The sequence below is a fragment of the Nostoc sp. ChiQUE02 genome (genome assembly GCF_034531305.2).
Lineage (GTDB): Bacteria > Cyanobacteriota > Cyanobacteriia > Cyanobacteriales > Nostocaceae > Nostoc.
The window spans coordinates 1-40,505 of record NZ_JAVRBN020000049.1; the positions used below are offsets into that span (position 1 = coordinate 1).

Sequence of the window (40,505 nt, forward strand, 5' to 3'; positions counted from 1 at the left end):
GTCACTCATGTTTTTGTGTCAAAAAACTTATCATGATGTTCTTTTACCACAGAATATTACTATTTTGGAGATGTCTACTGATAATAAACAAGTTGTCTCCCAACTCACTCAACAAAAACCAAAACGTATTTTGGTTGTAGCGCCTAGTGAACTCACTATCCACCACCGTCACAGACAATCCTTTCCGGTACTACCCACCTAAGGCATTACATTCTCAAAGTCATCGCTAAATTGTCCATCGTCAGCGCTATGTTGTTTGGCATCAGTGCATTAGGCTACTGGGGACTAGAAATCGTCGAAGCTAACACAATCCCGACAATAGAAGACAGATATAATTGGCAAACCCAAAAACATATTTGTTTCGGTTGGATGCTGTTTACTTTTTCTAGCTTTCTTGGTAGTGCTTCTTTTGGTGATGAGTTTGACGCTATCAGATTTAGAAGATAGATATAGAAATATTTTAAACAAGTTTATATCTGATTTTTTTACTAATTAATAAAGCCAAAATTCCCATAATTGCCAGTCCAACTGTATTAGGAGGTTCGGGAATAGATTTATTTGTATTAGGAGAAAAAATCGCAAATGTCCGAGGGGAATTAATATCTGTTCCCGCGAATATTTCTGGATTGATCATCCTGTATATATTAACACTACAATATACATTCAATTGACAAAGTGTATTATACAGTTCATCGCGTTGTCGATCTTCATAATAGTTGTTATAGTTTCCCCACAAGCCTCCAAAAAGGTTAGTAGGGAGGTAGGTAATATTTCCTTGCTCGTCTATAGTTGCTACCCGAGGAGAAGCAGACTGTTGAGGAATGATATAGTTAGTAGTGCCTTGCGTCTTGTCAGAAGCAATAACAGATGGATAAGTTGTTTCTAAAATACTATCAATGGCATTAATTGAAGCTTTAGCGCCTTTAGCATCTAGCCAAAAAGTGGGCAAAAGCGTCAAATTAGAAGGATTGCCGAATAAATTGCGGAAAGTATTTTGTACGAATTCAACGTTATATGAATTGTCCTCAATTTGTAACCCCTTAATAGCCGTAATATTTCCTTGACTATTAAAATTAATTAAAGCAGCCTTAACGGGATGAGATATGAGGCTAAATGCTGATGTTGCCAGCATTAACACACAAATTGACTTGAGACGAAGCATAGCTGTAATTGAGTATCCAAAATTTTGTCTAAATCTTAACGATTCGTTATTGACAAGTCAACCGAAGTTTAGAATTCATCCAATTCACCAACGGCAAAGAAATACTGGTAGAGACGGTGTGGCGCTGGAAGTTTGGGAGAGTTCTAGAATATGCGCACAATTAATTTGATTATATTTGCAAAGAGGAACAACCCTCATTCTAGTATTTAGTGAGGTATTCTTTGTACGGTTTGAGCAAACTTTTGCCATACATCTCCTGTTTGGGCTTTGCGCTGGAACCATAAATTAATTGTGTTGCGGCTGATATTGAACAGTTCACTAAGGGATTTTCAAAGAATAAATTATTCCAAGAAAAACAGGAGACAGGATTTTTCAATAATGATAATTGTTTTTAGGGTGAGGGGGAGTTGGCATTGAATCACCTTACCGAGTTTTGTACCGCATCTTCCCCAATAAAAGTTCCTGTCCGACTTCTATCTAATCGACCATCTTCCATGTATACAATACGATTGGCAATATCTAAAATACGATTATCATGAGTCACTAGCAAGATGGAACACCCTTGTTCTTTAGCTAGTTTTTGCATTAAATCTACGACATCGCGACCAGTCTTACTATCTAAAGCAGCAGTAGGTTCATCAGCCAAAACTAAACTGGGAGAGTTTACCAAAGCACGAGCAATTGCAACCCGCTGTTTTTGTCCGCCAGAGAGGTTTTCTGGATAGCTATTAATTTTTTGTCCTAATCCAACAGCTTCAAGTATAGATTTTGCTTGGCGTTGAGCCTTCTGCTTAGCCATCCCAGGCTGGATTTGAAGCGACATTTGGACATTCTGTTGAGCTGTTAAAAAACTCAGCAAGTTATGTGCTTGAAAAATATAGCCAATATTACGTCGCACTTGCACTAATTGGTCTTGAGTAGCTCCGCATAGCTCTTGCCCAAAAACTTTTAGACTACCGATTTGGGCTGAACGTAAAGCACCAATTAAAGTTAGTAAAGAAGTCTTACCAGATCCTGATGGCCCGGTCATAATTACAATTTCGCCTGGTTGAATTTTTAGATTAATATCAAACAGAATTTGTTTACGCAAGACTCCTCGACCGTAGTAATGGCTGAGGTTTTCAATATTGACAAGAGGTTCTGACCGCATAATGAAACTATAGGAAAGGATATTAAAATATGTCAGCCGGGTCTGCTTCTCGAAGCTTGCGTATAGCGATACTACCAGAGACAAAGCACATGACAAATGTCAAAACTAGCACTAGTAAGTTTTTATCAAGCTGCATAAACATCGGCAAGAGTGTGGCAGTGCGGGTGAGTTCATATAAACCCCAAGCAATTAGTACTCCAGGCAAAAATCCTAGCGTGGCTAAAATCATTGCTGCTTGAAATACAACACCAGAGAAGAAGGAATCTTTGTATCCGATCGCTTTGAGTGTGGCATACTCAGGGAGATGATCGTTAACGTCAGTATAAAGTACTTGATAGACGATAATCGTCCCGACAAAAAAGCCCATAACTGTACCAAGTATAAAAGTAAAACCAATAGGCGTGCTGCCGCTCCAGTAGCTTACTTCAAAGTCTTTGTATTCTTGTTTAGATAGTACCTTTACATCTTTGGGTAAGTTTGCCCTCAAGTTTTTCAACACTTTTACTGCATCTACACCTGGTTTTAATTTAATCAAACCAATATCAATTAATCCTGCGGTTCTACGCTCTTCAAAGATTCTTAAAAAATTCAGATCGCTGGTGATCAAAGTGCCATCAGAACCAAAAGTAACTCCTAATTCAAATAAACCACCAACATTAATTCGCCGTTCCTCTACCTCTGTAATTACGCTTTTTTCTTGCTTAAACAAAGTGCTAATCGGGCCAAATTCAGTACGTGAACCCCAATCGAATAAAACTACATCAGGCTTTTTAATCTTATCTAGATTTTCAGCTACCCCTGGCATGTTGAATACTTGATTGTCAGGATTAATTCCATAGATCCGAATATTACGGGTAATACTAGGATTTTGCGGATTTTTCCAGATTCCAGAATCTACGTAGATAGGGCTGACAGATTCTACTCCTTGAAAGCCCAATACTTGGTATAGCCGCCGTTGGGAAAATGGTTTCATGGCAATTAAGGCCACTGAGCGTGGACTAATCAGCACAATATCGCCTTGTAGACTGCTGTGCATACCAACTGCACTATCAAATAGAGCAGTTAGAAATCCCATCTGCATGAACATTAGTACCACGGCAAAGCTGATACCTGAAATGGCCACGAATAGCCTCGTCTTCTCCCGTATCAATTGCAACCATGCCAGGGGAATTTTATTACCATCAAGAAAGGATAAATTAAAACCTATCATTGCATCACATAAGTTAATTTGAGTGTAATGTTTAGAACTTAAAATTGAGAACTTCTACTCTTCTAAATTGATAAAATACACCACTTCCAACTCCTATTCCAAAATTAAGGATTGATTGCTACTTCTACTTTGAGATTGATCAAACTCATAATTCGCTGACTGTCTTTCGGTAACAAACTGATTTTGACTTCAGCAACTCTGGCATCAACTGCTGCTGCTGGATCGTCATTGAGGACATCCCGCTTACCAATTTGGGGAATGATGCGGTATACAGTTCCCTGTAGTTTTCCAACAAAGGCTTTGTTAAGACTGGTGATAGTAGCTTTTTGCCCTATCTTCACTTTGGCAAGATCATTTTCGTAAACTTCAGCGATTACGTCCATTTGCCTAGTTTGTCCAATATCTGCGATCGCCTTAACACCAACCATCTCTCCTGCACGAGTATGAATTTTTAAAACTTGACCGTTCTGGGGTGCGGTGACAAAGGCAGTTTCTAAGTCTGCTTTGGCTTTCTGCTCAGATGCTACAGCACTAGCAATTTCTGCTTCAGCTTCCTGAATATCAGTCGGACGAACTTCTGCAATACTAGTTAGGGTAGATTTAGCTTGATTGAGTTGTCCCTGAATTGTTTCGACAATTTGGCGTTTTGAGTCTAGGAGTGAAGCAGAAATGGCTCCAGTTTCCTGTAGATATTTGTACCGTTGATGTTCTGTTTGGGCAATTCGTAATTCTGCCTCCAAGCGAGCGATTGTTGCTTTTTGTGCTCCTAAATCTCCCTCTTTCGCTCCGGCTTTGACTTTGGCTAGCCGTGCTTGGGCTACTTCAACTTGTCTTTGAGCCTGTTTCAAAGCAGCTTGCAATCGTTCTCGGCGATCGAGAACTGCGATCACCTGACCAGATTTCACCCAATCTGTGTCTTCCACCAATAGTTTCTCAACTCGTGCGCCTTCTAAGAAAGTGGGCGCTGAGACTTGAATTACTTCTCCGTGAGGTTCCAAGCGTCCTAAAGCAGTTATCGTCTCTACAACTTTTTGTGCTTGAGGTAAAGGGGTATGTATGCCAGTCTGATTCTCAACCCCGGTTTGGGAACTCACCTGTTTCCAAACCACAAATCCACCTATTCCCACTGCTGCTGTCGCTCCCAAGATGCCAGCCCATTGAACTATAGGTTTAATCAATGGTCTATGCTTTTTCTCAGTAATTAAAGAAACTTCTTGTTCAAACATAAAAATACCCCACTCTTGATTAGGTGGATATACACGTTTTTTCAAAAAAATTTAGCTTTTCCGCGCTATTGAAACCGTAGTAGTTAAGCTTGAAAGCAATAGATTAAAGCGTTCTTGACCTAAGTTCTCCACTATATGAGCTTGCGCTTGTTGCCATAATGGTAATGCTTGCGCCAAAACAGAGCGTCCTTTATCCGTCAAGGTTACTACTCGCACCCGTCGATCCTCACCAGGATTAATTTGAATCAGTCCTTCTCTTTCGGGAGGCTTGAGGTTTCGCGTCAGCGTAGTTCGATCCATGACTAAACCTTCAGCTAAATCACTGATTGCTACTGAGCCGAGAATTGAGATGGCAACTAGAATTGTCAACTGAGTAACCAGCAGACCACTTGGCTCTAGCTTTTCATCAAAAAGTTGTGTAACCGCTCTAGATGCTTTACGAAGGTTAAAGCAGGCGCAGGTATCCTCAATAGTAATCAACTGAGTCAAATCTAACTCAGTAGCTTGCTTTTCCATAAATGAATTTTTTTAATAATATATTAAGTGTATATACAATTAATTCTTGCTTGTCAAGTTAATATTTACGATTAGCTCGACTTTATCATTTGCTTCGCAACGCGATCGCTTCAGATGAAACCTTTGGGCGACAGTAGTTTTACTTTTTTAACTTCATCCATCATCGGTGACATGGAAAAAGTATTTGCCAAAAAGCCAGGGTTTTCGCCGGAGAAAGAAAACCGAGTTCTTAATTTTGGATAAAGTCGAGCTTAGAGGATATCTGAAAAGTAAGAAAGCTCGCGAACAGTATCTTGTCAGTATAAAAAATACTCAAATATGACAGCGTAGTTGAGACAACAATGATATCCAAGGAAACTGAGTATGTACTCAGTAAAGAAAATTAATTAAGGTGCGTAAAAGACACATACTGATTGATACTTTTGGCTTGCTGATAGTTGTGGTCATTACTACAGCAGTTAAATAGTATACGGTGGTTTAAAGACAAAAATGAGTAATGTTTTTTAAGCATTAACCTGTCAATAATAGGATTATACTAAAAAATCTATATAAATTAATATATGATTTATATTTGTTTATAAAAAACTTTAAAACCTATAAAAAACCAAAATTTACTTAATGTTAACCTTTCCTAAATTTACCAAGACTAAAACTGTCGTATTATCCAATTGCAAAAGTTAAATAAGGTAAGACTCAAATAAATAGATAGATAGAGTTTCATTCAAAACCGTCGTTTTCAAAGATGATTTAGTCATTAGTCGCTGTCGCAAATTTACTATTAATGCTAAACAGATTATAGTAAATTTACTTGATTTTTGTTTAGTAAAACAAGATGTAAAGCTTTTTGCATAGAGTTTATAGACACATTAATCGTTCTAAATTTTTCTTATATAGGCGCATTTATAAAGTATTTAAAATACATAAATAAAGTATATCGAATTGTCAAATAAACGTAATTCTCTTATACACGAAAAAGCCTATTGTTTAGATATATTAGCGGTGCTAAATGTTTAACAACATACAACAATCTTTATCAATAATCAATACTTATATATCAATTATGATTATGTCAATGTATAATTTCAATTTTTTACTCGTTTTTTTGCAAGCTAATATTTTCCTAAACTCGACCGAAGTTGAATTTATTCCGGTTGTATTGATGTTCGTGTAATGCTTTGATAAATCGGATTAAAATAGCCGAAATAATTGTTCATTTGAAAGGAATCTATCTATTTTAAAAATAAAATCATCTATCTCTGCTATTATTTTTGGTCTACTGATTTTGCGGAACACTAATGGAGGGAACTGATTAATCATATAGACGTGGCAGATTAAGCCCATAACACTTAACTTTTGCCTGCATCATAACTGCACAAGTGCGATTAGTGATGACATACAGCAGAATTCAGAATGGGCTACGTCCTGCTGCGCTAACAGGAGTAAAACACGCTTTATACCTGGGTAACAGACGAATTGTTGTGTACCTCACCAACTTGAAATCTGCTGTATAACCCTATGTCAAGCAAAGCCAGCATTATTAATTACAATATTTTCGGAGAAGAGTGTGAAAAAAATTCTGGTGATTGAAGATACAGCCTCAACCCGAAACCTTTTTTTAGAAGGCATAAAAGCTAAAGGTTTTTACACTATAGGTGCTGAAAACGGTCTTATTGGTGTCCAGCGGGCAAACGAAGAGTTACCCGATTTGATTGTCAGCGAGATTATGATACCAAAACTCAATGGTTATGGCGTTCTAACCACGTTGCGCCAAAATCCTCTTACAGCAACTATCCCCTTTATTTTTGTCACTGTCAGAATCACTCGGACTGATATTCGCAAAGGTATGGAATTGGGAGCAGATGACTATCTTACTAAGCCCTGTACAGTAGAGGAATTATTGAGGGCGATCGCCGTCTGCTTAGAAAAACGAGCCTCCCTCCAACAGCACTACGCTGTACAGCCCCAGATAGTCGCAGAACCAGCAGTACCTGACATAATAAAACCCACTGCCTTTGAGTGCATGTTTCCATCCGACCACCAGTTAAATAAGGTCTTCAGCTTCATTGAGGCTAATTATCACCGCCCGATTACCCTGAAGGACGTTGCTGTTGCAGTTGGTTACTGCCCAACTTACTTGACTAACTTGGTACAAAAGCAAACGGGACAAACTGTGCAAAATTGGATTATTCAACGCCGAATGCTAGCAGCACGTTCCTTGCTCTTAGAAACCGATCAGAAAATTGAGGCGATCGCTACATTGGTGGGCTATCAGTGTATGGTTCATTTCTTCCGCCAGTTTCGCCAACATCACGGTACAACTCCCCAAGCCTGGAGAAGGACGAGTGCAACTAGCTCGCTTCAGAAACATGAGCAAAGTAATTGTTATAGGACTCCGATTTGATTTTTGCAAACATACTGAGGCTGAAAAGCCCGTTTTATCAGGGTTTAATTTTAAATATTGTTCATAAATTACACAGGAGTCTTATAGTTCTATCAAAGTATAAGTTATTGTTACCTCGTTTTAAGTCTTATAAACTGGTAGTAAGTTACAGTTCTACTGATGGTAAAAATGCGTTTTACCTATTCTTAAGTGTGTGGGCATAAATAAATGTAAAGGTGCGATGAGTTGCGTTTCTACCAACCATATTTTTAGCATTAGCTATTACCTCCTAGCTATTAACATTTCTATTTATCTATGCCCTCTTAATGAGCATTACGTTTTTTAGCAATATTTTCGCTCTCAAGCTCTATGAAAATGTCAATCCAAAGACGTACTAAATCAGGTTAAAAAATTACTAATCCAACTTCTACTCATTCTCAAATTATGCGAAACTTTTAAAAACGGTAAAATCTATACAGGGCAGGTTTTCCCAGACCATTTTGCCTAAAATTACACGTAAGTATATCGGCGTAAAAATTCGTTTTTGGGATAAGGAAGGAGGCAGGAGTGAAGAGAGTTTTAGTCTAGTTTATCTTTCTTCACATAGTTTGTTTTTATTGTGCAAATTTACTTATCTCGGTTCGATACCGTTAACACAATAACTCTAGATTCAGTCATAGCCATAAAATTTCACAAAAACTTTAGTTTTTGTCAGAGCCTTGCAAAAAGATCATTTTAACACCTGATATTTTTGTGAATATGTAATTTCATCTGCTAATAGTGTTTTGGCACCAAAACATTAAAAACAGCTCAAAATTTTTCAAAGGAGAATTCAGCAAATGTGTGGAATTGTGGCATTATTCTCAAGACAAGAACCAATTTCCGAGACTTCTTTGAAGCGGGGAATAGATAGCCTGTATCATAGAGGTCCTGATGCACAGAAAATTTGGATTTCCGATGATGGCAGAGTCGGCTTAGGACATAGAAGACTTAGTATTATTGACCTCACTAGTGGAGACCAACCAATTAGCAATCAAGATGACACACTGCATATTATTGCTAATGGAGAGTTTTATGATTTTGAGCGGATACAGCAGGATTTGAAGCAAAAAGGATATAACCTACGAACCCACTCCGACAGCGAAATTGCTATTCATTTATATAACGAGTTTGGGACTCAATGTCTGCATCATTTACGGGGTGAGTTTGCTTTTGTAATCTGGGATGAGCGCAATCAAACACTTTTTGCCGCTCGCGATCGCTTTGGCATCAAGCCTCTTTACTACACCATGTATGGTGATACACTCTACTTGGCTTCAGAAGTCAAAGCTTTGCTTGCTGCGGGTGTTCCGGCTAACTGGGATCATGAATTTTGGTTTCGAGCCGATCTCGGACTCTTTAGCCCAGACCGGACTTTCTTCAAGAACATATATCAAGTACCACCTGGACATTTTTTACTTGCATCCCGTACTAATTTCCAATTACATCGTTATTGGGATTTTGATTACCCCATTACTGCGGATGTACAACCCCAACAAAGCGTAGAAGATTACATTGAACAAGTTCGCCATAGCTTAAACGAGTCTGTAAGACTGCGGTTAAGAGCAGATGTACCTGTAGGTTGTCACTTGAGTGGAGGAATTGATTCATCTGCGATATTGGGAATTGCTGCTACTCACACAACAAAGCCAATTACAGCATTTACCCTCGCCTTCGATCACGAAGACTACAACGAAGAAGCTTTTGCTCGTGAAGCAGTAGCAAAAGCTGGAGGAAATCATCAAGTTATTCCCATTACTCAATCTGATTTAGCTGAACATTTTGCAGATGCTATTTGGCACTGTGAAATGGTGTGTATCAATGCTGGTGCTGCTGCTAAGTATCTTTTGAGCAGAGCAGTACAGAATGCAGGTTACAAAGTTGTCCTCACAGGTGAAGGCGCTGATGAAATCTTTGGAGGCTATGTTCATTTCTTGATGGACATGTTGCGCTACAACACCAAGGGTCAAGATGAACAAACTATCAAGCATATCTTAGAAGAATTAAAGCGTAACAACCAAGTCTCTGCCGCAGCAGGTTTCTTACCTGAAGAAATATCCAAACCTTTAGTTAATGTCGAACGTCTTTTAGGCTTTGTACCCACCTGGATTGAAGCTAATGCCAAAGGATATGCTAAATCCCTTTCTCTATACTCGCCTGCATTTATGGCTCACTTTGGCCAGCAAGATGCATATCGCATGTTCTTCAATGAAATTGATGTACAAGGACAACTTGCAAAGCGAGAGCCTGTTCATCAGTCTCTTTATTTGTGGTCTAAAACTGTTCTACCTTACCTGTTTAGAATTTTAGGAGATGGTGTAGAAATGGCCCATTCTACCGAAGGAAGACTGCCATTTTTAGATCACTTAGTTGTGGAAGCAGTCCGCAATATACCTGTTTCATTTAAGATTCGCGGCATGAATGTCAAGTATATATTGCGAGAAGCGGCCAAACCTTACCTTCCAGATATGGTCTATAACCGTAAAAAGCATCCATTTTTTGCACCGCCTTCTACATTGAAACAGAATGAACCTCTGCATCAACTGATTCAAGATACCTTACGAGGTTCTGCATTTGCTTCTGTTCCCTTTTATAACCAACCAGCAGTAATTCAATTCCTTGACCAAATACCTGAAATGAATGAAAGCCAACTTGCTTCTATAGATACCACATTGATGAAAATGCTCAGTACTTGTATTCTCCAAGAGCGGTTCAGCCTCACATAAAGTATTGTTTGAGAATGTGATAAACCAAAAATATCAGGTTTTTTGCATAATCGATTTTAGAGAGACTGAAGACTAATATAGGAGGATGTTTTAAGGTTAGGGTTGTTGTCTAAAAGCTCACCAGGCTAATCGCTTCATCATCAAGCTACCAGTACCTTTTAAACAAATGAATAAAGTACTAGTAATCTGACCTGGGAACTGTAGGAATTGATTGCACATTTATAGAGTAGAGAAAGAGTCATGGAAACCGTAATAGAAACCGTCAATTTTACAGCAACTCGTGTAATTGTTACTTCTGAAAAGTCATTTGAAGAAATAACCAATAAGATCGAAACCATTAATGGTAAAAGTGACAGCACAGTTTTTCAGCAAATGATTGGTGCCAAGCAATCGTTTGAACAAATCAAAAGTGGAATTGAATCGATGATTGGTCAAAGTGGTTTTATGATATTTTCACAAATTGAACATGGCAAACTCATGTCTCTTGCCGGCAAAAACAAAAAGGCCAAGCTCTACATAATTGGTAATCCATTAATAGCTAACCAAATGTTTGAACAAAATCCTGCCGTTGGTCTTTATGTTCCATTAAGACTATTTGTCTACGATGACTACAATGGCAAGACCCATGTTGCTTACGACAAACCATCATCGCTGCTTGGTCAATTCCCCAACGAAAAGATTTCAACAATTATGCAAATGCTCGATCAAAAGTTTGAAGAAATGGTCAGGATAGCTACTTAGTAATTATTGTGTAACCATCGTAAACTGCGATAAGTGCATGAAAAAATCACTACGGAGTGGGGGAGTAGGGAAGACAAGATTTCTACTTTCTGCTTCCAAGTCAATAGCATTAACTTGACAATCAAACTTGAGCATCAGAATCAAATTTTTCTTGATTTATTCAATTTTGTGTTTGAAGCAAAGTTATTACAGATATGTACATAGAAGGATCTCAACCTAGAATTGCGGTTATTGGTATGGGGTGTTGGTATCCTGGTGCAAGGGATTTACGACAGCTTTGGGAAAACATACTTTCGCGGCGACGACAATTTAGAGAATCGCCAGATCATCGGTTACCACTTGCAGATTATTACGATCCAGACCCGACGGTTCCAGACAAAACCTACGGTAAACGTATGGCTGTAATTGAGGGCTTTGAGTTTGATTGGGCAAGTAAGCGCATTCCTAAAACTGTAGTAGAGACAGCAGATATCGCTCATTGGGTAGCATTAGAAGTAGCGATCGCAGCTTTAGAGGATTCAGGTTATACACGAGCAAATGTTCCGGGCGAACGTACAGGTGTAATCCTCGGTAATTCCTTAACAGGAGAACAAACACGCTCTAACAACATGCGACTACGCTGGCCATTTATCCAACGGGTAATACATACAGCAGCAAAGGCAAAGGGTTTGCCATCGCAAGTCATAGATGAGCTGGTAATAGCAATGCAAGAATACTACAAGTCAGTATTCTCACCATTTACCGAAGACACATTGTCCGGCAACCTTTCTAATACTATTGCTGGGAGAATTTGTAACTTTTTTAACTTTCATGGCGGTGGTTATACAGTCGATGGAGCTTGTTCTTCGTCCTTAATTGCCGTTGCCACTGCTGCTAACGCTTTAAGCAATGGCGACCTCGATTTGGCTCTGGCTGGTGGTGTAGATATTAGTCTAGACACCTTTGAACTAGTAGGATTTGCCAAAACAGGTGCCCTGACTAGCAAAGATATGACCGTTTACGATAAAAAAGCCAGTGGCTTTATCCCTGGAGAAGGGGCTGGCTTCGTCGTTTTGAAGCGCTTAGAAGATGCTCGTGCTGACAATGATTATATCTATGCAGTGTTGAATGGATGGGGAATATCATCTGATGGCAAAGGAGGTCTAACAGCTCCGAGTCGGGAAGGACAAGCTAAAGCACTACGCCGAGCCTATAACCGAGCCGATTACAGCTTAAGTAACGTTGATTTTATAGAAGGTCATGGTACAGGAACACCAGTAGGCGATCGCGTCGAACTAGAAGGTATTGCCCTAGCTATGGGTACAAACAGTGAAACACCTTCCCGCTCTTGTGGTATTACCTCTTTCAAATCCCTAGTTGGGCATACCAAAGCCGCAGCAGGCATTGGAGGATTCATCAAAGCTGTTATGGCTGTTAACCGCCGAGTAATACCGCCATTAGCTGGCTGCAATGAGCCAAACGAAGTATTTGACAAAGCTGCCCACTGTCTTTACCCGGTGCTTCAAGGAGAAGTTCGCCAAACAACAGACACACTCCGGGCTGGAGTCTCCGCAATGGGATTTGGCGGCATCAATTGCCACGTCACTTTAGAATCTGGCGATGCTCCTGCTACTCAACTTGAACCGTTAATTGATGAGCAGGCTTTGTTAGTTTCTGCTCAAGAAACAGAGATTTTTGTCTTGAGTGCAGCATCAATCCCAGCTTTGTTACAAGGCATAGATGCATTACTTCCGAAAGTACAAGGATTGAGTTTAAGCGAACTAATTGATCTAGCTGCACATCTTGCTCAACAACTAAACCAACAACTACCAGTACGAGCAGCACTCATCGCCCGTTTACCTGAAGAGTTGGTTGAACGTCTGAGTTTCTTACAAGAATTATTGAACGCTAAACCATTGGCTCAGGGAGAAATAATCCTCAACCCGCAGCAAGGAATTTGGATTGGCAATCAAGTCCAGCAAAGCCGCATCGGTTTTCTCTTTCCTGGTCAAGGTTCTCAAAAGTTGAATATGGCCCGTACCTTCGTACAACGCTTTAGCTGGGCCAAAGAACTAGCAAATCAAGCTGACAAATGGCTGCAAGAAATTGGCGCCCCAAGTATTAGTGAGTCGATCTATAAATCTGTAGACCGTGCTATCAATCAAGAGCAGTCTGAAGAATGGTCTAAGAAAATTGCCCAAACTGAAATCGCTCAACCAGCCATTTGCCTCGCTTCGCTACTTTGGATACACTATCTCCAACATCTAGGATTGAAGCCGATCGCCGTAGGTGGTCATAGCCTGGGGGAACTAACTGCTTTTCACGCAGCAGGTGCGTTTGACGAGCAAACTTTGATCTGTTTAGCTGCTGTTCGTGGACGTGCCATGTCTGTTTCTGGCCAAGGCATGGGGGGAAGTATGGTAAGTATTGCTTGCTCCCGTGACAAAGCCGAGGAATTGTTAAAACAAGTCAATGGCTATGCCGTTATTGCAAATATCAATAGTCCTACCCAGATAGTCATATCTGGTGAGCACTTGAGCATTGAACAAGTAATTGAATTGGCCGCTGCTCAAGAAATCAAGACATACAAGCTTCCAGTTTCTAATGCTTTTCATTCTCAACTTGTCTCGGAAGCTGCCGAATACTTACACAACTATGAACTAGTTCCAGATACACTCCCGAAGACCACTATAAGCCTTGTTTCATCTGTAGATGGTAAACAGCCGCCAACAGGATTGCAATTGCGCGACCACTTTGCCCATCAGGTACTAGCGCAAGTGGACTTTGTATCGCTGGTGAAAACTCTAGAGCAGACATGCGACCTGCTAATAGAAGTTGGCCCAGGAAAAGTCCTCTCTGGATTGGTAAACGACATCAACGGGTTGCAAGGGCTGCAATGTCTGCCTGTGGAAGCTAAACCTGGATTTGACCAGTCGTTGAACATGATGTTAGCTAACGTATTTGCTCGTGGTCATGACATCAACTGGGAAGCACTTTACGAAGGTCGGCTTATACGTTCTTTTGTACCAGCCTCAGAACGCATCTTCATCGACAATCCTGTAGAACGACCATTTCATGTATCTGCAACGCACTCATCTCCATCCTTGAAAATTACTTCTGAAAGTTTGCTGAATTATTCAGTGTTTGGCAAACACAACCATATTTCACCAGAGGTGCTGCAAGATTATTTAGCTCGACGCGGTAAGTTTATAGCTGAAGTCATCCGAGCCGATCTGCAAATGCCTTTAGTCGCAACTTCTCAAAATGCTGCCAGAACAACTCACACAGTTAATGGTAATGGCTTTCATACTGCTATTTCTACCTTACTTAAGCCTGGGGAAACCAATGGCGTTGTGGCAAATGGTAATCAGGGTGTTGAGTTTTTATTGGCAGACTTGATTGTTCAACAAACAGGATATGTCAAAGAAAGTATCACAGCAGAATTGCGATTACTTGACGATCTCAATCTGGATTCCATCAAAGCCGGTGAAATTGTCGCAGAAGCCGCCAAGCTATATGGTGTCGCCGGGAAAATTGACCCACCTGCTTTAGCTAATGCCACCATTCAAGAGATTGCCGAAACGATTCGCAGTTTCATGTCAAGCGATCGCACTACGAATGGTAATGAAGCAGCTTCTTTAGTATCGACAACTTTGATGGGTACAACCGATGCGATCGCCTCTTCACTGACCGACCTGATTATCCAACAAACAGGGTATGTCAGAGAAAGTATCACAGCAGAATTGCGATTACTCGACGATCTCAACCTCGACTCCATCAAAGCCGGTGAAGTTGTCGCAGAAGCCGCCAAGCTATTTGGTGCTGCTGGGAAAATTGACCCGCCTTCTCTAGCTAATGCTACGATTCAAGAGATTGCTGAAACAATTCATAATTTCATCCCAAATAATAACGGGAATGGAATTAAAGTCTCAGAACCGATCTCAACAGTTTCTTTAAAGCAAGATTTCAAAAATCAAAACAACGGCAAAACACCAGCAGGCGGGCCAGAATTAACACGTAAGCAACTAGTACGTGATTACATCATCCAAAATGTTCCAGAGGAACTTCCTTCAGTTGCTTTAGGCAGACAGATGGCAGAAAACTGGCAGACTGCGAATGTGCTGATTCTTTACGAATTCAGTAATGCAGACAAAATAGCAGTCTTGTCTGATCAGCTTCGCACTCAAGGCGCTCAAGTTCAAAGTGTAACCTTTGCAGAAGTCAGCACTCAGACACTAACTAAGAACGTCGATGTAACTCACTTCATTGCAGTATTGCCTTGTACGCCCAACACCCAATTGTCATCAGAAGCCCGTTTGATTGGCATGATTGAACGGTTACGCAGTGTCGCCACTCCACCTCTAGCATCCGGTGACCATACAACAGTTGCTTATGTCCAATTTAGTGGGGGACATTTCGGAGCGCAACTACCATTAGCAGATATTGAACAATGCTGTACAGTTGGCTTTGCAGCGAGTTTACATCTAGAGCGAATCGATCTCAAAGTTCGGGTAGTTGATTTCTCCCCCACAGTAGATCCCAGCAGTCTGGCAGAATGTGTCTTCAGAGAACTCTCTACTCCCCATGTTTATACAACTGTAAGTTACGATACCGATCTCAAGCGCTACGTTCCTCGGCCTCAGGTGCAACAACCTGTGGATTATCTAGACCGTCAAATTACCTGGTCATCTGAGGATGTCATCCTCGTCACCGGTGGAGCAAAAGGCATTACTGCCGAGTGTGCCCTGGCTCTAGCTAAAGACACAGGTATCCGTGTGGCACTTGTAGGACGTTCACCTCATCCCGATGACAACATTCAACAAAGTAGTAGTTCTGATATTACCCGTACTCTTGGGCGCTTTGATGCTGAAGGACTAACTTGCCACTACTATGCATGTGACGTTGCTGACTACGAGGCAGTAGTAAATCTCTTGCAAAAAGTCAGACAAGAGCTAGGCGAGATATCAGGAGTAATTCATGGAGCTGCCCTCAATAAGCCAAGACTGATTGAGCAAGTTTCTACAGAAGCAGCATTTGATGAAATCAGTCCTAAACTTCTCGGTTTGATTAATCTATACAAAGCACTGGAAGCTACTCCACTGAAGCTTTTCGCCGGTTTTTCCTCGGTCATCGGCTTTACAGGGATGCAACGCAATGCTTGGTATGGCTTCTCTAATGAAACTTTGGATCTGATTTTACGCCGTTTTAAAGCTCAACACCCTCAAACCGCCGTGATTTCAATGGCATATAGTGTGTGGGAAGAGGTAGGAATGGGAGCGCGGATGGGCAGCGTTCGGAGCCTGAACAAAATGGGTATTAGTGCCATTCCCAAAGATGCAGGCGTTAGTCGATTCTTGCATCTAATCAAAAATGAACCCCCAGATTTGCGAGTTGCGATCGCAGCACCTATGCAAACCTTAGCTGCTTTTGAATCGAGTGGTTTTGATACCTGGTATCCAGGATTGTTCTCACCTCCTGCTTCGTCGAAGTTTTTAGAGAAGATTCTGATTTATCAACCGGGTGTAGAGGTTGTTCTGAGAGCGCACCTCAGTCTTGAGCAGGATTCATACTTACAGGATCACCTCTATAAAGGTTCATATCTGTTCCCGACTGTATTCGGTTTGGAGGCTATGGCCCAAGCAGTTGCCTATGTCACTGCCAAAGATTCCTTACCAACTGTGCAGATAAAAGATATTCGTTTGGAACGTCCGATTGTTGTAGCTCCTGACAAAGGAGTGGAAATAGAAATTCATGCAGAGGTACTTGAACGAGAACTAAAAAATGATCCACAGCAAGTTTATGTAACTATCAAAACCGAACAGACAGGATTTGCCATCAGCCATTTTTCAGCCACATTTTTACTAGGTGTTGAAAGTAATCCATCTGTAGAACAGATTGAAGTTCCAGAAGTTCCTCTAGATATTGAGCCGAAAGCTGATCTTTATAGTTGGTTACTTTTCCAAGGCCCCAAGTTTCAGCGTTTACAACAGGTTTATAGCCTGAATTCCCACAGTTGTGTATTCAAAACCCACAGAAACTTGTATTCTGCCCAGGAGCAAGAACAATCTTTAGATAGAGCGCAAGGGCCTTTCTTGCTCGGAGATCCTTATTGTAGAGACTCATTGCTGCAAGCTGGACAACTAGTAATTCCGCAGGATCTTTGTTTGCCCATCCGCATCGACAGTCTTGAAATTGATCAATCAGATCGAGATGGAACTGGTTCATATATTGGTGTTACCACACCCCAAGGGCGAAAAGGTCAACAGTATCACAGTAATGTTTTTCTTTTAGCTCCCGATGGGCGTGTTATGGAAAGACTCAGTAGCTATCAATTGCGGATACTAGAACACCGTGAAGAGAATCCCACTGCTGAAGATTTGGCCGATCCCAGCCAGAGGGATGAACAGATTCTTTACAGAGAATTGAGTAATCGATCGCCTTTATTCAAAGTCGTTGCACCAGAGATATCATTGGCTTATCTTCCTGGTATCCATGCACTATTACCCACGGAACGTCATCAACTGGAACTACCTCTATTTCATAGAGCGATCGCTCAACTGCTGAACAATAATGCTAATCTCATATCCAAAGTACGGATTCAGTGGACAGAATCTGGTAAACCAGTAGTTGTAGGACTTGCAGAAGAAAAAATAGAAGTATCGCTTTCCCATGACGAACGTGTTTGTTTGTGTGTTGCCGGTCGAGGAGTGCAGGGCTGTGACATTGAACCGGTAACTCATCGCAGTGTAGAAGATTGGGTTGCCTTACTAAGTTCTTCTCGATACCCATTAATCCAACAGCTAGAAAGCAAAGACTCGGTAGATCAGGCTGGTACGCGGATTTGGACAGCCATAGAAGCCTTGCGTAAGGCGACTAAGGCGAAAGACATTAACCTAGCGATCGAACGCATAGAAGGGGATAGCATTTTATTCAGTGATGTGGCTGCTAACAGTCAACTTAAAGTTCTCACTTTTCCCATTCAACTGACACGCAGCCCTGAAAGAATAATTGCCCTAGTTGTTGTCCCATTCCGCTCTTTAAATTGGATTGCTGGCTCAATTTAACTGACTTTAATCAATCAAAAATCTGCTCACCTCGCAAAACTTTTAGTCAACGAAATAGGAAATGTCAGTGAACAACACAACTCAGTCTCAAGCTTACGATGTCGTTATTATGGGTGCTGGGATCGCTGGAGTATGTCAAGCTCGTCACTTGCTGCTGAATATTCCCAACATCAAAATCGCCTTAATTGACCCACGTCCTGAAGAACGGACTGAAAAAGATTTAAAAATTGGTGAGTCAACTGTCGAAGTTTCTACTCTCTTTTTCGGCAAAGAGTTAGGTCTTTATGATTACTTAATTGAGAATCATCCGCCGAAATTTGGACTAAACTATCATTGGCCTAAAGACCCAAAAAATACACAGACCATCGATGACTACTATCATGTCTGGTCTATTAAACAACCCCCGCTAGCTTCCGTTCTCATGAACCGCGCCAAGTTCGAGCGGGATGTCTTGAAAATGAATAAGGAGATGGGAGTTGACTTTTACAATGGTCGTGTAGTCAACGTTGATTTAGGCTCTGGTGATATCCCAAACAATGTTAAGGTGAAAATAGGTAATGATTACCTAGAACTTACAACCAAGCATCTTATTGATGCAGCAGGACGTAAATTTATCATTGGTCAGAAAACAGACAATCTACTCTTTGGCCCTGAGAAACTCGCTGGTCTTAACAATGGTTCTGCATGGGTACGGGTAAAAAATGTCGATCGCACCATTTTTCACAGTGGTTACGATCCTACAGGTGCTACATGTAGCCATTACTATGCCACTAATCACATGATGGGTCACGGCCATTGGATCTGGGTCATTCCTACAGATACTCAGACTATGGAATTGTCAGTAGGGGTATCTCATCATCATGAAGTTATCCCAGCGCAGAGCGTTAACACCAAAGAAAAGTTTTATGCTTTTTTAGAATCAAATCACAACATTCTTTACCAACTAGTCAAGAGTGGAGAAGATATTGACTTTCATTACTTACCAAGGGTGGCACACAAGAGTAAAACTCTGTTTTCTCCAGACAATTGGTATGTAATTGGTGATGCAGCTGCCATCTTCGATCCTTTCTATTCCTTAGGAATGGTAATGATGACATTTCAAATGGAAAGTGTCACAGAAATTATCCGAGCAAAATTAGCAGGTGAACCGGATGCAGAGAAGAAGCGGGCTGTGTATAATGCCTACAATCTTGGGTATGTAGAGTCTTGCAATCATCTTCTCCACGACCACGCCAAACAACTTGGTCATGCTAGCATCATGAGCTGGCGCGTCTATCTAGAAAACATGTGGTGGTTCGGGATGATTGTGCCTTTGTATGTTGGCAAATGGCATTTAGATTTGAAGTTTATCCGCAGATTTAGCCAACAAAGTCGTCAAGTTATCAGAACACTAATGTCTCATGTGTATGAACAGTTCAATGAACTCATAGAAAAAGATGCTAATATTGGCATGATGTATGTTCACCGAGGGCAGCAATTACCCTTAGGTTACTACATGACCCAAGAATTTGATAGCTATTTGCAAAACACAAAATACGAACCTCAAAGATGCAATGTTTTTGCATACATGAAAAACATTTACTTCTTTGTTGCTCTTTGGTATCTCAAATTCCTGTGGAAAGGTTTTGGACTAAAAGGTGTGTTGTCACCAGGGAATCTAAAACATGTTTTTGCTTTACTCAATGCATCTGCTCAATCTAGTTGGGATGATCTAATTTACCGACGCAAGACCAAAGGTATGGCAGCTAATAGTGAAGTTGCTAAGGTGACAGAAGAGTTCAAGAGTTATAGACATCAACCTGAATTGGAACCTTGGATCAAGAGTAAGAGTGCTGAATCTCAAAAATTGCAAGAGCAAGAGCTAGTAACATCTGACTTATAGCAATCCTATCTAGTAGTCCTTAATTTTCTCAGCACTAAAGTGCTTACTACAAACTGTTCATTACTAGCTTAGAGATTGTACTAGATTGTATTTAAAAGTAGACGTTTTGCGGCTACTTTTAAGAATTATCTAAAAGAGTCGCCTGCTTCTGCTCAAAAAGAAGCTCACAGAGGACACAAAGGAAAGAAGTAACTCAAAAGTCCTGAACTTTCCGACGAAATTTTTCAAATTCATCAAATTTTCTAGTTAGCAAAAAGGAAAATGCAATGAACAACACTCAGTGCCAAACCTATGATTATGATGTAGTCATTATGGGTGCTGGATTGGCGGGAGTATGTCAAGCTCGCCACCTACTACTTAATGTTCCTAATATCAAAATTGCTTTGGTCGATCCTCGTCCTGAAGAACGGACAGAAAAGGATTTGAAAGTGGGTGAGTCAGCGGTTGAAATCTCTACCCTGATGATCTGCAAGGAGTTGGGTCTTTATGACTACATGGTTGAGCATCATCCGCCAAAATTTGGTTTAAACTTTCATTGGCCTAAGCATCCAGAAAGTACAGAAAACATTAATGACTATCATCATCTCTGGGCTATTCGGCAACCACCATTGGCTTCTGTTCTGATTCACCGCCCCAAATTTGAGCGGGATGTGCTGAGGATGAATCAGCAAATGGGCGCTGTCTTTTATCAAGGTCGTGTTGTTGATGTTGACCTAACGTCTGGGGATGGCCTGAACGTGGTGAAAGTCAAACTCGATCGTGAGTATCTCGAACTTAAAGCTAAACATGTTATTGATGCGGCAGGACGCAAGTTTATCATCGGTCGAAAGACAGATAATGTGTTGTTTGGCCCTGAAAACGTCCGTGGTGTTAACAATGGTTCAGCGTGGATGCGCGTTAAAAATGTCGATCGCACTATCTTTCACAGTGGTTACGATCCTTTAGGTTCGACTTGTAGCCATTACTATGCTACTAATCACTGGATGGGACACGGACATTGGGTTTGGATGATTCCCACAGATACCCAAAATATGGAGTTGTCAATCGGATTAGTCCACCATCACGACTATATTCAGGCCCAGACTGTCAACACTAAAGAAAAGTTTTATGCTTTTCTAGAAGCAAACCATAACATTATGTATCGACTGCTCAAGAGCGGAGAGGAAATTGATTTCCATTACTGGCCCAAGCTAGCGCACAAGAGCAAGACCATACTCTCAAAAGATAACTGGTATGTAATTGGTGATGCAGCAGCTATCTTCGATCCCTTCTACTCGATGGGAATGACGATGATGTCCTTTGAAATAGACACCATTACAGAAGTGATTCGTGCCAAGTTAGCAGGTGAGCCAGATGCAGAGAAGAAGCGGGCAGTTTACAATGGCTTTAATTTAGGAATGATCGATCGCAACAATCTTCTTGTCAGCCATCATCCTAAGCATCTTGGTAACGCTAGCATCATGAGTCATCGCATGTTCATAGAAAACATGTGGTGGTTTGGGATGATGATTCCTTTGTATGTCGGTAAGTGGCATTTAGATTTGAAATTCCTGGCAAAAATTAAGCAACCAGGTCGTGTATATATTACCGAAATATTAACTGCTGTCTACAAACAGTTAACAGAGTTGGCAGAGAAGAACGCCAACATCGGGTTTATGTACACCCATCGAGCAGATGAATTGCCTTTTAATTACATAATGAGCCGGGATTTTGACGAATACATCCACCTCACCAAGTACGAACCCCAACGAGCTAATGTTTTTGTATCTATGCAATACACTCACTTTTTCGTTGCTATTTGGTACCTCAAGTTCCTGTGGAAGGGTTTTGGACTAAAAGGTTTGTTAGCACCACAAAATCTTAAGCACATTTTTGCTTTGCTAAAAGCATCTGCTCTCGCTGGTTGGGATAATTGGATTTTCAAATTGAAAACCAAAGGTGTGCCAGACAATAGTATCACTGCAAAAGCTAGAGAAGATTTCAAGAGTTACCAACACCAACCCGACTTGCAGCCCTGGATTAGTTTGGCTAATGAAAAGACGTTACCAAATGGGACTCATGAATTCCCAAGCTTAAAGGACAAAAATACACTAAAGGTTCCAAAATTAGTCACGTTGCCAGCAGAAATCAAGTCTTAATTTTAGCTGGAAAATAACAACAAATATGAAAATGGCAGTTGATTTTTAAAACTTGCGTATTTAGCTACTGCCATTCTTTCTTTCAATTACTGCATAACTACTGTTTAACACCTAAAAAGCCATGCTAACTCAAGTAGATTATAATGAAATTGAATATCAGCAACAGTTTTTTCAGACTGGTAAAACCAAAAATCTTGATTTTCGGATTCAACAACTGAAAATTCTTCAACAGGCAATTGAGAATAATAAAGATAATATTGTTCAAGCTTTAAAAGCTGATTTGCATAAATCAGGCTTTGAAGCTTATTTTGAAATAATTGGAGTTTTAGAAGAAATTAAATATGCTCTCAACAACATTAGAGCATGGACAAAACCACAGAAGGTTGCTACTCCCTTTTATCAGTTTCTTTCTTCTGCCCAAGTTCGTTCTGAACCTCTTGGTGTGATTCTGATTATTGGCCCTTGGAATTACCCATTTAATTTAATTTTTGCGCCATTGGTGGGTGCGATCGCTGCTGGTAATTGTGCAATTTTAAAACCATCAGAAATAGCTCCTTATACTTCTGAAGTCATAGAAAAAATAGTTCATGAAAATTTCGATCCATCTTTTATTGAAGTGATTGAAGGCGGTATTGAAACCAGCCAAGAACTATTGTCACAAAACTTTGATCATATCTTTTTTACTGGCGGCACTGAAGTTGGTAAACTTGTTATGGCAGCCGCCGCTAAAAATCTAACTCCAGTTACCCTTGAGCTAGGTGGAAAAAGCCCTTGTATTGTTGATGAAAATATTCACATTGAACATACAGCTAAAAGAATTGTTTGGGGCAAATTCTTTAATGCAGGTCAAACTTGTACTGCGCCTGATTATCTGTTAGTAAATCGCAAAATTAAACAAGATTTATTGAGTAATATTAAAAAACAAATACGAATTTTTTACGGCGACGAACCCTCAGCAAGTAAAAGCTATGCTAGAGTCATCAATCAAAAACATTTCCGCCGCCTTTCGCAATTATTAGAAAGTGGTAATATTTTAGTGGGAGGCGAAACAAATTTAGAGAATCTTTATATTGCTCCTACTATTATCGATCGAGTCTCTTGGCAAGACAAGATCATGCAAGAGGAAATTTTTGGGCCGATTCTTCCTGTTCTAGAATATACAGATTTATCAGAAGCGATCGCCCTTGTGAATCGACAACAAAAACCCCTTGCTTTATACTTCTTTTCTAGTAATCAAAAAAATCAAGAGCGGATTTTGCAAGAAACTGTCTCTGGTGGAGTCTGCATTAACGATACCGTTATGCATTTGACTGTTCCTTCTTTACCTTTTGGTGGAATTGGTACTAGTGGAATGGGTCGTTATCATGGTAAAGCTGGCTTTGATAACTTTTCTTATCAAAGAGGCATATTAAATAAATCTTTTCTGATTGATTTGAAATGGAGATATCCTCCCTATCCAGAGAAAAAGAAACACTAAATAATAATATTCTCAACCAACTGATTCTGAATTTCTAATCTACTAATCAAGTAGTTTTGACTATGATTGTCGCAAAAGAAATTAGTCCCTATCTTACAGGTAACTTTTCTCCAATACAAACAGAAATCACAGCCAATGACCTTCCAATAATTGGAGAATTACCAACTGATTTATCAGGAATATTTGTCCGCAATGGTCCTAATCCCCAGTTTCCTCCCAAAGGTGATTACAAGTGGATTGATGGAGATGGGATGTTGCATGGGGTGGAGATTAATAATGGCAAAGCCACTTACCGCAACCGCTATGTCCAGACACGGGGATTTAAACTGGAACAGAAAGTAGGTCGAGCCGTCTGGACAAGTCTGATGGAATCGCCACAACTTCACAACCCTCCTAATAATCTTTTCAGTCCGTTCAAGAACACTGCTAACACTGGCATAGTGTGGCATGCAGGTCAACTATTGGCACTTTGGGAAGGAGCCGAACCATACGAAATTAGGATACCTGACTTGACAACAATCGGGCCATTCACTTATGGAAATCAACTGAATTCTCCCTTCACCGCTCACCCCAAAGTTGATTTTGTAACTGGGGAAATGATGTTTTTTGGATATTCTCTACTAGAGCCACCTTATTTAAGGTATAGCGTGGTTTCATCTGAGGGAGAGTTATTAAGAACAGTTCCGATTGATTTGCCTACAGGGGTGATGATGCATGACTTTGCCATCACTGCAAATTACACAATATTCATGGATTTGCCCCTGACATTTAGCTTAGAAAGGCTACAACGCAGAGAACCAGCTTATATGTTTGAACCAAATCGGCCCAGCCGTTTTGGTATTATTTCCCGTCATAGCAATGGCAGAAATATCCGCTGGTTTGAAGTTTCTACCTGTTACGTTTTACATATTCTCAACGCCTATGAAACAGAAGAGGAAGTCGTCATTATTGCTTGTCGCACAGATGATGCTCAACTGCTGAACATACCGACAAAAACAAACTTACGTCACAATCAAATTAATAAACCACAGTTATATGGGTGGCGATTCAATCTCCGCACAGGTGCAGTCCAAGAAGGAAAAATTGATGATTTAGCTTCAGAATTTCCTAGTTTAAATCAGCAATTTGTCGGAAGACGGAATCGATACGGTTATACAGCCAGAATGGTGCCGGAACTGCTACCTGTATTTACTTTAGATGCACTCATTAAGTATGACTTTGCCAATGGTTATTCTCAAGTGCATGAGTGGGGGACTGGTCGTTATGGAGGAGAGGCAATATTTGTCCCCCGTTCTAACGCGACTCAAGAGGATGATGGTTGGTTGTTAACTTTCGTCTACGACACAGCTACAAAAACCTCAGAGCTAGTAGTGGTGAATGCCCAAGACATCACAGATAAACCTGTAGCTCGCATTCTTCTACCCCAGCGAGTTCCTTACGGTTTCCACGGAACTTGGATTCCAGAAAAGTCAATGCATCCAGCTTTTTAAATCAGGAGAAAGATGATGATCCAAGACGCTTGGCAATCAAGTTTGAATAAAGCGACACTGCCGACAGATTTGATAACTACTTGGGCTGAACGCGATGTGCAAGAAAGTGATGCTGGTATACAGAAACGATTAGAACAGGTTGGTCGTTCGTTAATGAAAGGATACCATACAGCTGTTACTGATGAATTAGAAGCGATCGCCCCCAAGTTAAATGAAATCGATGAGGAGTTGCGGGGATTTGCTTACGAAGGTGTCGGTATGGGACTAGCACAGCGTGATTTTCTGACACCCAGTAGCCAAAATCGTATAGCCACATTTGTTGCAGGTGATGGTGCAGCTTATGCAAACATGGTTTATGTGGGTTTGGGTTTGATGTTAGCTAGAGTTGGGCGACCTATCGAACCGCATTTGCAAAGACTTGATAACGCTAAGGGTTGGTTATTAGTCGATGGCTACGGCTACTATCAAGGTATGTTCTACTGGCGAGACTCACTCAATCATCAGGTAATCTCGCAACCAATTTCTGGTTATACCCGCAGTGTCTTTGACCAAGGTTTAGGTCGCAGTATTTGGTTTGTCGATGGTGGCGATGTCAATCGCATCGCACGCACCATTGATGCCTTTTCACTTGATAGGCGAGAAGACTTGTGGGGTGGTGTAGGTTATGCCTGTGCTTACGCTGGTGGTGCAAAACGTACAACCATAGAAGCCTTAGGAAATACAGCAGGTGCTTATCGCTTGCATTTAGCGCAGGGTACTGCTTACGCTGCTAAGTCCCGTCAATGTCTTGGTAACCAGTCAGTCTACACAGAATTGGCTTGTCAAGTGTTGTGGGGAGTGAGTGCTGATGCAGTGGCTGACAGTCTAGCCACTCATGGCGAAACTCCAGAATCTCCAGTATGGCAGCATTACCGGGCGCGGATACCACATCCAGTTAGAACAACCTTAGCAGCTTAGTACCTATTGCTTCACAAGGTAATTTAGATAATGCAAATTAAAGCAAATGAGGCCAACGCCTTAATGGCTGATACTTGGGCCAAACGAGGAATTCAAAACAGCGATGCTGGAGTGCAAGAACGGTTAAGCAAGATTGGTAGTAGAGTTTTACAAGGATATCATGTAGCGATCGCTAGTGAAGATTTAGGAGCGATCGCTCCTAAAATGAATGAAATCGATGAAGAGTTGCGAGGATTTGCTTACGAAGGCGTAGGCATGGGTTTAGCGCAACGCGACTTACTCGCACCCAGCAGCGAAAATCGCATGGCAACTTTTGTTGCAGGTGATGGTGCAGCTTATCATAACTGGGTTTATGTGGGTTTGGGTTTGATGTTGGCTCGTGCTGGACTCCCTATCAAACCGCATTTAGAAAAACTCAACTTTGCTAGAAGTTGGTTAGCAGTCGATGGCTATGGCTACTATCAAGGTATGTTCCATTGGCAAGACTCACTTGATAATCAAGTCATCTCGGAACAAATTTCTGGTTATGCTCGCAGTGTTTTTGACCAAGGTTTGGGTCGCAGTATTTGGTTTATCGGTGGTGGCGATGTCAATCACATCGCACGCACCATTGATAGCTTTGCACCAGATAGACGGCAAGACTTGTGGGGTGGTGTAGGTTACGCCTGTGCTTACGCTGGCGGTGCCGAACGTGCAACCATAGAAGCCCTAAAAAATATAGCAGGTGTTTACCGATTTCAATTAGCCCAAGGAACAGCTTACGCTGGCAAGTCCCGCCAATCTCTTAGCAATCACTCGATTTATACAGAATTAGCTTGTCAGGTGTTGTGGGGAATGGGTGCTAATGCTGTAGCTAATAGTTTAGCGACTGATAACGAACCACTAGAATCTCAGACCTGGCAACATTACCGAGCGCGTGTTTTTCATCCAGTTAGAACGACCCTAGCAGTTTAGTACAAAATTATACACATTGGTAAAGTTTTTAGAAATGCTCTCCCAAGAAACTATTGCTCAACAAGGACAATCAAGATGATACAACAAGCTTGGCAAATCAGCGCCGAACAAGCTAGGGCACAGATGAAAGCTAATTTGGCGGGACGTAAGGTAATGGTGAGAGATCCGAAAGTGCCACAGCGATTTGGACATACTGCTGAAGGTATGTGGCAAGGATACCATGCAGCGATCGCTGATGAAGAACCAGAGGCGATCGTCGCCAAGCTAAATGCAATTGACTCTGAGTTGCTAGGATTTGCCTTAGAAGGTGTAGGTATAGGTCTTACTGAACTAGATGCACTCAAACCCCAGAAGCAGAATCGAGTCCAGGCTTTTCTCGAAGGAACCACAGCAGCTTATCAGACTATGGTTTATCTGGGAGTAGGTTTGGGACTAGTTCGGTGTAAACTGCCTATTGAGCCATATTTAAATCAACAGCACCCCATAGAATGTTGGCCAGTAGTTGATGGTTATGGTTTCAATCATGGTATTTATTACTGGCGAGACTACATAGACGGTCAAGCTATTCCTGTGCAACTTTCTGGTTATCTGGGCCGCGTCTTTGACCAAGGTCTAGGTCGCAGCATCTGGTTAGTAGATTGTGCTGATGTTAACCGAATTGCGACGACTATAGACGCTTTTCCCGCCACAAGACAGACAGACCTTTGGGGAGGTATTGGTTACGTTTGTGCTTCGGTTGGTGGTGCAGAACGCTCAACTATAGAAGCTTTAGGAAAAGTAGCTGGCGATCGTGTGTTTGAGTTGGCTAAAGGAGCTACTTGCGCCGCCAAATTCCGTAAATTGCTTGGTAACCAAGCTGGCTATACGGGATTAGTGAGTGAAATATTGTGCAGCATGGCAGCTGAAGCAGGAATTGAGATTAAAGACACTCCTCTAAAAAGCTTACCAAACAATAGTGCAGAACCAGACCAACAAATCTGGCAACACTACCGAGAATATCTGCTTGTATAAACAAAAGTCACAAGCATTAAATTTAAAATTTTTTTTAAAGGGCAATACAAATATCTTGTATATTTGCCCCAAAATTGCTCTTGAAAGTGCCTCTAAATTCACACTATTACTCTGACATTTTTGGCGAATTTACCTAATCTTAAGCTCTCCTTAATTTCGCAAAAAATAAACCCAAAATGTACCTAATGTTAAATTTTTCTTAATTTACAAAAAACTTAAAGCATTGTATGATTCTAAACAAGCCAGCAAACCACTCCCGAAATTGTTTAAAAACCGCAGATATTAATTATTAGGTGGTTTGAAAAGAGCATTAAAGGCTCTACAAAGATTTAGGTGACATACATATATAACATTCCCAATGAATGTATCAAATTGAATAATTTCAAACCTGAAACTCTTTGGTAGAAGAAACTCGCTCCAACAGCATGGGACTATGCTGGTCATTGATATTCCACAAACAAAGAAGTAAAAAATATGGCGAAACCTAAAACAGTAATCTCACAACTACTAGTAGATGAAACTTCTATATCTACAAACCCTTACACTGGCAAAGTAACATCTAATGGCACAATTTTCATCGCCACTCCAAATCCAATTTATGCACCAACTGGTGAGGCTTTTATCGGCACTCCAGGTAATGACAAAATTAACACAGAAGCGTTAACTAGCAATAATGTTTTATTCGGTCTTGGTGGCAATGACCGTCTATTAAGTGGTATTGGGAATGATGTTTTAGTCGCTGGTGCTGGAAATGACTTTGTAAATGCAGGTGATGGATCTGACCTAATTTTTGGTGACTTTAACTCCAATGGAGACCTCGACTTTGGTCAGGAAGGAAATGACACCCTAAATGGCGGTGGTGGGGATGATGTTTTCTTGGGTGGCGCTGGCAATGATATCTTGAATGGTGGAACTGGAGATGACAACATCGCTGGTCAAGATGGTAATGATGTCATCAATGGCGATGCTGGTGACGACCTATTGACTGGTGGTTTAGGGAACGACACGATTCGTGGTGGTGTTGGAGACGACCGAGGTCTTGCGGGACCAGGCAATGACCTATTCTATGGTGGTGACGGTAATGACCGACTCGGCGGTGATACTGGCGATGACACACTCTATGGTGCTGCTGGAAACGACTTGCTGATTGGCAATGTTGGCAACGACTTAGTATCAGGTGGTAATGGTAACGATTGGATAGTAGGCTCTAACCCCTATCCCCCAGAATTAGGATTAGGATTACTCGAAATTGATACTTTAACAGGTGGTAGTGGTAGCGATATCTTCTTCCTTGGAGAATTCACCACAGGGAAAAATACCAAAGTCTTCTACGACAAACTAGGTAATCAAGATTATGCTTTAATTACTGATTTTAATGTTAAAGAGGACTTCATTCAGCTACCAGAAAGTCTCCAAACCATAATAGGACTAGGGCCAACAGCTGCTGGTTTGCCAAAAGGAACAGCTATCTACGCTAACAGAAATGGTGTTAATGACCTGATTGCCATAGTTGCTGGTGTGACACCCCAACAGTTGGGATCTAGTGGTCGCTTTGTCTTTGGCAATCCAACTCCCAACTCTACACCAGGGACAGGAATTTTCACAGGCTCTGATGCTTCCGAAGGTTTCATCGGTACTCCGGGCAATGACACAATTTTTACCTTGGGCGGCAATAACACTACATTTGCCCTTGATGGGGATGACCGCCTCTTTGGTGGTGCCGGCAATGACGATTTTATCTCTGGGGCTGGAAACGACTTCGTTGATGCAGGTGCTGGTAACGACCTAATTTTTGGCGACTTTGACCTCAATGGCGACCTCGACTTTGGTGTAGAGGGAAATGATACTCTCTTGGGTGGTGCTGGCAATGATGTTTTCTTTGCTGGCGGTGGTAATGATGCCATTAATGGTGGAACTGGTAATGATGACATTGCTGCTCAAGATGGTAATGACACCATTAATGGTGGAACTGGTAATGATAACATCCTTGGTGGTTCAGGCGAAGATGTCATCTATGGTGATGCTGGCAACGATAAAGTCTTTGCTGGTTCAGGCAACGATATCCTCTATGGAGGTGATGGAGCCGACCGACTCGGTGGTGATACTGGCGACGACAAAATCTTTGGTGAGTCTGGGAATGATGTTCTCATTGGTAATCTTGGCAGTGACTCTCTCTCTGGTGGCGACGGTGACGACCGATTATTTGGTTCTAACCCTTTCCCTCCAGAACTGGGACTAGGCAAACCTGAGATTGATATCTTGACTGGCGGTAGCGGTAGCGATATCTTTTTCTTTGGTGAATTCACTGTAGGCCAAGATAGTGCAGTCTATTACGACAAACTGGGTAATCAGGACTACGCTCTGATTACTGACTTCAATCTCAATGAGGATTTTATCCAACTACCTGAAGACATCCAAATTACTATCGGACTGGGCCCAGTTCCTGCTGATTTGACAGGTTTACCACAAGGAGCCGGAATTTATTCTAACAATGACCTAATTGCTGTAGTTGCTGGTGTTGGGCCTCAACAGTTAGCAGCTAGTGGTCACTTCTTGTTTGTCTAGGTACTGCAGATTGAGATTATAGATTGTGTTCTTAATATAAGGAGGGGTGGTAAAACAGTAAACCACCCTTGCTTATCACTTGTTTTAATGACCAATCGCAAATATTTGTGAAATCAAAGATTGTGAGCGGCTGATGAAACCCTTGTTAGTTCTGAGCAGACATGGGTTGAGGACACATTTGGCTCTCTCTCCTTGTGCTTTCTTTGGTTAACTTGTGTGTATTTATTTGGACAAAAGCCGCTCGTGTAGGAGATTAATTATGTCCCAGCTCATAAAACGTCGTCATTTTCTTCAGGCAAGTCTTGCAGCTACCACCAGCATAGGTATATCTGCGATTCGTGGTTCTGCCTTTAATAGTGAAGAATATGTTGAGGCGATTGTTATTGGGAGCGGTTTTGGTGGAGCAGTCGCATCATTACGCCTAGGTCAGGCAAAAATTGAAACAATTGTACTAGAGCGTGGGCGAAGATGGCCAATCACTGATGCAGGCGATACTTTCGCTACATTTGAGAAACCAGATGGCCGTACTACTTGGCTTAGTCCAACTACACTGTTTTTTGATCAGAGTCCCATTGACATCTATACTGGTGTCCTTGATGTCAAGGTAGGCAATGGTATTACTGCTTATCGAGGAGCAGGCGTTGGAGGTAGTTCCCTTGTCTACAGTGCTGTTACCTATCAGCCAGATCGAAAAATATTCTATAAAGCCTTTCCACGCAGCATCAACTACGAAGAGTTAGATAAGGTTTATTACCCACGGGTGCGTTCTATTCTCAAGTCGGCTCCTATACCAGACGATATTTTACAAACCGATTATTATTTAGCAAGCCGCATTTTCATGGAGCAGGGAGCTAAAGCTGGTCTCAAAGTCCGCAAGCACAGCATGGCAGTTAATTGGGATATCGTTCGTCAGGAAATTACAGGTCAGAAAGTTCCTTCTGCTATTAATGGTGTATTAATTTATGGGGCGAACAGTGGTGCAAAAAATAGCTTAGACAAAAATTACTTGAAGATGGCAGAAGCCACTGGTCACGTCGAAATTCGACCTTTGCATGTGGTAACTAGGATAGAGGAATTAAATAACGGACGTTTCCGAATTGTTTGTAATCAAATCAATGAGCAAGGGACTGTAGTTGGACAAAAATCTTTGATTTGTCGCTATCTATTTTTAGCAGCTGGTTCGATTGGAACTACTGAACTGTTACTACGTGCCAAGGTTAATGGCACATTACGCCGCTTGAATAAGTATGTAGGGCAATTTTGGGGAACTAACGGTGATGCACTCAGTGTTGTCATCAACAAATATCCAACTAATCCTTCACAAGGCGGCCCAGCAACATCAGTAATTGAACACTTTGATAATCCTATTGCTCCGGTGATTATCGAGCAAACTCCTCTTCCTAATTTACAGAATGGTGTCATTGCTTCTCTTGGTCAGGCAATTGCTAAACCGGAAGGCTATTTCACCTACAATGCTTCTACTCAGTCAGCTGATTTGTTTTGGCCCACCAACTCAGCTAACAACCAAAAAAATTCTCAGGCGTTGCAATATACATATCAATTGCTCGACAAAGCCAATGATACAACTGTTGCAGGACCACCCGATTTGAATGGCACAACTCACCCCCTTGGTGGTGCAGTTATGGAGAAAGTCTGCAATACCTACGGTCAGGTATATGGTTATCCTAATTTATTTGTTGTTGATGGTTCTTTGATTCCAGGTTCAGCAGGCGCTAATCCTTCGTTAACTATTGCAGCTTTAGCAGAACGATGCATGGATAAATTCTTGTTGCATAGGATTAGGTAGTACTGAGATTTATTCCAAGAGTAGACTTCTTGCAAAAATCATTTTTTTGCGATCTTATTTGCGCGAAGTAAGAAGATTGCAAGAGACTTCATGAGATACGCTCACAAGGAACGATGACAATAATCTAGGAAAATTTTTGCGTTTTTTCAGCCTCTATTTTCAAGACAGGTCTACTGATTCTTAGAAAATTATCAGTTGCCATCATTTGATGGAAAGATGCAAAAAAAAGTCTCAATACTTCTCTGGCTAGGAAAAATATGTCTGAGAAAACTCTGACCAACGCTGTTGAAGCTATATCTCAACATAAGGCTCTCACACAGCAGATCAACGTCGTTCAGGTAGATTTAGAAGAATTACCAGATATTGCTGAAGAAAAGTTATCATTCGATATTTTTTCGAGTGCGATCGCTATTAGCAACCTAATTCTTCGATCGCGGAAATTATTCTTCACAAATACTGCTCAAGAATTAAAAATAAATTGGCTATTCATTCGACGCGATATTACAATGTCAATTGTGCCTGGATTGTTATTTACTATAACTGCTTTAGTAAATTATCCTCCCACCTCTTTGGCTCATGTGATATCGATATTAGCTGGTAGTTTAATCTATTTTTGGTTATGTATTACGTCATTTTGTATATCCAACCAAATCACCGATATCGAAGAAGACAAAATCAACAAGCCAGACCGTCCATTAGTCCAAGGCATCATTTCCTATGGCGGCGCTCAGATTCGTGGGTATATATTTATGATGCTATTTACAGCAGTAGCTTGGTGGTTAGGAGTAATTGAATGGGCAATTTTATGGCAGTTCAGTTTTATTGCTCATAACAACCTGGGTGGTGCAAAACATTGGATGACCAAAAATGTTTTCAGCGGATTTGGAATCATGTCTGAGATGGGAGCAGCTTGGCAAATAGTAGCACCAATTTCTCCTGTTGTTTGGTTATGGCTGGTGATATTATGTAGTGCCTGTATAATTCTGATATCTGTTCAAGATTTTCGTGATATTCCAGGCGATAAAGCAATTGGTAGGAATACATTTCCACTAGTATTTGGAGAGGATTTAAGTCGAATTTTAGTAAGTATTTGCTTTTTAGCGTACCCACTTTTAATCCATTTATGTTTGATGATGCCAGCAGGCAATACTTTGGTAGTTATGCTGTGGGATATTGCACTTTTCTTGTTGAGCTGTATTATTGCTGTACGATTATTAGTTTTGCGTTCTTATGCCGCAGACCATAAAACCTACCTACTCTTTACTGCTTGGTACTGCCTATTATTGACTAGTTCGATTTTCATTCTACGTGTGTAAATAGTTCAATTTATCCGTTTGGAGAATTATCCGATGGAATTAAAGCTCGGCATTGCTACTGCTGGTTTTACCCTATCTGTTGCTGTTATTGGTGTTAAACCTGCACAAGCTTTCGATTTTACTTATACAAGCACAACAATAGGTCAACCTACATGGACTCGTCCCTTTGTCGCCAATGAAGTAAACATTCCTACTCTACCTTCAGGTATAGGTACAGTTGCTAGTTATAGTACATTCGAGTTCAAAGTTGACACTAAAGGTTTGTATAATTTTCTGAGTATTGCTACAAACCCAACAGAATGGGACAACTACTTGTTTTTGTACACAGACAACTTTAACCCAAACAACCCACTGCTAAATGCTGTCATTGGTAATGACGACTTTCCCAAAAAAGGCCGTTCTGGTTTCAATAATGTATCTTTGACTACAGATAAAAACTACTTCTTAGTGACAACAGGGTATTTTGATGCAAGTCAAGGAGTATTCGAGAATACAATCTCTGGATCTGGCAAAGTAGTCAAAACTGTTCCTGAACCACCTATTATTTTAGGTTCAGCGATCGCTATGGTTATGGGTTGGATAATAAAGCGCTTTTCAAAAGCCTTCCAATCGGCATAATTATAAATTTTGCTCAATGCACGACAAATTAAGAGTTTTTGGTAGTATTCTGGATGTGCTTTGGAAAATGCGTGCCTTGACCAGTAAGCACAGGACGATAGCCAATAATTGGTGTTCCCGAAAAAAATTTTGCGATTTCTGTCGAAATGTCCATAAATTAAACGTCATATAGTTGAGCGCGGAAAATACCAAACTCGAAATCAACTCACAACGAAGGAACTAACATGCAGTACGCAATCCTAGTCTACGAAAGCGAAACCAATTTCAATAATCGTACAGATGAACAGCAGAAAGATGCTTATTGGGGCGCTTTCAGCTCCTATGCAAAGGCTCTAGCTGAAGCTGGTGCGATCGCAGGCGGTGCTGCGCTTTATCAGCCTCATGCTGGTACAACAGTGCGATTGCGCGATGGTCAACGGCATGTTCAAGACGGTCCCTACGCCGACACTAAAGAGCAACTTGGCGGTTTCTTCCTCATAGATGTACCAGATTTGGATGCAGCTCTGGATTGGGCGGCTCGTTGTCCGGGAGCCGCTGACGGTGCAATTGAAGTTAGACCTTTCTTGCCAATGACTCAAGGCTAATGACTACTGTGAATGCACGTCAAGCCGCAGAACTCGCAGCACGTAACTCATACGGGCAATTAGTTGCATACCTGGCAGTTCGCACACATGATGTGGCTGCTGCGGAAGATGTGCTTGGCGATGCATTCCTGGCTGCGTTGAAAGCTTGGCCAGAAAAAGGTGTCCCTGATAATCCAGAAGCATGGCTGCTGCTTACTGCACGGCGTCGCCTGATCGATGATGCCCGACACGCTAAGGTGAAAGCCTCAGCAGCCTATGCACTCAAGCTGATGGCTGATGATGTGCAACAGGAGACATCTTTAGAAGTTTTGTTCCCAGACGATCGCGTAAAGCTCCTATTTATCTGTGCTCACCCAGCGATTGATGCAGGTATCCGTACCCCCTTAATGCTGCAAACAGTGCTTGGGCTGAATGCTGCTCAGATTGCCTCAGCTTTTCTGATTGCCCCAGTAACAATGAGCCAACGGCTCGTCCGTGCCAAAGCTAAGATTCGAGATGCTGGTATTGCCTTCGAGTTGCCAGAAGCCAAGGATCTGGCGATGCGGTTGGATGCTGTGCTAGAGGCAATCTATGCTGCCTATAGTAATGGCTGGGAGAACGTGACTGGGGTTGATCCACGGCGTAAGGGTTTAACAGAAGAAGCCATCTGGTTGGCACGTCTGTGCGTACAACTTTTACCAGAAGAACCTGAAGCACGGGGGCTATTAGCGCTAATGTTACATTGTGAAGCGCGTCGTGATGCCCGTAGAACGAAAAACGGTGCTTATATTCCGCTTTTAGAGCAAGACGTTACACTTTGGTCGCAGCCAATGTTAAACGAGGCGGAGCGCGAACTTGCCGAAGCAGCAAAATTTAAGAAGCTCGGAAAGTTTCAGTTGGAAGCTGCTATTCAATCGACACACGCTCAACGTAGAGTGACTGAGCGCACAGATTGGCAGACTTTAGCACTTTTATATGAAGGGTTGATTCAGTTTTCGCCAACACTGGGTGCTTTAGTTGGACATGCCGCAGCGATCGCAGAAGCCAAAGGGTTGGAACAAGGTCTGGCGCTCCTCGAAGCACTCCCTGCCGAGTCTGTCAAAAGTTATCAGCCATATTGGGCGCTCAAAGCTCACTTGCTTAAGCATTTGGGTCAGAATTCACAAGCTAAACAGGCTTACACCCGCGCCATCGGTCTAGTAGAAGACCCAGCTATCCGCGAGTTTCTTGTTCGTCAATCTAGCGTTATCAGCTAATACGAATTTAAGTCGCGATCGCTCTCCCAAAAAGATTTGTATCATCAAACTGTAAAAAGCAGGATAAGTCAGGAGTAAAACAGATTCTATAGCTAAATTTGAGAGTTAAATTGTATACTTCATAAAATTTTAACTTGCTGTATTTATTCTTGTATTTTTTATCTAAATAGGTACGATCTCAATGCAATTAGTATTGTTATACATAAGGCTTTAACTCAATGTTGATAAAGATTAAAAATGATATATACCATAGTTTTTACAAGCAATATAAAGAAATTATTCCCTCTGTTTTTGGCATCATAATTCTGTTAATTGTATGGTATTTAATCAGCTTAAATCCTGAAACATCACTGCCTTCTCCTTTTAAGGTTATAATTGATACCTGGGACTTAATTATCGATCCCTTTTTTAACAAGGGAGGTAATAATAAAGGATTGTTTTGGTTGGTTATTGACAGCCTTGGACGAGTGGTTTTTGGCTACTCCCTAGCTGCAATAGTAGGTATTTTTGTTGGTTTTATTATTAGCTTGAACAAATTTACTAGACTTGCATTCGACCCAATTATCCAACTGTTGCGCCCGGTTGCGCCTCTGGCTTGGCTACCTCTTGCTCAGGCTATTTTCCTCAAACCCAATCCCTCAGCCATCTTTGTAATCTTTATCACGGCAATTTGGCCAATCATCCTTAATACTGCTTTGGGTGTGCAATTGATTCCTAGAGATTACACCAACGTTTCCAAGATTTTAGGACTCACAATTTTTGAGAACTTTTTTAAAATCTTACTGCCTGCTACACTTCCCTACATTTTCACAGGATTAAGGATTGCACTAGGTCTATCTTGGTTAGCTGTTGTTGCATCTGAGATGTTGCTTTCTTACGATGGAATTGGCTTTTTTATCGTCAATGCATACAACAACTCAGATATTAGTGAAATCATCTTGGCAATTATTTACTTGGGTGGAGTTGGTCTAATTCTAGACAAAATAATGGCTTATCTATCCTTAAAATTAACTCCACAAGAATAGCCTGCTTGCAGAAAAAACTTATAAGTTATAAGACATAAGAGGAATATAATAAATATGTCTAGTTTTGTTGAAATTAAAGGGATAAAAAAAGAATTTGAACTATCGGATGGTAGTAAAAATATTGTTCTCCAAGATATTAACCTAAAAATCATGCCGGGAGATTTTGTTTCCCTCATCGGTCATTCCGGTTGTGGTAAGTCTACCTTACTTAATATTGTGGCTGGCTTGGAGAAACCAACACAAGGCTATGTGCAAGTTGACGGTCAATTAGTACGCAGACCTGGTTCCGATCGGATGATGGTGTTTCAGAACTATTCCCTCTTACCTTGGTTAACTGCTTGGGACAATGTTGCCTTAGCTGTTGATAAGGTAATGCGTCATAAATCCAAGAAAGAACGCTATCAGCTAATTGCTGATTCCCTGGAAATGGTGGGGCTGAAAGATGCCATTCGCAAAAAACCAACACAACTTTCTGGCGGAATGAAGCAACGAGTGGCGCTAGCACGAGCCTTAGCGATTAAGCCCAAGCTGCTACTTTTGGATGAACCATTTGGAGCTTTGGATGCTCTGACTCGTAGTTCTCTGCAAACTGAGTTATTGCATATTTGTAATACAAACGATATCACTGCCATGATGGTTACTCATGATGTAGATGAAGCACTATTGCTCTCTAATCGCGTGGTAATGTTGAAAAATGGCCCTGGTGCAACCATCGATCAAGTTTTGGAAGTACCTTTTGTATATCCTCGATTCCCGACGGAGATTATGGATAGTACTAAATATCATGCACTCCGGCATGAGATGATGCAATTTCTGCACAGACAGCAGCAGGTTAAATATATAGAAAGCCAAGTTTTAAGCGTTTTGCCTAAATCAGTTTAGACTCTATCACACAAACTTGGCTAGTACAATATCTAAGCTAGTAATGAAAAGTTTGTAGTAAGCGCTTTAGTGCTTAGAAAATCAAGGATTTTAGTCCTTAATTTTCTCCTATCGAAATTCGTAATTACCACCATAACGGCTTTTTAAATTGCATAGTTAAATTTGCTAGAAAAACATAGGGATACTGTTATACAGAGATGCAATTTAAATAACGATTAGCTTATTACTATCAAAGTATATATATCTGTTTACTTGCAAGAGATGAATCGATATGGCAAAGCTTTCCAGACGCAAATTTTTAGCAACCACAGGTGCAGCAACACTACTGACTCAAACCATAACCCATCGTGGCACTTCTGGCTCCCCTCTTACCCAGTTGAGTTCAGGTGTATATGCTGGTTATAGCGATACTCCTGAGGTGACAACCGCTAAACTGGGCTTCGTCGCTGTTACCAGCTGCTCTCCTTTAATTATCGCTAAAGCTAAAGGCTTTTTTGCTAAGTATGGTATGCCTGATGTCCAGGTAAATAAGCAGGCTTCTTGGGCTGTTACGCGTGACAAACTGATGTTAAGTTCAGCCGATGGTGGCTTGGATGGTGCCCATTTACTCTTTCCCATGACATACCTGATTGCTACAGGAGAGATTACATACGGTCGTAAAATACCTATATATATCCTGGCTCGTTTGAATTTGAATGGACAAGGGATTTCACTTGCTAATGCCCATAAAAATTTAAATCTTGGTTTGGACAGTTTTGCCCTCAAATCAGCTTTGGCTCAGAAGGCGTTGAGTGGAGAAATCTCCCGCTTTGCTATTCCCTATCGACGGGTAACAGGAGATTTTTTCATGCGCTGGTGGCTTGCTTACGGCGGTATTGATCCGGAACGAGATGCATCCCTGATGGTGGTACCACCGCCTCAAATGGTAGCTAACATGCGCGGTGGGACGATGGATGGTTTTTGTGTGGTCGATCCTTGGCATCATCGTTTGATTAAACAGAAGCTTGGATACTCAGCTGTAACTAGTGGAGAGTTGTGGAACAATCACCCTGAAAAAGCACTCGCCATGCATGGTAACTGGGTAGATAAGCATCCTAAGGCAGCTAAAGCACTGCTAGCTGCTGTTTTGGAAGCTCAGATGTGGTGCGATCGCCCTGAAAATAAGGAGGAAATGGTAAGGATTCTCTCACAACGCCAATGGATGGGAGTCAAAAGTGATTTACTTCGCGATCGCTTACTGGGCAAGTTTGATTATGGAAACGGTCGCGTCGTAGAAAATAGTCCTCATGCGATTAAGTTTTGGCGCAATAATGCTTCCTACCCTTACAAAAGCCATGATTTGTGGTTTTTAATTGAAGATATGCGATGGGGGCATCGTTCCCCAGAATTTCAGACTAAACCTTTAATTGAGGCTGTAAATCGCGAAGATTTGTGGCGAGAAGCAGCTAAACTTATTGGTCAAGAAAAAGCGATTCCGCCAAATACATCACGGGGCATAGAGAAATTTTTTAATGGTCTGGAGTTTGACCCTGAGAATCCTCAGGCTTATTTAAATGCTCCTACGATTAGAAAAGTTTAATGAGTTATTTACAACACAACATTATGTCAATTAAATGCAACTGCATGATTGTGAATATCTTCCATTGCTGCTAATTAATACTTCAAGGAAGTTACAAGATGAGGCATAAGAACATTGTAAGACAATATTTCTTTAGCTTATTTGATCGCCAGTGGATGCTAACTGCCTTGAAAGTAGCCCTAATAATAGGATCTCTCCTGTTCACGATATTTCCGACTCAGATTGGGAAAAAACTCGATCCAGCGTCAAACAACTGGTGAAGAAAATGAGCAATTCGATCCAGGTACAGGTTCAAAAGTGGTGTGATGAAAACGATTGGACAGATTTATTTGTTCAACAAGAACAGTTTTATGCTTTTCCTCCCAGTGCAGTAATACCTTTGCCAGTACCAACAGAGGTGATTGAAAAAGCAACAATAAATGTACGCAAAAGAAATTTATTATTTTTAGTTATTTTCTTCAGTCAAATTGTTATTGTTTTAAATACCTTTTTTTATTTTCCGCTATGGTTATCTATGGTTGTAGTAATCTTTTTGGGTATCTTTATGCTAATTGACGAATTATGGAGTGGGTTGCAAGGTTAGTGCATCTCAAAACCTATTGAAAAACCTGACTTTTCCCGTTAAGTCTTGAACCGGGCCAATGGATGTAGAGTTACAAATCCTGAAACATTTGGCAAGAGATGCTCACCCAACAGTTGCCATCATAGATGAATATTGTGCCGAGTATAAAGACCTATTTAAGGAAGTAAGAAATTATGAGTGTTTCAAATATTTACATTTAGGAATCATAT

Annotated in this window: 27 protein-coding genes and 2 pseudogenes; 24 read left to right on the top strand and 5 right to left on the bottom strand. The window is 41.1% G+C overall.

Annotation, left to right across the window (positions count from 1 at the left end; genetic code table 11):
- Together RM347_RS30100 and RM347_RS30105 are read left to right on the top strand one after the other, a co-directional pair.
- A pseudogene (locus tag RM347_RS30100) lies at nucleotides 1-202 on the top strand (hypothetical protein); the annotation flags it as partial.
- A 29-nt stretch (nucleotides 203-231) separates the two neighbouring features.
- The gene (locus RM347_RS30105; RefSeq protein ID WP_322718829.1) at nucleotides 232-447 is read left to right on the top strand and encodes a hypothetical protein; all 216 of its coding nucleotides are present in this window, start codon (nucleotides 232-234) and stop codon (nucleotides 445-447) included.
- 13 nt (nucleotides 448-460) lie between these two features.
- On the opposite strand, the gene RM347_RS30110 is transcribed toward RM347_RS30105, so the two are convergent.
- From RM347_RS30110 to RM347_RS30130, 5 genes are all read right to left on the bottom strand, one after another.
- On the bottom strand, nucleotides 461-1,138 hold the full coding sequence (locus tag RM347_RS30110; RefSeq protein WP_322718830.1) for a hypothetical protein: 678 nt from the start codon (nucleotides 1,136-1,138) through the stop codon (nucleotides 461-463).
- 442 nt (nucleotides 1,139-1,580) lie between these two features.
- The gene (locus tag RM347_RS30115) at nucleotides 1,581-2,312 is read right to left on the bottom strand and encodes a DevA family ABC transporter ATP-binding protein (RefSeq protein ID WP_322718831.1); all 732 of its coding nucleotides are present in this window, start codon (nucleotides 2,310-2,312) and stop codon (nucleotides 1,581-1,583) included.
- A 22-nt stretch (nucleotides 2,313-2,334) separates the two neighbouring features.
- Nucleotides 2,335-3,522 carry an ABC transporter permease DevC gene (gene devC, locus RM347_RS30120; RefSeq protein WP_322718832.1) on the bottom strand — a complete coding sequence of 396 codons (1,188 nt, stop codon included), beginning with the start codon at nucleotides 3,520-3,522 and terminating at the stop codon, nucleotides 2,335-2,337.
- A 104-nt stretch (nucleotides 3,523-3,626) separates the two neighbouring features.
- Entirely contained in the window at nucleotides 3,627-4,748 is a 1,122-nt protein-coding gene (locus RM347_RS30125) for an ABC exporter membrane fusion protein (RefSeq protein WP_428850635.1), read from the bottom strand.
- 51 nt (nucleotides 4,749-4,799) lie between these two features.
- On the bottom strand, nucleotides 4,800-5,264 hold the full coding sequence (locus tag RM347_RS30130) for a MarR family winged helix-turn-helix transcriptional regulator (protein ID WP_322718834.1): 465 nt from the start codon (nucleotides 5,262-5,264) through the stop codon (nucleotides 4,800-4,802).
- Between the two features lie 1,564 nt (nucleotides 5,265-6,828).
- On the opposite strand from RM347_RS30130, the gene RM347_RS30135 reads away from it, so the two are divergent.
- The 22 genes and pseudogenes from RM347_RS30135 to RM347_RS30240 form a co-directional block, all read left to right on the top strand.
- Nucleotides 6,829-7,665, top strand: a complete 837-nt coding sequence (locus tag RM347_RS30135) for a DNA-binding response regulator (protein WP_322718835.1) — start codon at nucleotides 6,829-6,831, stop codon at nucleotides 7,663-7,665.
- Nucleotides 7,666-8,483: 818 nt separating this feature from the next.
- Nucleotides 8,484-10,409 (top strand): asparagine synthase (glutamine-hydrolyzing), encoded by a 1,926-nt coding sequence (gene asnB / locus RM347_RS30140; RefSeq protein ID WP_428850636.1) that lies wholly within the window; start codon nucleotides 8,484-8,486, stop codon nucleotides 10,407-10,409.
- Between the two features lie 240 nt (nucleotides 10,410-10,649).
- Nucleotides 10,650-11,150 (top strand): DUF302 domain-containing protein, encoded by a 501-nt coding sequence (locus tag RM347_RS30145; RefSeq protein ID WP_322718837.1) that lies wholly within the window; start codon nucleotides 10,650-10,652, stop codon nucleotides 11,148-11,150.
- Between the two features lie 194 nt (nucleotides 11,151-11,344).
- Nucleotides 11,345-18,193 (top strand): type I polyketide synthase, encoded by a 6,849-nt coding sequence (locus RM347_RS30150; protein ID WP_322718838.1) that lies wholly within the window; start codon nucleotides 11,345-11,347, stop codon nucleotides 18,191-18,193.
- 109 nt (nucleotides 18,194-18,302) lie between these two features.
- Nucleotides 18,303-20,075, top strand: a complete 1,773-nt coding sequence (locus RM347_RS30155; protein ID WP_416211902.1) for an NAD(P)/FAD-dependent oxidoreductase — start codon at nucleotides 18,303-18,305, stop codon at nucleotides 20,073-20,075.
- Nucleotides 20,076-20,341: 266 nt separating this feature from the next.
- Nucleotides 20,342-22,213, top strand: a complete 1,872-nt coding sequence (locus RM347_RS30160) for an NAD(P)/FAD-dependent oxidoreductase (protein ID WP_322718840.1) — start codon at nucleotides 20,342-20,344, stop codon at nucleotides 22,211-22,213.
- A gap of 121 nt (nucleotides 22,214-22,334) precedes the next feature.
- Nucleotides 22,335-23,690: an aldehyde dehydrogenase gene (locus tag RM347_RS30165; protein WP_322718842.1), complete on the top strand. Its 1,356-nt coding sequence runs from the start codon at nucleotides 22,335-22,337 to the stop codon at nucleotides 23,688-23,690.
- 65 nt (nucleotides 23,691-23,755) lie between these two features.
- On the top strand, nucleotides 23,756-25,180 hold the full coding sequence (locus tag RM347_RS30170) for a carotenoid oxygenase family protein (RefSeq protein ID WP_322718855.1): 1,425 nt from the start codon (nucleotides 23,756-23,758) through the stop codon (nucleotides 25,178-25,180).
- 12 nt (nucleotides 25,181-25,192) lie between these two features.
- On the top strand, nucleotides 25,193-26,137 hold the full coding sequence (locus RM347_RS30175) for a DUF1702 family protein (RefSeq protein WP_322718843.1): 945 nt from the start codon (nucleotides 25,193-25,195) through the stop codon (nucleotides 26,135-26,137).
- A gap of 30 nt (nucleotides 26,138-26,167) precedes the next feature.
- Nucleotides 26,168-27,091, top strand: a complete 924-nt coding sequence (locus tag RM347_RS30180; RefSeq protein WP_322718844.1) for a DUF1702 family protein — start codon at nucleotides 26,168-26,170, stop codon at nucleotides 27,089-27,091.
- Between the two features lie 75 nt (nucleotides 27,092-27,166).
- A complete protein-coding gene (locus RM347_RS30185; protein ID WP_322718845.1) occupies nucleotides 27,167-28,102 on the top strand; it encodes a DUF1702 family protein in 936 nt (311 codons plus the stop codon).
- Between the two features lie 474 nt (nucleotides 28,103-28,576).
- Nucleotides 28,577-30,667 (top strand): calcium-binding protein, encoded by a 2,091-nt coding sequence (locus tag RM347_RS30190; RefSeq protein WP_322718846.1) that lies wholly within the window; start codon nucleotides 28,577-28,579, stop codon nucleotides 30,665-30,667.
- A gap of 259 nt (nucleotides 30,668-30,926) precedes the next feature.
- On the top strand, nucleotides 30,927-32,474 hold the full coding sequence (locus RM347_RS30195) for a GMC oxidoreductase (RefSeq protein ID WP_322718847.1): 1,548 nt from the start codon (nucleotides 30,927-30,929) through the stop codon (nucleotides 32,472-32,474).
- Nucleotides 32,475-32,731: 257 nt separating this feature from the next.
- Nucleotides 32,732-33,790 (top strand): UbiA family prenyltransferase, encoded by a 1,059-nt coding sequence (locus RM347_RS30200; protein ID WP_322718848.1) that lies wholly within the window; start codon nucleotides 32,732-32,734, stop codon nucleotides 33,788-33,790.
- A gap of 33 nt (nucleotides 33,791-33,823) precedes the next feature.
- Entirely contained in the window at nucleotides 33,824-34,408 is a 585-nt protein-coding gene (locus RM347_RS30205) for a PEP-CTERM sorting domain-containing protein (protein WP_322718849.1), read from the top strand.
- Nucleotides 34,409-34,632: 224 nt separating this feature from the next.
- Entirely contained in the window at nucleotides 34,633-34,992 is a 360-nt protein-coding gene (locus RM347_RS30210) for a YciI family protein (protein ID WP_181929685.1), read from the top strand.
- Complete coding sequence (locus tag RM347_RS30215) at nucleotides 34,992-36,227, top strand: RNA polymerase sigma factor (RefSeq protein ID WP_322718850.1); 1,236 nt, start codon at nucleotides 34,992-34,994, stop codon at nucleotides 36,225-36,227. The genes RM347_RS30210 and RM347_RS30215 overlap by 1 nt, the downstream gene beginning before the upstream one ends.
- Before the next feature lie 218 nt (nucleotides 36,228-36,445).
- Entirely contained in the window at nucleotides 36,446-37,252 is an 807-nt protein-coding gene (gene ntrB / locus RM347_RS30220) for a nitrate ABC transporter permease (protein WP_322718851.1), read from the top strand.
- Between the two features lie 54 nt (nucleotides 37,253-37,306).
- The gene (locus RM347_RS30225; RefSeq protein ID WP_322718852.1) at nucleotides 37,307-38,134 is read left to right on the top strand and encodes an ABC transporter ATP-binding protein; all 828 of its coding nucleotides are present in this window, start codon (nucleotides 37,307-37,309) and stop codon (nucleotides 38,132-38,134) included.
- Nucleotides 38,135-38,405: 271 nt separating this feature from the next.
- Complete coding sequence (locus RM347_RS30230) at nucleotides 38,406-39,713, top strand: CmpA/NrtA family ABC transporter substrate-binding protein (RefSeq protein ID WP_322718853.1); 1,308 nt, start codon at nucleotides 38,406-38,408, stop codon at nucleotides 39,711-39,713.
- 265 nt (nucleotides 39,714-39,978) lie between these two features.
- Nucleotides 39,979-40,296 (top strand): hypothetical protein, encoded by a 318-nt coding sequence (locus RM347_RS30235; RefSeq protein ID WP_322718854.1) that lies wholly within the window; start codon nucleotides 39,979-39,981, stop codon nucleotides 40,294-40,296.
- A gap of 58 nt (nucleotides 40,297-40,354) precedes the next feature.
- Nucleotides 40,355-40,505: pseudogene (locus RM347_RS30240) on the top strand (IS701 family transposase); the annotation flags it as partial.

Excerpts from the sequence above, each read along its gene's own strand:
- RM347_RS30225 (WP_322718852.1), top strand. The coding sequence starts at position 37,307 with ATGTCTAGTTTTGTTGAAATTAAAGGGATAAAAAAAGAATTTGAACTA.
- RM347_RS30215 (WP_322718850.1), top strand. The coding sequence starts at position 34,992 with ATGACTACTGTGAATGCACGTCAAGCCGCAGAACTCGCAGCACGTAAC.
- RM347_RS30155 (WP_416211902.1), top strand. The coding sequence starts at position 18,303 with ATGGGTGCTGGGATCGCTGGAGTATGTCAAGCTCGTCACTTGCTGCTG.
- RM347_RS30185 (WP_322718845.1), top strand. The coding sequence starts at position 27,167 with ATGATACAACAAGCTTGGCAAATCAGCGCCGAACAAGCTAGGGCACAG.
- RM347_RS30165 (WP_322718842.1), top strand. The coding sequence starts at position 22,335 with ATGCTAACTCAAGTAGATTATAATGAAATTGAATATCAGCAACAGTTT.
- RM347_RS30230 (WP_322718853.1), top strand. The coding sequence starts at position 38,406 with ATGGCAAAGCTTTCCAGACGCAAATTTTTAGCAACCACAGGTGCAGCA.
- RM347_RS30205 (WP_322718849.1), top strand. The coding sequence starts at position 33,824 with ATGGAATTAAAGCTCGGCATTGCTACTGCTGGTTTTACCCTATCTGTT.
- RM347_RS30210 (WP_181929685.1), top strand. The coding sequence starts at position 34,633 with ATGCAGTACGCAATCCTAGTCTACGAAAGCGAAACCAATTTCAATAAT.
- RM347_RS30175 (WP_322718843.1), top strand. The coding sequence starts at position 25,193 with ATGATGATCCAAGACGCTTGGCAATCAAGTTTGAATAAAGCGACACTG.
- RM347_RS30200 (WP_322718848.1), top strand. The coding sequence starts at position 32,732 with ATGTCTGAGAAAACTCTGACCAACGCTGTTGAAGCTATATCTCAACAT.
- RM347_RS30130 (WP_322718834.1), bottom strand. The coding sequence starts at position 5,264 with ATGGAAAAGCAAGCTACTGAGTTAGATTTGACTCAGTTGATTACTATT.
- RM347_RS30160 (WP_322718840.1), top strand. The coding sequence starts at position 20,342 with ATGAACAACACTCAGTGCCAAACCTATGATTATGATGTAGTCATTATG.
- RM347_RS30115 (WP_322718831.1), bottom strand. The coding sequence starts at position 2,312 with ATGCGGTCAGAACCTCTTGTCAATATTGAAAACCTCAGCCATTACTAC.
- RM347_RS30235 (WP_322718854.1), top strand. The coding sequence starts at position 39,979 with ATGAGCAATTCGATCCAGGTACAGGTTCAAAAGTGGTGTGATGAAAAC.
- RM347_RS30180 (WP_322718844.1), top strand. The coding sequence starts at position 26,168 with ATGCAAATTAAAGCAAATGAGGCCAACGCCTTAATGGCTGATACTTGG.
- RM347_RS30125 (WP_428850635.1), bottom strand. The coding sequence starts at position 4,748 with ATGTTTGAACAAGAAGTTTCTTTAATTACTGAGAAAAAGCATAGACCA.
- RM347_RS30145 (WP_322718837.1), top strand. The coding sequence starts at position 10,650 with ATGGAAACCGTAATAGAAACCGTCAATTTTACAGCAACTCGTGTAATT.
- ntrB (WP_322718851.1), top strand. The coding sequence starts at position 36,446 with ATGTTGATAAAGATTAAAAATGATATATACCATAGTTTTTACAAGCAA.
- RM347_RS30195 (WP_322718847.1), top strand. The coding sequence starts at position 30,927 with ATGTCCCAGCTCATAAAACGTCGTCATTTTCTTCAGGCAAGTCTTGCA.
- devC (WP_322718832.1), bottom strand. The coding sequence starts at position 3,522 with ATGATAGGTTTTAATTTATCCTTTCTTGATGGTAATAAAATTCCCCTG.
- RM347_RS30190 (WP_322718846.1), top strand. The coding sequence starts at position 28,577 with ATGGCGAAACCTAAAACAGTAATCTCACAACTACTAGTAGATGAAACT.
- asnB (WP_428850636.1), top strand. The coding sequence starts at position 8,484 with ATGTGTGGAATTGTGGCATTATTCTCAAGACAAGAACCAATTTCCGAG.
- RM347_RS30150 (WP_322718838.1), top strand. The coding sequence starts at position 11,345 with ATGTACATAGAAGGATCTCAACCTAGAATTGCGGTTATTGGTATGGGG.